This window comes from Paenibacillus glycanilyticus NBRC 16618 (genome assembly GCF_004000805.1).
GTDB lineage: Bacteria > Bacillota > Bacilli > Paenibacillales > Paenibacillaceae > Pristimantibacillus > Pristimantibacillus glycanilyticus.
The window spans coordinates 1-46,357 of record NZ_BILY01000048.1; the positions used below are offsets into that span (position 1 = coordinate 1).

Below are 46,357 nucleotides of genomic sequence, written 5' to 3' on the forward strand. Positions count from 1 at the left end.
TATTAAATCCAACATAGAACTCTGTTATCTATTGTTGAAGTAATTCCATGTTGAGGTAGTTTGCTGAAGAAACAGCAAGAGATCGATCAAACTATGAAAACAGCAGTACAGGGCTAGCCCCTGTACTGCTGTTTTAAAATAACCTTATTCATAAATGCGGATTTCAATCACTTCGGCATGTTCGCCTCCGTTGGTTTCCTTTACCACAACCCGGACCCGGTCCGTCCGTACCGGTTTACCCAGCGTGTGGATTTTTTTGCGGGTGCGGTTCATGCCGTCGCTTGCGACAGTGATCCATTCGCCGCTTGCCCATGCCTGCAGCTCATACGATTTGGCAACCTCCGGAATAACAAGGAATGGCGTTTCATGGTGATGAAGGTTAATCAGATCCTCGTTCACGTCATCGTTAAAGGTAATATGAACTTCCCTTACATCAGCCGGCTCTTCAAGCGTAATCTCCACCCATTCCTCCCGGCCGTCTGCCAACGGCTGGGACACCCACAAATGCGGGCCGCCATACGGACGCACATAACCGTCAATGACTTTATCCGGGGCAAAAGCTTTTGTCCCAACCGCGAAGCAGAACGGTTTGCGGACCAATCGTTTCATGGACCACTCAATTACCGGCTGATCCGGCTGATGATCCTCCAGATCGGAGCTTACCATCGGCTTAACGCCTCTCTCGAATGCTAGCACGCCGGTAACCGGAACGGCTGACGTATGGAGGCTTGCCGCTTCGTTTGCCCGGACAATAACAAACGCATTACAAGGCTCATCACCAAAGAGCTCACGGTCTGCGGGCACATCCAGCCATTGCTTCTCCCCCGCTCCAACCGGGATGGTCAACGCTTGCTTAAAGCCTGCCGGAACATAATTCTCCGGACGCCCCGTATCCCAGAGCTCCACGTTCAAGCTGATTGCTTCGGATGTTGAAACGAGAATTTGCAATCCGTCAAAGCCGCCGTCCGCAGGAAACACAAATCCGACATCCGAAGTAAGCCGATACTCTTCAGCCGGACGATCAAGCCGGATTTGCGTCATCGTACTGGATGCCGTCACCGTTCCCGTTCTCGCCAAATCCGCCGGATCTTCATTGCGCAGACCAATAATGGAAGCATCCATGCGCAGCATCGTTTGCTGAAGCTCGGTTAAATGCCGCTCGCGCAGCTCGCGTGGCGTAATGCCTTTGCTGGCTGACAGAGCGGCGCCAACGCCGGCTGCCTCCCCCATTACCGCGCAGGTTGCCATCACGCGGGTTGTCCCGAAGGCAACATGAGAAGCGCTGACATTGCGTCCCGCGAACAGTAGATTGCCGACATTCCGGGAGTACAAGGAGCCGAACGGAATATGGTAGATGCCGTCCGCATGGAGATGCTTGGAGCCGCTTTCGGTTGCGTACATGCCTTGCGGCGGATGCAGGTCAATCGACCAGCCGCCAAAGGCGATGCGGTCCTCGAACGGACGCTGGGAGATCACGTCGTTTTGCGTCAGGATGGTATCGCCCAGAAAGCGCCGGTATTCCCGCTTGCCCGGAATGGAGCCAACCCATTCCAGCGTCATATTCTCGGCTTCGAATTTGCCGGAGTTTTTAATATAATCCCAAATGCCGTATATAACGGACCATAATTCATCCCGGATCCGTTCGTTCTCGTGAACGGTATCCAGCTCGCCGCCCCATTCGATCCACCAGTAATGGCAGCCGGAATCGCCGCTGCGGATCACGCGCTTGAGCGGAATCGAGGTCGTCGTAATATCTTTCGCAAACGATGGAGCAACGAACCGGACCGGCTTGCCGGTATCCTTCGTGTAGAACAATAAGGTACTGCCCAGCGTAATATCGTCGGCAGCCTCCGGTGCCCAATCCTCCCCGTACTCCTGACGGGCCTCCCGGCCGATGCGGTATGCCGCCCCCGCGAGGAAGCCAACCAATCCGTCTCCCGTACAGTCAAGGAATACGTCGCTCTCGAACGTCATTTCCCGCTCCGAGCCCATCATCCAGCCCGTTACGCTGCGGATAGTCCTGTCATCGAGTTCTCCATCTGCCTCCACTTCCCGGACATCCGTATTCATATACAAGGTTAAATTAGGCTCCGCTCTTACCGCTTCCAGCAGCGTCACATCCCACAGGTATGGATTGCCTTCCGGATTGCGGTACTGGTTCTGAATAAAAAGTTCTCCCATGATGCCCGTTTCCCGGGCATACCGGTTAACGCCATGCCCGGTAGCGCCGCATACCCATACCCGCACTTCGGAGCTGGAATTGCCGCCAAGCACCGGCCGGTTATGGACAAGCGCCACCTTTTGCCCCAATCTTGCCGCTGCAATTGCCGCGCTGATGCCTGCCAGACCTCCGCCAATAACCGTCACATCGGATTTTACCGTCTCGTGTCTCATGTCATAAGCCTCCTTCAATTTAGCCTTTCACGGCCGAACTGGAAATACCTTGTATAATGTACTTCTGGCCAAGCAGGAAAATTAGAATCATAGGAACGATTGCCGCCGAAGAGGCTGCCATCATGCCGTTGTAGTCAACGTTGTTTTCCAGAACGAAATTCTGGAGGCCTAGAGGAATCGTATACAGCTTGGGGCTTTGCAGGAAGACAAGCGCATTCTCGTAATCGTTCCATTGCCAGGAAAAATCGATAATCGCAAACGTCGCCAAGGCCGGCTTAGCCAGCGGCAGAACAAGCCGGAAGAATATCCGGAAATGTCCCGCCCCGTCTAGAAAGGCGGATTCCGTAATCTCCTTCGGAATGCCCAGGAAAAACTGCCGGAGCATAAATACGCCAAAGATCGAGAACATGGCAGGCAAGATCAGCGCCCAGTGCGTGTTATAGATATGAAGCCAGTTAAACATGATAAATTTCGGAACAAAGATCACTTGAGGAGGGATCATCATCATGGATAAATATACCATGAAAAGGGTGTTCCGCCCTTTAAATTCCGTGCGGGCAAAGCCGTAAGCGGCAAGTGCCGACATAAAGACGGCGCCGGCCGTGCCTATCACCGATATTTTCAGAGAGTTCAAATAATAAGGCAAAAAGTTATAGCTTCCCGACCATATCCGCTTATGACTGCTTAAGTCGAGCTTCGAAGGAAGCCATTGGCGGAATACTTCGCTTGGAGTCTGGAAGGATGTGCTGATCATCCATAAGAAAGGGACAATCATAAACAACCCTGCGATCAGCATCAAGATCGTAACGGAAAGCTTAACCGGTAGGTTCTTATTGGTTTCAATCATCAGGCTTGCTCCTCTCTTAGTAATGGACCCAGCGTTTTTGGCCAACCCACTGGATGATCGTAATGATAAGAATAAAAGCGAACAGGAACCACGATATCGTTGACGCATAACCCATCTCATAGTAACTGAAGGCTGTTTTGTAGACGAACAGCGACAGTATGGTCGTGCTGCCGCTTGGACCGCCGCCCGTAATAGCCTGGATAAGAGAGAAGGACTTAACGGTCATAATCAGACCGGTAATAAGCAGCATAAATGTCGTTGGACTGACAAGCGGCCATACGATCCGCCAGGTAATGGTTGCCGAGCCCGCTCCGTCGATCCGCGCGGCTTCCAACTGCTCGGTCGAGATTTCCTGGAGGGCTGCCAAGTATATAATCATGTTGTAGCCAAGCATAAACCAGATTTGGATAACGTCGATCGCATACATCGCCGAGCTTGTATCCGCGAACCAGCCCGGAGGCGATACAATGCCGATAAAGCGAAGCACTTCATTGATTGGTCCTTGGGACGGCTGGAACAGCAGCATCCAGACAAACGCGACCGCTACGCCGCTTGAAATATACGGCAGGAAGAACATCCCCCTGAGCAGTCCCTTCAAGTACACGCTGCGGTTGAGCACCAGCGCAACGAGGAACGCCAGCCCCAGCGAGACGGGAACGGAGAACAGGAAGATGGCGGTATGCTTAAGCGAAGCATAGAACTGATCATCGCCGAACAAACGGTTGATATTGTCCATGCCGGTGAACTTCCAGTTGGGATTAGCGAATTGATAATCCGTAAACATCATGAAGAATGAATACAGGGCTGGCAAAATAAAGAAGGCCACAATGCCCAGCATATTCGGTAAAACAAACGCGTAACCAATCCAGCCTTGCTTCTGAATCCAGCTTTTCCTTTTCACAGAAAACGCCGCCTTTCTTGATCGTATAGAGCTGTCTGAATATAGCAAAGAGAGAAGAAGGAAGCGGGGAATCCTTCTTCTCTCTTGGGGGCTGAAAGGCAATATTCGGTTACTTGATATATTCCTGATGTCGTTTGGCCATATTTTTGAGCGTGGTATCAAGATCCTGCTCGTTCAGGAAGAATTTCTCGTACTCTTCCTTCCGCGCATCCAAAGCCTGCTGCGGCACGCTGAGCTGGAACGAAGGGAACTGGCCGAATACGACTTTGTTCATCGATTCGGTATCGTACTTGTCTTCTACGCCTTTAAGCAGCAGATCCATCGCTTGTTTGTTGTCTACGCTCTTCGAGGACGGGATTCGTCCGCCGCTTGCCATCGGCAGCATGCCTCCGTCCGCATACCATTTCGCAAACTTCCAGGCAGCGTCCTGATGCTTGGATTTCGCGTTTACGGAAAGCACGTCGCCTAGACCGCCCGGATATTTGTAATCCTTCTGGTCCGCCGTTACTTTAGGAATCGTAGCGAACGCGATTTTGAAGTCATGAGGGAAATTGGTCAGGTCATTCGCGTTACGGAAAATAAATTCACCCGCCGACAGCATCGCTGCCTCGCCTTTCAGGAACATCGTGTCTACCGGCATCTTGCTCGTTACCTGCTCGCCGTATTCCGGCGTCGATTTGTCTACGAACATCATGTCATGCACCGTTTGAAGCTGCTTTTTCCACAAATCGTTATCGAAGTTGGAAGTCCCGTCCGGCTTCGTTACGCCAAGACCGGCAATCGTTCCGTCGATTGTAGCGGTAAAGGCGGCGTCATGCTGAAGAAGTCCGTATACCTTGTCTGTTTTCAATTTGTTCGCGTACTCTCTCAGATCATCCCAGGTCCAGTCCACAGCAGGGATTGGCAGTCCGGCTGCGTCCAGCATATCTTTGTTCAGCCAGATAAACGCCATATTTTTCTTTGTCGGAATGCCGTAATATTTGTCTCCGATTTTCCATTGCGCGGCATCCGGACCCATTTGGTCATCGATGTTATAGTCGGTTTTATTGCTAAGATCCAAGGCAACTCCGGCGTCAACGCGCTTCTGCAAGCGGGTGAGCGTGTAGTTGATGTAGAGGTCCGCATCCTGTCCGGTCATAAGCGCCGTATCAAGCTTCAGGTTACCCGGATCATCGTTGACGTAGCGGATATATTCAACCTGAATATCCGGATTTTCCTTATTCCAGTTGTCAATGACGGCCTTAGGGCCCGCTTCCGCGGGAACGGCTCCCCACAGGGTAAGCTTTACTTTTTCACCGGGTTTGCCTGCCGGAGATTCGCTTGCCGTTCCGGGGCTTGCACCTGTATTTCCGTTATTGCCGCCGTTGCTTCCGCATGCCCCAAGAATCGTGGCAGCCAAGGTCGTAATCAGTACTGTTTTTAACCAGCCTTTTCTTTTCATTCGTCTTCCCCCTCCTGAAGATGTCCTGCCTGTTTGCTACGTCTTTAACTTTATCACCTGCCCGGCAATTGGGGGATGAACAGCGTTTGGGGAATCATAGAACGAATTTTTGTTCTTTGCGGTATTCGTTTGGAGTGACGCCGCACCAGCGTTTGAAAATTTTAATGAAGTAGTTGTCATTCTCGAAGCCTACGGTTCGGCCGATATCGCTGACAGTCCGTTCGGTCTCTGCAAGCAGCATTTTCGCTGCCGCAACGCGGCGGTTCTGGATATAATGCGTTAAGGTGGAGCCCGTCTTCTTCTTGAACAAATCGCTGACGTAGCTTGCATCCATGCGGATCAAATCAGCGAGACTCTTCAAGGTGATATCCTCGGCGAAATGCTCTTCAATATAGGCAATAATGCGGTTCATCTCCGGATGATCGGTTGGCTCCTGCGCCGTCTTCTCCGGAAACCACTTGTCTGCCTTGCGCAGCTTCTCCATTCTAGCAAGCTCGGCGGCTACCTTCTCCATCGCCTGCCTTAAGCCTGCCAAATCCAAAGACAGCTTCATCAAGTACCCCGAAGCTCCATATTCTACGGCCTGACGGGCATATTCGAATTCGCTGACGGCCGTAAGCATAACGAACCGGCATTCAAACCCTTCCTCCCTGGCAAGCTGCAAGAGCCGTACGCCGTCCATCACCGGCATAAAAATATCGGATATCACGACATCGGGCTGAAGCTCCCGGATCATCCGCAGCCCTTCTTCGCCATCTGCCGCTTCACCAACAATCTCAAACGGAATATCCGCCTTCGCGAATAACTTGCGCAAGCTTGCTCTTGCATGCTGCTCATCCTCAACGATTAATGTCCGCCACATGGGTAAGTCCCTCCTCCGCATAAGGTTTGGATAACAGCAGCGGGCAATTCATCGTCACCCGCGTTCCTTCTTCCGACGATTCCAGCTGTAGTCCCGAAGGCTGATTTTTGAACAAAAGCTCCAGACTTTCCCGCAGGTTCTGGATACCGATGCTTTTCCGTTTACGCGCGGATTGCCTATTCTTCGCCTTCTCGATACCCACTCCGTTATCGATCACTTCCAGAATAAGCTGCTTGCCCCGGCTAGCTGCCCTTATAATGATGCGCCCTTCCCGCTGGGATTGTCCAAATCCGTGCAGCAGCGAATTTTCAACAAGCGGCTGCAGACTGAACTTCGGAATCAGCGCGAATTCAAGCTCGCCCTCTACCTCATAGTGAACCTCAATGCCATGTCCAAACCGCTTCCGCTGAATGTCCATATAAGATTCAATAAGGATGATCTCTTCTTTGAGAAGAATAAGGTCAGCCTCCGTATTTAGCGTCGTTTCCAGTATCTTTCCAAGCGCTACGCAAATATCGTAAATATCGTCCTCGTCCTTATCCAAGGCTATGCTTTTGATCGTATTAAGCGTGTTCAGCAGAAAATGGGGATTCATCTGCCCCAGCAGCACCTGGAACCGGACAAACTGCTTCTGCCGCTCCTCCAGCTTTAATCTTTCCAAAAGACCGTTAATGTCGGCGATCATCGAGTTGAAGCTTCGGGTTAAGGCCAGAATTTCGCCCCTTCCCTGCTCCGGCAGCTTGGCCTTCAGATTGGATTTGACCGTTGTTTCCATCTTTCGCTGAAGCAGCTTCAGCGGTCCGGTAACCGTGGAGGAGATCAAGTAAATCATCAACATAAACAAGATCAGAATGGCGATATAGAGGGCAAAGGAACGCTTCTTCTGCTTGTCCACCTCGTTAAACAGCAGCGATAGAGGAACCTTTTTAACAAGATAACCGTTCAGCTCCTGAACATGGCTATACGTATACATCATCTGGTTATTCAATATTGAGGTGGAGGAAGCATCATTCTCCCCGTTCAAGCCGGCTGACGCGATGGACGCGGCAACGGCTGGCGGCACGCTTTCTTCAGTAGAGGATTGAAGGATGGTATTCCCCCCGGCATCAAGCAGGAAATAAGCCCCTTCCCCGCTGCTGCCCTGCGTTTTCTCCGCAAACCATGCTTCGTAATCAATACTGAACCGCCCGTAAGCAAAAGGCTTTAGCCCGTCGTCCCTGAGCACTTCAAAAAGGCTGAGCATCCGGTTGCCCTTTACCTCCCGTATTTCGGTGGATTGATCATTCGTGCGCCAAATATACCGCTGACCGCCTTCCCGCTTCAGCTCCCGAACCCAGGCCTCCGAGCTGATCTCCTCGTAATTTAAGGAATTCTCCGGCGTATAGGAGGTGTAAGCGTTTCCTTTTAAGTCGATCAAGGTGTAGTAAACCGTAGCACCGGTAAGGAAAAAGCTGTTTTCGATACCCGCAAACTTATTTTCAACGATTTTTTTGCGGTTGATGGCATCGTATTGCTCCGGCTTTTGCATGACCTGACGAAGAACGGAATCCTGCTCGAGCAGCATTCCCGTCTTCATGACAAGGCTCATCAGGTCAACAAGATCGGTCTTAAGCCCTTCAAGCTGTTCGATGTTTTTGTCGGATGCATTCCGCTGGAGCAGCTCTTCCGTCTCCCGGAAATTGTATAGGAATAGCAGCGCGATAGGAACAAGAAGGAAGATCAGGAGGGACAGCAAGATCCGGTTTTTAAACGTAGCCGGCGTTAACAAGCGGAATAATCGGGTGAACATTGGCGCTCAGTCCTTCACTTGGATGTATACCTCTCAATTTACTTGACGGATACGCCCGTCCGCAAGAAAAAAAACAAAAGCGGCTGTACACGGTTTCCCGCACAGCCGCTTCGGACAGTAACTTATTTCTTCCTGCTTCTTCTCTTTTTAGCCGTTGAGAATTGGATGTGGACTCCGTCGATTTCGTTCAAGAGAACATTGCGGAACACAAAGGCCGCTACGTTATTATAGTTCCCGTAGAAGTCGGAAAGGTCATCATTATAGAACTGGACGACCTTAATCCGGAATACCGGATAAACGTAGGTGCTGCCGAATATCGATCGAAGGGCGACAAACTGGAAGATCCGGTTTGTGCGAAATGCAATCCGGTACAGTCCCGCGATCTCTCTCGCCGTCAAGATACGCGCAATCGGGCTAATTGCTTTCCCGCCGCTGATGACTTTTACGCGAATGCCGATGTCGCCGATAACTTTGTCCGAAGCGATTAGGGTCGCCAGCGCTTTTGCTTTCTTAATCCCTTTTACAAACAGCTTAACCTCGAATTGACCGTCCCCATGATCCTCCAGCGAGCCAACCCTTACAAGCGGGTCTTTGCCAACCGAATATTTGATCTCATTAAAATACGTAAATTCCGGCGGAGATAAACTGATTCTTGCCTTCTTGCCGTTTGACATGATGAATCTCCTCTCTCCTATGACGATTACTAGTATCCTATTTTTAGAGAGAGGAGACGGTTACCGCATTCAACCACGCGGGACAACTTTTTTTCTATTCTGCGTCCGAATAAACGTAATACGTACAGCCTTGCTCCGCTTGAAAACCGCCGTCGCTAAGAGCAACAGCCGTCCCTTTCTCATCCTCCACGCGGATAAAGCCGGCATAGCGAAGCTTGCAAACGCCGCTTATTCTTGCTTCAATGGCAGCCCGCTTCAGCGTTCCATTCTCCCATTCCACATCAACCACATATCCGCCTCTTGCCTTCAAGCCGCTGATCTGGCCATTTGTCCACGATGCGGGCAGCGCAGGCAGCAGGTCGATCGTACCTAGATGAGTTTGGAGCAGAAGCTCGGCAATACCCGCGCTTCCGCCGAAGTTCCCGTCGATCTGGAATGGCGGATGAGCGTCCAGCAGATTCGGGTAAGTGGATCGCGCAAGCAAGGTCTGCACGGCACCGTAGGCCTGCTTCTCATCCTTCAAGCGGGCAAACAGATTCAGCAGCCAAGCGCAGCTCCAGCCGGTGTGCCCGCCTCCGTTAGCCAGCCTGCGATCAAGCGTTGCGACAACCGCTTCCAGCAGCTCCGGCGTCTTTTCGTTAATTTCTTTGCCCGGATAAACCCCGTACAGATGCGAAACATGGCGATGCCCCGGCTCGCTTTCTTCGAAATCCTCATACCATTCCTGAAGCTGGCCATGACGGCCAATCTTGTAAGCAGGAAGACGATCCAGAGACGCAAGGAGTTCATCACGGAACTCCGTTTCTTCCACGCCAAGTACGTCAATAGCTTCCAGACAGTTCTGGAATAGATCTCGTATGATGGCCATATCCATGGTCGAACCATACGAAACGCTGCATGGCTCCCCGTCGCTCGTCAGGAACTTGTTCTCCGGCGAGGTAGACGGATTCGTAACCAAATCGCCGTTTGGTCCTTCGATCAGCCAATCCAGGCAGAATAAAGCCGCTCCTTTGAGCAGCGGATATGCTTTCTCGCCCAGAAAATCCTTATCCAGGTTATATAGGTAGCTCTCCCATACCTGACGGACAAGCCATGCACCGCCAAGCGGCCAGAATGCCCAGCTGGCGCTTCCGCCGGTTGGCGTCGTCATGCGCCAGATGTCCACATTATGATGGGCGGTCCAACCTCGGCTGCCGTAATGAATTCTCGCTGTACGCGAACCGGCTTCGCTCATTTCCTTAAGCATGGTGAAGAGCGGCTCGTGGCATTCGCTGAGGTTGCATACTTCCGCTGGCCAGTAATTCATCTGCGTATTGATGTTAATCGTGTAATCGCTATGCCAAGGTGGCGACACATGATGATTCCAGATTCCCTGAAGATTCGCGGGCTGGGTACCCGGTCTCGAGCTTCCCATCAGAAGGTAACGTCCGAAATGGAAATAGAGCGCCTCCAAATGTGAGTCCTGCTTGGTCGTTTGATAGTCCGCAAGCCTGCGGTCGGTTGGCTTATCGGAACCGTCCGTTTCATCCGCCAAAGAAAAGGTAACGCGTTCGAACAACAGCCGGTGATCTTCGGCATGACGGCTGCGCAGCGCTTCGAATCCGAGAGCCGCAGCCTTTTCCAAGCGACTGGAGCAGCGTGCCGAGCAAGCTTCTTGATCCGGCGACCGGTCGTACCCGGCAAAGCCCGTTTCGGCAGTCAAATAAATATGAAGGTAAGCCGCATTCCGGACCTCAAGCCCATTCTCTCCGTTCTTCACCGTTCCATCGGTCTCCACCTTCACCCGGATCTCGAACGGCAGGCCAAGCCCCTCCTCATAGAGGACATCCATAGGATGATCTTTATGATAATTGCCGGCCACGTGGCTTGGTGCTTGTCCAATCAAATGGAGCTGTCCTTCCGCCGTTTCCTCTAACCGGTATCGCAGCAAGGAATCCACAACGATATCGCGGTTCAAGGTTCCGCCCTCAGCTTCGTAACGGACAATAAGCGCTTGGTCCGGCACGCTCGCGAAGTATTGGGACTTTACCGCAACATCGCCATCCCGGTAGCTGGCAGCGGCAATTCCTTCATTCAGATGCAGTTCCCGTTTGTATTGCGATACGGCGGATACCCGGTCGTCTCTCCGCACGATCGAAAGACCGCCAAGCGGCAAGTAAGGCTCGACATCCCGACCTTGCATGGTGGATTCAATCAGCCTTTCTGCTTCCGCGTATTTCCCGGAAAATATAAGCTGCCGAGCCTTGGCCAAATAACGCTGGGCCTCATAATTAATCGGGTCCCGCGGAAAACCGGCCCATAAAGTATCCTCATTCAGCAATATTTGATCGGTTTCCGTTCCCGCGAATACCATTCCGCCAATCCGGCCGTTGCCGATTGGCAAGGCTTCTTCCCATACCGATGCCGGTTGCTCATACCAAAGCTTCCAATCCCGTACTTTCCCCATCGCGCATCCTCCGTCTCCCTAAGCCAAAGAGAGCCCGCAAAATTCGGACTCTCTTATCGTCAATTGCTTATTATTCGTTCCACAGCTTCACGCGAGCTTTAACCAGATCTTCGCGGATTTTTTCTGCTTTTTCAACATTGGCTTTTACCAGCTCTTGTTGGTAGGCATCCCAAATTTTATCAAAGTCTTCCGGTTTAGCCAAGATCGCTTCAGGAATGCGTTTCCAAGTGATGTCCGTAAGTTTCTTCTCGATAACGACGGCTTCGCTGTCGCCAGGAACCGGAATGTTCCAAGCTGCGCCCCAAGGCTTAACTTTGAACTCTTCTTCTTTAGGGAACAGATCTTTCCAAGTCGTTGCACCGTAAGCTTTAAGCGTTTCTTTCTCCACATCGTTAAAGCCTGCTACGATTTGCTCTGGGAAGCTTGTTGTGTAGTAGTTGCCGCTTGGATCTTTCACGCCGTCGCCGTAGTGACCGCTGAGCAGGTTGTAAAGACCGATGCCTGTTTCTTTCGTGAAGTTAACGGCGTCGTTGATTTTGCGGTTATTTACATCTTCGGGAATAACGCGTTTGCCGTCAACAACATTGTATTGCTTGCCTTCAATACCCCAGTTTACAAGCACTTGACCTTCATCGGAAGCCAGATAGTCAAGGAATTTGATCGTACGAACCGGATCCGGATTGTCTTTGGAAATCGCTACGCCGCTGCCAGCCATAAAGCCGGTTGGCCAGAACGATGCTTCTTTCACATCCGCGGACATCGTAACTGGATAGTGGCCGTAGCCTTGATCGAATTTGCCTGCTGCTTTCAGAGCTTTCTCGCCATCGCCATAATCCCAGTCTTGGTCAATCAAGCCAAGAACGCGGCCGGAAGCGATTTTCGCCTTGTATTGATCGTATTTTTGAACGAAGCTTTCCGGATCCAGCAAGCCTTCAGCGTTCATATGGTTAAGCCATTTGAAGTATTCTTTCTCTTCCGGACGACGGAAGTGATACGTTACCTTTTGCGTATCCACATCGATGTTGAACTCGCCGTCATCGGAACCGCCCGTTGCGAGGAACGCAGGGTTCGTTACCGAAATGTACATATGCCAGTCGTCGGCATTCAGAGTCAGACCGATATTCGGGTTGCCGTTCTCGTCTTTCGGATGAAGAGCCAGATAGTCCTTGATGGCTTTCTCGTAGTCCGCTACCGTACGGATTTGCGGGTAGCCCAGCTCTTTAACAACGCGGTGCTGCAGCTCGAAGCCGCCGCCGGCGTTGAAGTACTGCTGCCCTATACCATTGTAGGAAGGAATAACGTAGATCGCATGGTCATCATCGCTGTAACGAAGACGACTCATGTTGCCTTCAAATAGTTTTTTCAAGTGCGGAGCGTATTTATCAATCAGATCGGTCAAATCAAGTACGGCGCCAGCGTCTACGAATTTGCTGATGCTTGTCTTCGCGCTAATGAGGTCAGGGTACTCGCCGCTTGCCGCAATCAGGGACGACTTCTGAACCGCATCGCCTACCGCGAATTCCGCATCAAGGGTAATGCCTGTTTTCTCTGTAAGGGTTTTGCCGATTTCGTCTTGCATGTTCGCCCAGTTAGGCGATGGATCTTCGCTGTAAAAAGTCAATGTGAGCGGTGAAGTATCTTCCGGAGCAGCCGACTCCGTATTTGTTGCATTGCCGCCAGTATTCGCGCTGCTGCCGCTATTTTTTTCATCATTGTTATTGCTGCCACAGCCCGCCAGCAAACCGGCAACTAACGTTGTAGACAATGCAAGGCTTGACCATTTGCTGATTTGATTCATGTAATAACCCTCCTATATATTTATGAGAACCATATCGTATTAACGGGTTTCCCCAAGAATACCGCTTCTAACCATCTGATCAGCCTTTGACGGCGCCTAATGTCATGCCTTTGACGAAGTATCTCTGCAAGAAAGGATAAACAACCAGGATGGGTACCGTTACGACGATCGTAATCGCCATTTTTACGGATTCCGGGGAAACCGACGACATCATTTGCGTCATGTTCGAATTATGGATATCCACGTTATTGCCGGAAGTCGTACTTTGCAGTACCTTCATCAGCTCGAACTGCAGCGTAGTGAGCGATTCCTTGGAGCCGTTGTAGAGATAAGTATCAAACCAGGAATTCCATTGACCAACGGCAAGGAACAGAGCGATTGTCGCAAGCGCCGGCTTTGCCATCGGAAGAATAATGCGCCAGTAGATCGTAAAGTCATTCGCGCCGTCGAGCTTGGCCGACTCTTGCAGCGCATAGGGAATGCCGTCCATAAAGGAGCGGATGACGAATACGTTAAACGCGCTTACGAGACCGGGAAGAATGTAAACCCAGAACGTTCCCATCATGTGCAAGTCGCGGATCAGGAAGTAAACCGGAATCAACCCGCCCGATACATACATAGTCAGCGCCAGGAAGACGGATACGAACTTGCGTCCTTGGAAATCCGGCCGGCTCAGCGTGAACGCGAGCATCGAAGCGCTGATCAAACCTACGACTGTGCCGGCTACCGTACGCAATACGGAGATTTTGAAGCCGGTAATCAAGCCGCCGAAGGAGAAGATTACTTTATAGTTTTCAGTCGTAAAGTCACGCGGGAAAATCGTAATCCCGCCCCTTACGCTGTCTACGGAATCGTTAAACGAAAGAGCAAGCACGTTCAGGAACGGATACAAAGTGATGATCATTACGAAGATAACGAATACGTATACGAACACGCTCAGAAGCCGGTCTGACAGAGGCGCGCCGCCCAGCAGTTTTTTTGATGTCATGGCTCAACCTCCTCCTTACATGATGCTTTCTTTCGTAATTTTCTTAAACAGCCCGTTTGCCATAAACAGGAGAATAATACTAACAACCGAGTTGAAAATATTAACCGCCGTACCAAACGAGTACCGGCTCATCTGCAAGCCGTATTCAAGCGCATACAAATCAAGGACTTGCGAATAGTCGCGAACAAGATTGTTCCCGAGCAGGAACTGTTTCTCGAAGCCGATCTGGATCAAGTGACCGATCGACATAATGAGCAGGATAACAATCGTCGAACGAATGCCCGGCAGCGTAATGTGCCAAATCTGGCGAATACGGTTCGCTCCGTCTACTCTCGCCGCTTCATACATCTCTTGGCTGATGCCCGCAATAGCCGCCAGATAAATGATGGTGTTCCAGCCCATCTCTTTCCATACATCGGAGATGGTTACAATGCCCCAGAAATAATGCGGCTTCGCCAGGAACTGAATCGGCGTATCGATAATGCCAAGCCACATCAAAATTTCGTTTACCGTACCGTGGTCGGCCGAGAGCATCTTGGATACGATACCCGCAACGACAACCCAGGATACAAAGTGAGGCAGATACGATACGGTTTGGGCAAACCGTTTGAAGGCCATGCTGCGGACTTCATTAAGCAGAACCGCGAAGATGATTGGTACCGCAAAGCCTGCGATAATTCCCATAAAGCTCATCGCCAGCGTATTTCTCATAACAAGATAGAACGTATCGTCCTGGAACAGCATTTTGAATTGATCGAAGCCTACCCAGTCCTGCTCCCAGAACGATTTGGCCGGCTTGAATTTCTGGAAGGCCATTGTCCAGCCCCAGAGCGGATAATAACTAAATACAAACACCCAGATTATGAAAGGCAGCGACATCATGTATAAGTATCTGTTACAGATAGCTGTTTTCCAAAAGTTTCTCTCTTTTTTTCGCGTCTGCTGCTGAACGCTAGTTGTGACCGCTTTCATCGTTATCCCTCCTGCCTTATGCATTCATGATAACGGATACATGGCAGCTCTCGGTACCCAAAGGATTTGGCATAAAATCATATAAAAATTAGTGTAAGCGGATTCAACACCACAAAAAAACGCATGATTTTCTCCGGAGAGAGAAAACCACGCGTTCCTGTCAGGATTCTTTCTTTCGGAAAACAGACGGCGAAGAGCCTACATACTTGCGGAATTTGCTGTGGAAATAATCGACGTTCGCATAGCCGACCATCTCCGCAACCTGGTACACCTTAAGTCCTTGCTCCAGTAATATTTTCGCTTGTTCCATCCGTACTTTATCCAGATACGTGTTGAAGTTTTCTCCTGTTACCTGCTTGAACAACTTGCCGAGATAAGCGCTGTTATAGTTAAATAATTCGGCGAGCGTCTCCATTTTCAGGTTCTCCTTGTAATTCCGGTGAATCAAGTCGATCATGCGATTGATCTGCTTGTCCGCGGACGAGTTGTCGAGAGCGTCGGCAATCTGATCGATGATCGCCGCAACAAGTCTGGTCAGCGAGCTCATCCGGTATTCGCGGAACAGCTCCGGTATGCGCTGCCGGTAATCGCGGACCGGAAGCTCCGGCCGCTTGGACGCGAGCTTATCGAGGACGGCCGACACAAGCTCAACAAATGCCGCCTTCATCTCGGCTTCGCCAAAGCCCATCGCTTTCATCGCTTCCGCGGATTCCTCGATCTGCTGCCGGATTGCCTCCCTGTTTACAATCTCTAGCGCCAGGTAAAGCTTCTCCGCCGTTCCGGTCAAATCCGGCTTGCAATCCCCACTGCCTGCCGGCAAATGCAGATCCTCCGCCATGATCTGTCCGCTCTCCAGGAAGAACCTGTTTTTCATCCGTTCAAGCGCCTTCTTATAGACAGCCGGAATATCCGCGCAACACGCTGCCTTGCCTCCCGACACGACGGTAAAATCCGAAGCCAATCCTTCGCAGGCATCGGCGATTATCGCATGCGTTTCCCGGCGGAAGCGTTCATTGTCCAGGCCTTTGTTCAGCAGGATCAGCAAATACGGCTCCATGGCGATAGCAAGACCCGCACCTGACTGCTCCAGCCGCTCGGATAACCTGTGTTTAATCTGGGCATATCCGGCCGTTTCCTCCTCATTCCGTTCATGCGTCTTGACGAGCAGCAATTCGAACTCCTTCCAATCCGGCGAAGCGGAAAGCTTAGACAGGCTTGGGCCCGGCGTTCCTTCAACAAGCAGACGCTTCAAGTCATCCTCCGCATTGCCTTGGCGTTCATCCAAGCTTTTCCGGCGCGTCTCATACTCGAGATCGAGCTCTTTCCTCAGGGATTGCAAGTAGTCCATCAGCTCGTCCTCGTCAACGGGCTTCAGCAAATACCCGTCAATCCGCTGGACAATAGCCTGCTTGGCATACTCGAAATCCGCGTAGCCGCTTAGGATCAATACATGCATCGTGCCGCCGTTTTCGCGGATCGTTCGGATCAGCTCAAGCCCGTTCATCTCCGGCATGCGAATGTCCACGATAATGAGATCCAGCTCATGCTGTTCGCATTTGTGCAGGGCATCCTTGCCGTTGGCTGCGGTGTCAACCACTTCATAACCGAGACTCTCCCATTCCAGCAAAGTCCGGAGTCCTTCCCGGATCATCGGTTCATCGTCTACAAGCAATACTTTATACATATAAATCCTCCCCAAAAGGCAAGGTGAAGGAAACCTTCGTCCCTATACCCGGTTCACTCTCGTATTGAAGCCCGTGCTCCGGTCCGTACGTCAGCTGCAGGCGTAAATGGACATTGCGCAGACCAATCCGGTTGTTTTCTGCATCCTCTGTTTCGTTCAAATGCTGGGTAAGCTTATCTATTTTCTCACGGGACATCCCCGCTCCGTTATCGATGACTTCAACCCGGACGTAATCGCCTTCCCTTACTGCCCGAACCGTTACCATGCCGCCCTCCATCTTGTTCTCGAAGCCGTGAATCACGGCATTCTCGACAAGCGGCTGAATAATAAGAGGAGGAATCGACACTCTTTCCACAATCGGATCCACATGAAGCTCGTAGGATAAACGGTCCTCATACCTGAATTTCTGAATATCCAAATAACAGCGGACAATATCGATCTCATCGGCAAGAGGAGTAAGCCGCTGGCTGACCTCGATGCTGCGCCTCATTAACTTGCCAAGCAGGCGGACAACCTGCGAAATCTCCTTTTCCCCTTTCAAATGGGCTTTCATCCGGATCGATTCCAGCGCGTTAAACAGGAAATGCGGATTAATCTGGCTGGCCATCATCTTCAGTTTGATTTCGTTCTGCTTGGCTTCAAGCAGGCTTTTCATCTTGTTGGATTCCTGGACTTCCTCAACGAGGCTATTAATGCTCGACACCATGGAATTAAACTGCCTGGACAGCTGTCCAATCTCATCCCTGCCGTCAATCTCCATCACGATGTCAAGCTTGCCGGTCGCAACCTTCGTAATATGCTTGCTCAAGCGGAGCATCCGCTTCGTTATAATCGTGGATACGCCTATAATCAGGAAAATGGCAATAATCAAGCTGATTGAAATAACCGTTAAGGCAAGCGAGTTAATCCGGTTGGCATCCGCTACAATCGTGTCTACCGAAAATACCGAAATAATGCGAAGCGTATTTCCGCTGGCTTCGGGTATCAAAGGCTCTATCAGGACACGCGAGGCTTGACCGTCTATATTCGCGGAGTACATTCCGCTCTTCTCTTCCACGATGCTTTGCTCGTAGTCGATTTCCTGCAGCGTTTTCCCCGCCCGGCCCATCCGGTTTGCGGCAACAATCCGGTTATTGTCGTCAACAATCATCGTCTCGAACGATTCCTGATTCAGGATGCTGTTCAGCGCCTGCATATTAAGCGTAATGACCAGGACGCCGCTTGAATGGTTGCTCGAAAAGCTTATTCCGCGCACGAGACTCAAATAACTACGTTTGTCCCGCTCGTCCTCGAGATAATACCAATTCACGCCGCTGCCGGGTTTTAATGCTTTCGTATACCAGAAGGTTTCCTTAATCGAATTGTCCGGCTGGATGAAATCCCAGTTGTTCAGCATCGTTGGATTCTCCATGTAAAACCGGATATTCGCTACTTCGTCATGCTGCTGCCTAATCTCATTGAAATCGGTATATTCCCGGTATGCTTTAACGACCTCGTAGGTCGATTCGTATTTCCGGTTCGTCACCGCCTCCAGCCGGCTGTTCTCCAGACGGTAAGCGCTGTCGTAAGCGACATTCATCAGCTCGGTCGTCCTTGCTTTGACCCGCTGCACGTTTGTATGCGTCTGCTCCATCGCGTTATCCAGCGCCATATTGCGCAGCTCGTTTGTCAGAAACACGCCAACGATCAGAATTGGGATGAATGCGACTACGATACAGGATAAGATGAGCTTTGTTCTCAGCTTTACGTTGTTGAGCAGGTGCGAGAACATCTGAAACATCTTGCAAGCCCCCCGTCACCATTACGAAAATATTTGATTGCGTTTACATTCTAGGGGTTCAACCGCTAATTGTACAGGGATTTTATCTCCAATTTGTCGGGTATGAACGGTTGCGCAGGCATGTTAGAATTTTTTGAAACCCCTTACAATTAAAGGAGCTGACTTTTGTCGTGACCCAACATTCGGAAGCAAAATATCCATTTCAAAACCCCGACCTGCCGCTCGAGCAGCGCGTTAATGATTTGGTTAACCGATTCACCCTGGAAGAAAAAATCAATCTGATGTGCCAGTACCAGGACGAGATTGGCCATCTTGGCGTTAAAGCCTACAAGCACGGCACCGAAGCGGCGCATGGCATGGCCTGGCTGGGCGAAGCAACCACTTTCCCTCAGCCGATTGGACTCGCTTGTACCTGGGACAAAGACCTGCTCCGCAAGATCGGAAGCGTCATCGGCGACGAAGCACGTGGCTTCTATGCCCAGAATCCGACGCATAACGGCTTGACGTTATGGGCACCAACCGTCGATATGGAGCGCGATCCGCGCTGGGGCCGCACCGAAGAAGCTTACGGCGAAGACCCGCATCTGACTGGCAAGCTGTCCGCCGCGCTGACGCAAGGCATTCAGGGCGACCATCCGTTTTACGTGAAAGCGGTCGCATCGCTCAAGCATTTTATCGGCAACAACAATGAAGTGGACCGCGGAGAATGCTCCGTCAGCCTGGACCCGCGCAATAAGCACGAATACTACCTGAAAGCGTTCGAAATTCCGTTCAAGGAAGGCGGAGCGCTGTCGATGATGACCGCCTACAACTCGGTGAACGGCGTTCCCGCCAACATCAATCCGGATGTGAACAACATCGTTAAGCGGGATTGGGGCATGAACGGTTTTGTCGTAAGCGACGCCGGCGACGTGCTTGGCACCGTCAACGACCATCATTACGTCGACACGTACAAGGAAGCTGTAGCTCTCACGATCAAAGCCGGCGTAGACAGCATCACCGACGATCATCCGATTTCGAAGCAGGCGATCCGCGATGCGCTGGCCGAAGGAATGCTGACGGAAAATGATCTCGACATCGCGCTGCGCAATACGTTCCGCGTCCGCTTCCGCCTTGGCGAATTTGATCCGGCGGAGCGCAACCCGTATGCGGCAATTGACGAATCCGTCATCATGAAGCCGATGCATGCCGAGCTTGCCCTTGATGCCGTACGCAAGAGCATCGTGCTGCTCAAAAACGACGGTATCCTGCCGCTATCCGCGGATAAGCTGAGCAAAGCCGCCGTTATCGGCCCGCTGGCCGGCATGGTGTACCGCGACTGGTATAGCGGTCTTATGCCTTACTCCATTTCGCCGTTCGAAGGCATTCGGAAGAAATTGAACGGTACCCATCAAGCGGTAACCCTTGCAACGGGCAGCAGCCGCGTGAAGCTCAAATCGCTGAAGAACGGCAAGTACGTGACGCTTGGAAGCGACGAGAAAAACTCGCTGTCCGCAAGCTCCCAAGGTGCCGATTCTGCCGATCTGTTCGAAACAACCGACTGGGGCTGGGACAGCCATACTCTCATCGCGGAGAACAACAAGCTCTACCTGACGACCGACGACGAGAAAATCACCGCATCGTCCGAGCATATTTGGGAATGGTTCACCAAGGAAGTATTCCACGTTCGCCCGCAGCATGACGAGAACGTCGTGACCTTCACGACCTGGAACAATCGTCCCGTAACCGTAAATGCCGAGACCGGAGCCTTGGAAGTCCAAGATGGCGATGCGATTATGGCGGAGCCATTTGCCATGGAAAAAGAAACCGACGGACTGCAGGAAGCAATTGCTGCCGCGCGCAACAACGAAGTTGCGGTTGTTGTTGTCGGCAACCATCCGCTCATTAACGGAAAAGAGACGATTGACCGCCCTGACCTGACGCTTGCCGCTTATCAAGAAAAGCTCATCCGCGAAGTCTACGCCGTTAATCCGAATACCGTAGTTGTTGTTGTCGGCAGCTATCCGTTCGCCATGCCTTGGGTACAGGAGAATATTCCTGCGATCGTCTATCTGTCGCATGCCGGCCAAGAGCTTGGCCATGCACTGGCAGACGTCCTATTCGGCGATTATAACCCGGCTGGACGCGTCAACATGACCTGGTATGAGTCGGCTGACCAGCTTGGCGAATTTATGGATTACGATATTATCAAAAGCGAACGCACTTACCAGTATTTTGCCGGAAAGCCATTATATCCATTCGGACACGGTCTATCCTACAGCCGTTTCCAGTACGATGCTCTCGCGCTTGAGCAGTCCGAAAATTCGATAACCGTTAGCTTCCGCATTACGAATACTAGCGAAGCAGACGGCGAAGAAGTAGTTCAGCTGTACACAAGAGCCTTGGAATCCCGCGTGAAGCGTCCGCTCAGACAGCTCCAATCGTTCGAACGCATTGCGCTTGCTGCCGGCGAATCCAGGGAAGTAAGCTTCGCGCTGGATCGTTCCGCCCTCGCTTTCTGGGATGTGACCAGAAGCAAAATGTGCGTCGAGCAAGGCAGCTATGCGTTCCTCGTTGGAGCATCCTCCGGCGATATCCGCCTGGAAGGAAACTTGACCGTTGCCGGCGAGACGATTCCGCCACGCGATTTGTCCCAAGTTACCGGTGCCGTGAATTATGACGATTATTCCAATATCATCATCAGCGACAGTACCGAAGGCGGCGACAGCGCAGCAACAACATCGTCCGCTGCTTGGCTCCGTTACGATGACGTCCTGATCGGCGAAGAAATCTGCTTCTTCGAAGCAAGAGCCTTGTCTGCGAAAGGCGCAGCCCTGGAAATCCGCCTGAATGCTCCGGACGGTCCGCTCGTTGGCAGCCTGACGCTGCAAGCAAGCTCCGCTTGGCAGACTGTCAGCGGATCGATTGAGCGAGCAGCCGGCAAGCATCAAGTGTATCTGGTTGTTCAAGGCGAAGGCGAAACGAAGCTGAGCTGGTTCCGCTTCGGCAAATAGCTGTTTGTTAGCCCGGAGATGGGAGTAAAACTCCCTTTCCGGGCTTTTTCTATTGCCGTGCGTATCTTTGTTACGTACGAATGGGCAAACAGCCGCTTGCTCTTTGGGAGCAAGCGGCCGGTCGCCTATCGTTTTACAAACTTACAGTTTTACAATGATCTTCTGACCGGAGGCTGGAACAAGCTTCAAGCCTTCGGATGTTTGCTGCGATTCAGCGCCTTCAACGGCCGCTGCCTGCGCAATACCGCGCAATACGGCCTGCCATGGCTTGCCTGTGCCTTCGTAGCTGATTTCGATTGTGCTGCCTGTACGTGTAGCCGTAGCTGTTGCTTGCGGCTGGCCGTTCAGATCATGGATAACCGCTTTCGCTGTTGCGCCGTCTTCCAGCTCGAACAGGTGCAGCGTTACGTTATCCGCATAATCGTAGTCCGGCTTTTGGTTATTGCTGCCGATGGCAAGAAGCGTGTTAGGACGAACAAGCAATGGAATCGAGCTGTAGCCGTGCTGTTCTTCCACCCATTTGCCGCCTTCAACCGTCGTGCCGTCGATCAAGCTGGTCCATTTGCCCGCCGGTACGTAATATTTCGCTGTACCCTCGGTGTTAAAGATTGGAGCGACAAGCAGGCTTTCGCCCAACATGTACTGGCGATCCAGATAATGAGTCGTTGGATCCTCAGGGAACTCGAGAACCATCGCGCGCATCATCGGTACGCCTTTGTCCGTTGCTTCAACCGCATGGTTGAACAGATAAGGCATCAAGCTGCTCTTAAGCTCCGTGAAGTAACGAAGCACGTCAACGGATTCTTCGTCAAAGAGCCAAGGCACGCGGTACGACTCGTTGCCGTGAAGACGGCTATGCGAGCTGAGCATGCCGAAAGCTACCCAACGCTTGTAGATATCCGGTGGAGCCGTCCGTTCGAAGCCGCTGATATCGTGGCTCCAGAAGCCAAAGCCGGACAGGCCAAGCGACAGGCCGCCGCGGAGCGATTCCGCCATGGAATCATAGTTCGCTGAGCAGTCGCCGCCCCAATGCACCGGGTACTGCTGGCCGCCAGCCGTAGCCGAACGCGCGAACAGCATCGCTTCGTTTTTGCCGCGGTTTTCTTCCAGCACTTCGAATACCGCTTTGTTGTACAGCTGCGTATAGTAATTGTGCATTTTTTGCGGATCGGAACCGTCGAAGTAAATGACATCCGTAGGGATACGCTCGCCGAAGTCCGTTTTGAAGCAGTCGACGCCCATATCCATCAGACGTTTCAAATGACCTTTGTACCATTTCACCGCATCCGGGTTCGTGAAGTCGACAAGGCCCATGCCCGCTTGCCATTTATCCCATTGCCATACGCTGCCGTCCGGCTTGCGAACGAGATAGCCATTCACCATGCCTTCCTGGAAGAGAGGCGACTTCTGGCCGATGTAGGAGTTGATCCATACGCAAATGCGAAGACCGCGTTCTTTCAGGCGGCGAAGCATGCCTTCCGGATCCGGGAACATGTCCGCATCCCACTCGAAGTTGCACCATTCGTATTCTTTCATCCAGAAGCAGTCGAAATGGAAGACATGAAGCGGAATATTGCGCTCAGCCATTCCTTCAATAAAGCTGTTAACCGTTGCTTCATCATAGTCCGTCGTAAACGACGTTGTCAGCCATAGGCCAAACGACCATGCCGGAGGTAATGCCGGTTTGCCGGTCAGCTTCGTGTAGTTGTCGAGTACATCCTTGAGCGTTTTGCCGCCTACGATGAAGTATTCCAGATGCTCGCCCGGTACGCTGAAGCCAACCTTCGATACAACCTCGGAGCCAATCTCGAACGATACGCGTTCCGGATGGTTGACGAATACGCCATAACCTGCGCTGGACAAATAGAAAGGTACGTTTTTGTAAGCTTGCTCGGAGCTTGTGCCGCCGTCTTCGTTCCAGGAATCAACTACCTGGCCGTTCTTAATGAACGGAGTGAAGCGCTCGCCAAGACCGTATACTTGCTCGCCAACGCCAAGATCCAGCATTTCGCGGAAGAACGCTTTGCCTTGCTCTTGTACGTAAGCCGCAGCCTTTTGCGCTGTGCCCGTCACCTTGCGGCCGTTCTGGATGAATTCCAGGCCCCAAGTCGGCGATTTGCGGATGCGTGCCTGCAGGCCGCCGCTTGTCAGTGTTGTGTATTGCTCGTCATGTTCAACGGATACGCTATGATTTGCATCCACAAGAGTTTCGAATTCAGGGCCAACTTGCTTCACGCCGGCATGGTGAACCCAGCGAACTTTAATAACATCGGGGATTGGAGAGCTGATCTCCGCTGTAAGCATCGTGCCGTTCAGCGTATCGCCTTTGATGACAACGGGCTTTGTTGCCATGTAAGCCGTCAGCTTGCCGTTCTTTTCTTTCAATTCGCGAACATCAACCGGATGCTGCATATGAACGCCTTCGCGAATTTGCCAATAACCATCGGTAAATTTCATGTTTGGGTTCCTCCTAAAATAATTGCGAAGCAATTATAGCTTCGTAAGCATTCGCTTATGAATTGTGAAGCAATTCATACTTCGTAAGCATTTGCTTAATAATTGCGAAGCAATTATAGCTTCGTAAGCGTTTGCTTAATGAAACGTCATAAAAGTCTTGCCGTGCAAGGATTTCTGGGTTGTTGCTAGGTACTCAGTAGCTTCTCGTACCTTGTAAACGGTTATGATATAATAATATTGTCTTATTCTCTTTAACTCTGCCTAAATATTGCTCATTATTATCACGATTTTGACATTGTCTATTTTTCTATAGGAGTTTTGTTTATGGATAAATCATTGCTGAAAGAAGCACGCAAGCATGGTACCCCCATCTATCCGGTAAGCTTGTACGAAATCACCTGTCCGGCTGATGCTCCGCTACTCGATTTGCATTGGCATGACGAGCTTGAACTGCTGCTTGTGACGGAAGGAACAGCCGTATTCCGTGTCGATCTGCAGGATTACGAGCTGCAGGCGAGGGAAGCGATCTTCGTTAATTCCGGCGAGCTTCATTCCGGGTATGTTGTAGGAGATAAACCATGCTCTTTCGAGGCTGTTGTGTTCCATTCCAGCTTGTTCAGCAGCGGATCCATCGATTATTTGTTCGACCGTTATATATCTCCCGTTCTTGAGGGAAGATACGAAGTACCAGCCCATTTGCGCCGGGAACCCGGCTCCGGCATGGAGCTTCTTGCCTTGCTCGAACAGTTGTTTGAGGTTCATCGTCACGAACATACCTCTTCGGAGCTTACGATAAAAGGATTGCTGTTCAGCATATTCGCTAAGCTGGTCAGCCTGGGAAAACCGTCCGTACGGGTAAAGCCGGAACAGGAAGGCTTCCGGATTGAGCGGCTCAAGACGGTAATCGAATATATCGAACAGAATTATGCCGAGCCTATTCCTTTGCAGAAGCTCGCCGAGCTGGCAAGAATGAGCGAGTCGTATTTTTGCCGGTTCTTCAAACGGATGACCACAAAAAGCCCAATCGAATATATGAACAGCTACCGCGTCCAACAGGCGGCCAGCCGTCTGCGGCAATCCGATGCCAAGATCATGGAGGTTGCGCTCGACGTTGGCTTCAACAGCTTAAGCTACTTCAACACCGTGTTCCGCCAGCGCTTTGGCTGCACGCCGAGGGAATACCGGAGTCGGCTGCAGGAAAACGCGTAACTAGGACGGTGCGAATTACAAGTAGAATGCCGCACTAGTTGTACTAGTTCAGGATCCTTCCTTAACGATGCGCGGCATCGTTAAGAGAGTACCAACCTAACTTTTACCTAAGCTTAACGATGCGCCGCATCGTTAAGCAGCCGCATTTCACTTCAAATAGAGCTTTTTCCGCTCATTTCAGCGTTCTTAACAATGTCCCGTATCGTTAAGAGCATTAAAAAGGTACTTATAACACGGCTTAACGATGTCCCACATCGTTAAGCCGCAGAAGAAAGGGACTGACCGTAAGCCGCAAAGCTTTTGGTCAGTCCCTTCTATATATCTATTCAAATTCCGCCCTGAAAAGTCAGCACGGCACCTCGTAACCCCTTCCAATCTATGGTAAAATAATGGAATATCCTTGAGAGGGTGATTTCGTTTTGATAGAAATAGATCAAAGCCAGTTGATTACTTCCGAAGCCGAGCTTCGATCGTTAATCGGCTATCCGAGCGAGCTTGTCGAGCATAAGGTTATTTCCCTATTAGATGCTAACTGCCGCGATTTTATCGCCAAGTCCCCTTTTCTCGTTGTATCGACTGCGGATTCCAACGGGAATTGCGATGTCTCCCCAAGAGGCGATGCGCCTGGATTTGTTCATGTTTTGGACGATAAGCATCTTATAATTCCGGAACGTCCGGGCAATAAAAGAATAGATACCTTGCGCAACATTTTATCGAATCCGCATATCGGCATGCAGTTTTTTATTCCGGGACTTGGAGAAACTTTAAGAATAAACGGCCATGCTTACATAACGAAAGAGGAGAAGCTTTTAAAGCCGCTTTCCGTAAAAGACCGCGTGCCTCAAATCGGGATCGTCGTAAAGGTCGAGGAATGCTATATGCATTGCGCGAAAGCATTTCTCCGTTCCCAGCTGTGGAAGCCCGAAACCTGGCTCGGCAAAAAGCAGCTGCCCTCCCCCGCCCGAATCATTTCGGAGCATGCCAACCTGGCTGGCTCAACCCCGGAAGTCATTGCCGCCCGGCTTGAGGATGGCTATAAGAATCGGTTGTATTAATCTTAATGTGAGGTTTTTCGATGACAAACAGTACTTTAAACCGCAAAGTTGACGGCTTTATAAACAAGTCCAAGAAGTGGAAGGAAGAATATATCAAGCTAAGAGAAATCGTGCTTGATTGCGAGCTGACCGAGGATTTCAAGTGGATGCATCCCTGCTACACGTTTGAGGGCAAAAACATTCTAATCATCCACGGCTTTAAGGATTATTGCGCCATCCTGTTTCAAAAGGGCGCTCTACTCAAGGACCCTAACGGCATTCTCATTCAACAGACGGAAAACGTGCAGGCTGCTCGCCAAATCCGGTTCACGAATGTGGAGCAAATCATAGAATTGGAAGATATCCTGAAGGCTTATATATATGAAGCCATTGAGGTAGAGAAATCCGGTCAGGAAATTCCTTATAAAAAGCATGACGAGTATGCGGTCCCTGAAGAGCTCCAAACCAGATTCGATGACCAGCCTGCGTTTAAGGAAGCATTTGAAGCCTTAACTCCAGGCCGGCAAAGAGCCTACCTGCTTCATTTCTCCGCTGCCAAGCAACCCAAAACGCGCGAAGCCAGAATTGAAAAATACTACCAGCAAATTCTTGACGGCAAAGGATTAAATGATTAAACCAGAAAACTCTACCACCTCATTTAAAGAGGCCGTAGAGTTTTGCTCTTATTGTCTACCTGTATCGCCCCAACCTGTATTTCACCTGCTCCAGCAGGGGTTGAGCTACCGCTCTTGCTTTCCTTGCGCCATCTCTCAAAATATCATCGATTTGATCTCTGTCCGCCATGTATCGATTATACTTCTCCCGCGGTCCCTCCAAGAATGCGTTCATAACCTGATAAAGCTCCTGCTTGGCTTCTCCCCAGCTGATACCGCTCCGATACCTTTCCCGCATAACCTCAATCTGCGCATCCGCGGCAAACTCTTTATAGAGCAGAAAAACATTCGAAGCCTCGGGATCTTTCGGCTCGTTCGGCGGGGTAGAATCGGTCTTGATTTTGCTTACCAGCTTCTTCAAGCTGTCGGCCGTTTCGAACAACGGAATCGTATTATTGTAGCTTTTGCTCATTTTCCGTCCATCCAGTCCCGGTATTACGGCCGTTTGCTCATCCACGATGTAATTAGGCAGCTTAAAGGTATCGCCATAAATGCGATTAAAAGCTTCCGCCAGATCCCTTGCAATCTCGACATGCTGAATTTGATCTTTGCCGACGGGAACTTGATCCGTCTGAAAAAGCAAAATATCCGCCGCCATCAGGATCGGGTACGTAAACAAGCCCATGTTCACACCAGTATCGGTATCCACGTCAAGCTGCTCGTTCTTATCCACGATCGCCTTATACGCATGAGCACGATTCATAAGACCCTTTGGCGCCATGCAAGCCAGAATCCAGCTTAGCTCGAAAATTTCCGGCACGTCGGATTGGCGGTAAAATACAACCTGCTCCGGATCAAGCCCCAAAGCCAGCCAGGTTGCGGCAATCCCGTAAGATAAGTCGTTAAACTCATCCCGATTTTGAATAAACGTTAAACCGTGATAATCCGCGATAAAATACAACGCCGTGTTATCCCGATTTTTTGCAATTTCCAGCGCCGGCTTAATAGCCGCGATGTAATTGCCGATATGCACTCTTCCTGTTGGCTTGATACCCGTCAATACCGTGCTCATGTGCTTGCTCCCTTCTTCAACATAGAAATAAAAAAGGGGCCCTCATCCTTGGAAAGGACGAGAAACCCCGTGGTACCACCTTCATTAGCCCGATTCGCGCAAATCGGACTCGCTTTGACGTATCGACGCATGCTGGATGCTGGAATACGCGTCTCTTGTAACGACGAGACTTTCGCCAAAGCCTACTCAAATTCTTTTCGGTTTGGATGCTCAGAAGCCCACTTCGGCATAATCCCTACACTGATTCTCACCATCCATCAGCTCTCTGGAGTATTCGTTATGCGTACTCTCTTCATCATCGCAAGTTGGCATATGATTTTCTTATTCCATTTTTACAACAGAACGCATAGATTTGTCAAATACTTACTTCATAAGTTGTTCCGTTTCCTCAATGAGCTCCCGCATCAGGTTCTATGCTCGTCGTCCATTCCGGCAGCAGCTTTACGAAGCCCGGTTATATCGAGACCTGCCTCGGAGTCATAGTAAATCCCAATATCGATATCCGATTCGGGGCTCTCCGTCCCTCTAGCCCTTGAACCGCCAAGAACAATTGCAGCTACGCCTCCTACTTGTTTCAGGCGGTCAACAATATTCGGAATCGTGTTATTTATGTCAATGATCCTCACCAATCCTATTAGCGATAATGTTCTATTATAATCCAAAAAAAAGCGATACAGGCCCTAAGCCTGTACCGCTTTTTTGTTCAGCACCTGTTCAAAAGCTTCATTGAAATACTGCATCACGTATTTCGCGACATGACATTCGAAGGAGGCGTAATCCGTTGCCACCTGCGATGGATCCTTAATAAACTCGCGAATCCGTTCAAACGTAAATTGCGGCTGATCAATGAATAACGTATTGGTTGCGCTAGGAACCACAACGACGGATGAATGCATAAGCAGCTGTGAAGACAGCGCATTGGATGTCAGGGAGATCGAATCCTCGGAGCCGATCAGCGTCAGCGTAGGATGGGCCAACCGAGCGAAATCCTCGTTAACCGGCGATTCCCCATACAATTCGAATGTATCGAAGTAAGTCTCCGGCGATACGGCCATATAGCCTGCAATGATTTTACGGTATAATGCATGCTCCTCCGTCAGCTTGAAGATTCCGTTAACCAAGCTTTCCGCAAGATTCAGCATGCTTCCTTTACTAATGAGCTGCTTGCGGCCTTGGATAATGGACGCTACCGTTTTTCTCGGCAAAAAGGCAGGCGTCGACAACAGAACAAGGCTTTTCACCAGCTCAGCATGCTCTATACTGAACTTTACGGCTAGGCTTGCGCCAAAGCCATGTCCGAGCAGGTGAACGGGACCAAGCTCGAGCTTGGTCAGCAGCATAAGCAAATCTTCGGTAAACAACTCCCAGCTTAAGGGAACGTCGCCTCTCTCCGTCAGGCCATGTCCCCGCAGATCCAGCAGAACAACCCGGTAATGCTCCTTCATAAATGGAAGAATAGGCTCCCATATTTCCAGGTTAAGTCCCAATCCATGTATCAAAACAATCGTTTCCGAAGCGGATTCCGCGTTATATATCTGATAGTTGACCGGAATATCCCGTAATTGGATAAATGGCATAGAATCCTCCTACGACAATGAACTGCATCTATCATATCGCCATTACGTCCATCCGTCTGTTGACTTTAAGTCACATTGCGGATAATCTCAAAGGAGAATACTAGATTCTGGGGGCGGACTAACGTGGATATTCGCATCGAATTTGGACAGAGAATCAAAGAACTGCGTGCCCGGAGCGGAATGTCACAGGAGCATTTAGCCTATCGGGCCGGTCTTGACCGGAGTTACATAAGCGGTGTTGAGCGCGGGGAACGGAATGTCAGCATTATCAATATCGAGAAGATTGCCTCTGCCCTGCAAATCGGCGTTGCCTATCTATTCTCTGGCGAGCGCTTCTCTCCGAAGCAAGCCTACCAGCCGAAAGACTTCATCGTTCCTTTCAAGGACCGGGTGCATTACACGCTGGATCCGGATAAAAAACTGTTGTCGTTCCAGGTAAACGGATTGGCATCGGGTAAGCAGGACGTAGAATACATGTCCAATATTGTGCTTGGCATTTGCTCCGCATACGGGAAAGACGAGCTGGACGTTCTGGTGGATCATCGCGGCATGGTCACTTCCGACGGTGAGCCCGTCGTTTATTCCCCCGAAGTTGCGGAAAGAGCCGTACAATTCCAACAAGAGCTGACTTCCTACAGCAAAAAAGTGCTCGTGCTTTGCAATTCGGAGTTTATGGTCGAACAACTCAACCATGTAGCGAAAGCAAGCGGCATTTTCGATAAAGCGTCCCATCTGTTCGACAAAGACAGGGATATGGTCGGCAAGGCTTACGAAACTTTCGATATCCACGATCATCCTTTTATCCGGACAAACTAATGAAAAAACCGCCTTCTTCTCAGGCGGTTTTTTCATTAGGAATGGACAACGCTTACGCGCCTAGGCCGGTTCACCAGATAGATGCTGCCAAGCACCAGAACAAGTCCTGCTAATAACGAATAGGTAAACGGCTCATGCAGGAACATGGTGCCGATCAGGATCGCAACCAGCGGAATCAGGAAGGTGAAGGACGCGACCTTGCTCGCCTCGCCCGAATCCATCAGCTTATAGAAGACAAGCCAGCCAAGCGCGATAACAAAGATGGAGATGAATAACAGGCTGAGAATAAATCGGCCGCTCCATACCACGTCCAACCAGCTTTCGGTGACGGAACCAAGCCCGGTCATAAACACGCCGCCGATTATGAGCTGCATCGTAACAAGCCAGATATTATCGACCCTGCCGCTCGACTTCTTCACATAGATCGTACCCAGTGCCCAGCTTAACGCTGAGCCAAGCGCAAGCAATATACCCGCCGCGGAAATATGTCCGGAAGCGCCACTCGCCCCGCTCGATATAACCCCTACGCCTGCAAAACCCAGAACCAAGCCGATGACTTTTAGCCCGTTCATCAGCTCGCCAAGCCATAACCATGAGAAAAGCCCGACCAGTACAGGCTGAAGAAAAACAATCGCCGAGAACAAACCGGCAGGAAGATACTGTATGCCAATCGTCTGAAGCCCGTAATACAGCACTACGTTAACGACTGCGGACAGGAGATAAATCGGCCAGGTCTGCCGAATTTGAAGCTGGCGGTACCTTGGGACCGCGGCCGCAAGGAGAAGCACGCCTCCTAGCAACGTTCTGACCCCAGAGAACAGGATGGGCGGCATATAATGAAGCGCGTATTTGGAAAGCGGCCAATTGATCCCCCACACCAGCACCAGGAAAGTGATGAGTAATACGGTTTGCCGCTTCGATAAGGTTTGCATGATGATTGATCCTCTCTGATATTGCTTTAATGTCCCAGCAGGAGCGGTGTCAGAAATAACGTAATAATAGCCGTCAATATCATCGACACGCTGGATACGGTGCCCGAGATGCTGCCAAGCTCAAACGCTTTGGACGTCCCTGCCCCATGCGCGCTTGTTCCCAGCAGAATACCGCGTGCAACCTCGTTGCGGATCCGGAACAGACGGATAATGGGCGGCCCTACCAAAGACCCGAAAATTCCGGTCACCATGACGGCAACGGCCGTAATGGTCGGAATGCCGCCAATGGATTGGGACACATTCATGGCGATTGGGGTTGTCGCGGAGTGCGGAATAAGACTGTAAATGATTTTGTCATTAAGGCCAAGGCCTTTCGCCAGCCATAATGACGAAGCAACGGCAGCAGCCGAGCCGGTTAATACGCTGATTATGATTTGCGCAGCATGCTTTTTGATAAGCTCAAAATGTCTGGACAACGGAATAGCGAAAGCAATCGTTGCCGGTCCCAGCATATCGGACAGCCAATGCGCGCCTGTGTTGTAGTCGGCGTAACTGGTTCGCGTCAAGGCCAGCAGCACAATCAGCACCACAGGCGTAACAATTAGCGGGGATAAAAACATAATCGGTTTATAACGGTAAATTTTTTGGGCCATTATATATACGAGAACGGTAATTAGCAGACTTACGGCTGCCATCATCATATGCTCGATTCCTCCTTGCGTTTAGCTACCCGCTGCGCCACCAGTCCGCTGCACAACATAACGATAACGGTGCCGAGCGTAATGACAAGCGCGATTTGAACGCCGGCGCTCATAATAAGCTGCTTGTAGCCAATAATGCCAACCGCGGGCGGAATAAAAAAGAGCAGCATAGTCGCAATAAGCCAATCGGAGCCGGACTCCACGAATTTGCGAGGAATTATTTTCGCCTGCAGCAGGATAAACAAGATTAGCATACCCAAAATGCTGCCGGGAACAGGCAAATGAAGCCATTCAACCATGTGGTTCATCAGCCACGAGAATACGATAAAGAATAAAACCTGAATGATTAATTTAACTGCGTAACGCATAACGGCCAACTCCCTTTAATGGAAGTGTACAGCAGCCTTTTTCATAGGTAAAATACATTTACAGAATGGTTTTCATTCCAATTATCTATGGATAAGGAGAAGCTTGCGCTTGGATATAAGACACTTGCAATATTTTGTGGAAGCCGCCCGCTTCCAAAGCTTCACGAAAGCCGCGCAATCCCTTTATATTACCCAGCCGACCATCAGCAAAATGATCAAAAATCTTGAAGAAGAGCTGGGAGTTGTCCTATTCGAACGGTTCGGCAAAAAAATTGTAATAACCGATGCCGGTTCGATTCTGCTCGAGCAAGCTCAGCAAATGGTCCAATCGTTCGGCAACATGAATTCGCGGCTGTCCGAGCTTATGGAGCTTAAGGTCGGACATATCCGCATCGGCCTGCCGCCTATGGTAGGAGTCACCTTTTTCCCCCGTATCATCGGAAAGTTTCGCGAGAAGTATCCCAAAATTACGATGCAGCTGTTTGAGCACGGCGCTAAGAAGGTCGAGGCCGATGTAGGCTCGGGCGCGCTGGATATCGGGGTTATTCTGCTGCCGACGAATGAGGAGAGGTTCGAATCCTTCTGCTTCCTGCGGCAAGACCTGATGCTGGTTGTCCCTCCTTCGCATAAGCTCGCCAGCCGGAGCGAAGTGCCGCTTATTGAGCTTAAGGAAGAACCGTTTCTATTCTTCCATGAGGAATTTACGCTGCATGACCGGATCATTGCCGAATGCGAGAAGCTGGGATTCCAGCCGGATGTCGTCTTCAAGAGCACCCAATGGGATTTCATCAGCGAGATGGTTGCCGCAAAGCTGGGAATCGCGCTGCTGCCCGAGGCGATATGCCGGGAGCTCGATCTGGAACGGCTTCGCATTATCCCGCTGACTTCGCCAAGTATTCCCTGGCATCTGGCCATGATCTGGCGCCGCGACAGCTACCAGTCATTCGCTACGCGCGAATGGATTTCTTTTGCGCGGGAGGCGCTGCAGCAAGCGCCGTGATGTTCATGAAAAAAGCCGTCCATGAATTGGACGGCTTTTATTATTCATTATTTATTTCTGCTAACCCGCGGTCCTCCCGGAGGCGGACCACCTGGACCACCTAGGCCGCCTGGGCCTCCTATGCCCGGTCCACCCGGACCCGGTCCCGGACCTCCTAAGCCCGATCCAAATCCCGATCCAAATCCCGGTCCAAATCCCGGTCCAAATCCCGGTCCGCCCCATGGCGGACGCGGCGGCGGTCCCCAGCCCCACCACGGCGGACGTGGAGGTGGTCCCCAACCCCACCATGGAGGACGTGGAGGCTGCCAGCCCCATGGCGGCGGGAATCCGCCCGGCGAGCCCGGCGGAAAGCCTCCAGGAACAAATGTCCGATTAGATTTCGTCATTAGCAATTACTCCTTTATCAGAAAAGTAATTAAATGCCTGCGTTAGCGTATGCCAATACCCAGGGGTTGGTATAGGCAACCGTACACCTTCCCGGGAATAGGTGAATACCCTATAGCAAACTTTTCTGTTCTGGAGGCCCAGCATGATACCCTATTATCCTTATTACAGCCAGGAAACCAAATGCAAGCAGGTACCGGTGACCTTTCCGCCGCAGCATCAGGACCGACAGCCCGGCCTGGAATATCTTATGAATCCGACTCCGATCTCGGATAACCCGGAATACAAGGGCAGCGGCAAGCTGAAAGGCAAAGTCGCGATTATTACGGGCGGTGACAGCGGGATAGGCCGCGCCGTTGCGATCGGATTTTCCAAGGAAGGCGCGGATGTGGCAATCGTTTATTTGTACGAACGCGAAGACGCGCTGGCTACCAAGCAGATGGTGGAGCAATACGGGGGACGCTGCCTGCTGATCGAAGGCGATCTCAGAAGGCCGGAATTTTCCGCGGAGGTTGTCCAAAAAACAATCGGGCACTATGGCTGTCTGGACATCCTAGTCTTGAATCAAGCCGTGCAATTCCCGCAAAAATGCATTCTGGACATTTCCAACGAGCAGCTCGAGGATACGTACAGGACAAACATCTTCCCGCATTTCTATTTGACCAAAGCTGCCCTCCCCCACTTGAAGGCCGGAAGCTCCATTATTAGTACGGCATCCGTTACGGCCTATGCGGGAGCACCGCTGCTGGTTGATTATTCCTCGACCAAAGGCGCCATCGTCTCCTTCACCCGTTCCTTGTCTCTTCAGCTCGTAGGCTGCGGCATACGCGTAAACGCCGTTGCCCCAGGTCCGATCTGGACGCCGCTTATCGTATCGAGCTACTCGGCCGAATATGTCAAAAGCTTTGGCCTGGAAACGCCGATGAAACGCGCCGGCCAGCCGTTCGAGCTTGCGCCTACTTATATTTATCTGGCATCCGACGATTCCTCGTTTGTTACCGGTCAAGTTCTGCATGTGAACGGCGGGGTCATGACGGAGACATAGAAGATTCCATCCCGTCCGCAAGCGACACCAGCTTGTTAATCGTGTTCCAGTTGCGGACGGTGGAATGCACGCCAAGCTTTTCCGCTTTTACCGCAAGCTTGGAATTACGCACTGTTTGATAGAACAGCAAATACAAATCCCGTCCCTTGCTGCCGAATAGCTCCTCAGTCGTTTCGAACGACCGGAGCATATCGAGCTGCTCGGCTGCAGGCTCTTCAAGCATCATCGACACATACAGGGATTCCCCTTGCGCCGTGGCTGCCGCCGCCGCAAGCTGCTCTTCCGTAAACGGACAGCTTGCGGCGATAGCCCGCATCTCCTCCGCTGTCCGCATAATGACCTTGATTGAAAGCCCAAACACCGTGTCAATCTGCTGTTCGATCTGCTTCCGCAGCACGGCTTCTTCTTCATCCGACTTGAATAAAATATTGCCGCTCTGAATATACGTCTGGACATCCTGTAATCCGATAGCGGTTAATGCCTCGCGCAAGTCGGCCATCTTGATTTTGTTTTTTCCGCCGACGTTAATGCCCCGCAGCAACGCAATATTTACGGTCATGGGTCATTGCTCCTCCTTCATCCTCTCAAACTGCTTCGCATGCAAGTCTTTGTAAACCCCGTCTTGCTGAAGAAGCTCTTCGTGCCTGCCTTTTTCCACAATCGTTCCGTCCTGCACGACCAGTATTTGATCGGCCGCCATAATGGTGGACAACCGATGCGCAATCACGATACTTGTCTTATTCTGCAGCAGGACGCTCATTGCCTTCTGAATATAGTACTCCGATACCGTATCGAGAGAGGATGTCGCTTCATCCAGAATAATAATGGCCGGATCTTTGAGCAGAACCCTCGCAATGGAAATCCGCTGCTTTTCCCCGCCCGACAGCTTCATCCCCCGGTTGCCTACTACCGTGTCGTAGCCGTCCGGCAGCTCCATAATGAAATCATGGATATAAGCCGCTTTACATGCCTCCCTCATTTCCTCTTCCGAGGCTTCGTCATTGGCATACATCAGATTTTCCCGGATCGTCCCATTAAATAAATAACTATCCTGGGTGACCAGGCCAATCTGCGACCGCAGCGACTCCAGCGTCATATCCTTGATATCCGTTCCGCCAATGCGGATACGGCCCGAGCTTCGCTCATAAAGCCGCGGCAGCAAGTTCGTAATGGTCGTCTTCCCCGCCCCGCTTGGGCCAACAAGAGCAGTCATTGTCCCCGATTCGGCCGTAAATGAGATTTTCCTCAAAGCTGGTTTGTCTTTCTGATAAGCAAAGCTTACATCCTCAAACTCAATATTTTTCCCGGAAATATCCGCAGGCAGTGCCTCCGGCTTATTGACGATAACCGGCTCCATATCGAAATAGTCAAAAATCCGTTCAAACAAAGCAATCGAGCGGTTGATATCGACGTACAGATTCGTCATTTGGCCAAAAGGTCCGTATATCCGCCCAAGCAAAGCAACAAAGCTGATAATTTCCCCTACCGATATCTCGCCTTGAATATACAAGTATCCGCCATACAAATAAATGAGCATCGGTCCAATCGTTGTAAACGTGGACAGCAGCATCATAAACCAGCGGCCGGCCATTGACTCCCTGATCTGCAGACGGGTGGATTCTGCATTCACGGCCTTGAAGCCTTCATATTCCTTCCGTTCCTTCGTGAACAGCTTCATGAGCAGATAACCGCTGATGCTAAGCGTTTCCTGAATGATATGGTTCTGCTCGGACATCTTCTCCTGCGTCTCTTTGGCGATTTTCCAGCGGACACGGCCCATTTTGCGAGTTGGAAAAAGAAACAGGGGAACAACAACCATCCCCAGTATAGCCAGCTTCCAGTTCATGACGAACAGCGTTCCAAGCGTTGTCGCAAGAATAAACAGGTTGCTCGCAAAATTGACAACGGTGCTGTTGAATACCCCCTGAATGCCGGAAATATCGCTTGTCATTCTCGTAATGACTTCGCCCTGCTTCACGTTGGAATAGAACTGCATGGGCATCTTTTGCAGATGCCGGTACATTTGGTTTTTCATATCGTATACGATATTTTGCGAAATATAGGAATTGAGATAGCTCTGCAGCACGCCAAGCAGGCCGGACGCAACGGTTGCGGCAAGCGATATAAGCACCAGCTCCAAGAGCAGCTTCATATCTTTATTCGGGAGCGCATCGTCCACGATGTGCTGAATAAAAATCGGAGGCAGCAGCCCCAATCCCGAGGATAGAAGCAAAATAAACAATACAACTACGGTTTGTTTCCAGTAAGGGACAAAATAAGCGGAGATGCGGACGAGCATCGCTTTCGTAATATTCGGCTTCGCTCCGTCATCAAACTTCATCCTGTTAAAGCCCATTCCCCCTGGTCCTCCGTACATTCTGGACATCGGAACCCCTTCTTTCTTAAACGTCCGCTTAGAGATGGCTTAAGATCTGCTGATGAAGCTCATGCAGCTTGTCGACATCATCCGTAGACAGTTTTTCAAGCGCGCTGCTCAAGGCTTTATAAGAAGCCGCTTCCTGATTGTACAGCTCGCACAGCTCCTCGCCGGCGGGCGTAATAAACAGCTGGATCTCTCTCCGGTCCTGCTCGGAAGGCTCCCGTACGACAAGCCCTTTCTCTACAAGCTGGTCAATATGAACGCTGACCCGGCTTTTGGCGAATACCAGCTTCTCCGTCAGCTCCTTCTGCTTCTGCCCCGGATTCAGCCGGACGGACTCCAAAATATTGATCTGATGCACGGTTAAGCCGAGATTAGCCGCACTGTGAAAAGCCAGCTTTTTCAGTTGGCGCGTAATCCGGAAAAAAGACTGGTAAATATCCATTGCATCTGCTGCCATCTTTTAAACACCTTCTTAGTTATCTTTGTAAACCGTTACGGTTGTAAACTAATTATACGCAAAAAAAAGAGAGCCTTCCAGCCCTCTGCTTGTGAACCTAATATAATGGATATTTCTGACGCAAATCCTCCCGGTGAAGCACATGGGAGTCCTCGCGGATATAGTGGCAGACATAGGAGCGGCGCCAGCGATCGTTGCTCCGGTTTTTGCCTGACGAATGGATGAGAAGCTCGCTGAAAAACAAGATGTCTCCCTTCTCCATCACAACGGGAATCTGCTTGCTTGTATCCACGCCTTCCGTCTCCTCGGTCCAGGGCTCATGCTCTTCGATGTTTTTGACCGAGCCATGCGGCAGCAGCCCCAGTCTATGGGTGCCCGGCATTACCCACAAGCAGCCGTTCTCAACATCGATCAGCTCCTCCATCGCCGTCCATGCCGCAATCATCGTCATCGGATCATTCTTGATATAGTAGTAATCCTGATGGGCAGCCTGTCCCGGCGAACCAGGTTCTTTGTAGAAATACATGCTTTGCACGCATACCGCTTCTTTGCCCATCAGCTGCGCCAGCGCTCCGCGGACCAGCGCATGCTTCATCAGCTGTCTGGACATGCTGTCATGCTTATGGGGGTTAAAGAGACGCAGCGAATATTTTTTCGACTCCTCGCAAGCCGCCCACTCCGGCACCTGCGGCTGGTTCCTGATATCGTAAATGTGTCCGTTAAAGGCATCTATCAAATCGCCGGACATGCCTTTCTTCCATAACAAATATCCGTTTTCTCTGAAAAAGGCAATCTGTTCATCCGTAAGGGGAGTAAGCGGAGCCGTATAAGTCGTATTCACTAATCATTCTCCTTTATGAATCATTTTGCTCAAGCGATACACTCATCGTACTCCCCTAACCTAATCCGGACAATGGCTGCGAATTACACATTCGTATCTGTGATTGATATTTCGTGTTCATAGGATATACAATCGTTCTGAGGTGATTGTATGCACGTGGCATCAGCCGTAGCCGGCTCGGTCGTTTATCCCCCTGGAGGAAAATTCGGCCCTCGTATCCAACAGGATTTTCAGCTTGTGATGCTATATACCGGAGAGATGTCTGTCACGATCGACGGCCGGGAGCTCCATGTCCAGCCCGGACATGTCGTTCTGCTTTTGCCCGGGCGTGAAGAGCAGTTCGTCTTCTCGCGAACTGAGGATACCTGGCACCGCTGGATTGCGGTACATGTGCCGGAGCTGGCGGAACAGACCCGGGAATCGTTCCGGCTGCTGCCGGAATGCCTGCCGCTCACCGAAGAAATGAATCGGCTTACGGATCTCCTGCTCCGTCTTCAGCGGGATGCATCGCCAACCGACCCCGTTATGCAGCAGCTTGGACTAGCCGCTTTGCACTTGTATCCCATTGAATCCAAGCGGTCCTTGGAGCAGAAGGAGAAGCATCCTGCGATTTATGCGGCATTAGCCTGGATTCGCGAGCATTATGCCGAAGAGGTGGCTTTAAAAGAAATGGCGGCTGCCGCAAACGTCTCTCCCGAGCATCTGGTAAGACTGTTTAAGCAATTTGAGCAAACTACGCCCTTCCAATACCTATGGAGCTACCGTCTCCAGAAAGCGGTGGAACTGCTCAACAATACAGGTCTTACCGTCACGGAGATTGCCCAGCGCTGCGGCTTTAAGACCTCCCATCATTTCGCCAGGCAGCTTAAGCAAGCTACTGGCCGTACCGCCTCCGAGCTTCGGCAATTATCATGGAGCGGTCTGCGTAAGGCTTAAATCGGATGCTTCCAGCGCCTGCGCCGGTAGTAGCAGCCCTTCAAGGTAGGTTTTATTATGTTGGACAGACGGGTGATCCGGGCGGTAGGCGCGTGCGATTTCATTATGCTCGTAGGCTTTCAGCCATTCTCCAAGCTTGTCATAACAGACGCAGAGCTGCAGATGAGGCAGCCAGGTTGAACAGGAAGTATTTTGCATCGACCATGCCTCATCCTGCCTTGGCGCCCGCAAAGCGGATTCATACCAGAAAGCGGCCGTTTCATACGAACCTTTTTGCAGATGGTAATAACCGATCCGGCAGCAATTGTCTGCTTTTGGACTTCCATAGCTGAAGGAACGGAGTGCGGATTCGAGCGCCAGCTCCTGATTGCCGAGTGCCGCATAACAATCCGCAAGCTTGCCGCAAGCCGCTATATTGTCCTCCACCCATCCCTTATTGGATTGAAGAAACAGGCCGTAAAAATGGACCGCTCTCTCATTAAGGCTATGATCCTTTAATTCATTGGCGTAATAGTACAAATCTCTTGGACTTAATTCTTCGCCCTTGGCAAGCCGCTGCTCGTAGATCCGCAGATTCCGGTCACTGTCATGTCTCGTGCTGGCATGAGTAACCGCAATATCCGAAGCGCTAGCGACCCCGTATACCTCCAAATATTCATGAACGGCGCCAATCCAGCGGAAATTTCGCGAACGCTTCACCAACCGGTTGCGGCGCAGCCTGTTAATTACCTGCCCGGTCTCGTCCTGCGTCAAATTGTAGAACATCGACACGGTATCCACTTCCGTTGACAGGGATGACTTGAGCTCGAGCAGCTTCACCTGATCCTCTTCTTTAAAAATATCATCCGCATCCAGCCACAATATGTATTCGCAGGTTGCCTTTCCGAAAGCGAAGTTCCTTGCCGCGGCAAAATGATCAATCCACTCGAAATCGTAGATCTTTAGCGTGTAATCGGAAGCAATTTCTTTGGTCCTGTCCAAGGATCCCGTATCAACGACAATAATCTCGTCCGCAATTCCTTTCACCGAATCAAGGCATCGTGCCAGAACATCCTCCTCATTCCTCACAATGAGACAAAGGCTGATACTAATCATCGCCCAGAACCCTCCCTTATTCGAACTTTTCCGCCGAGTTCCGACAGTTCTCGATAGACAAGTCTTCGTTTTCGTTTAGCCATAAAGAATATTACTAATTTATGGAACATATTTTTCAATATTCCAATTTCCCGGCGTGTGCGATGAGGTGAAGAAAGAAGGGAGATAGCTTGCCGCAAGCCTAAGCAATGTCAATAGCCAAACATGCATCCAGAGGAGTGATAAAGGATGGCCACAGGTCCAATCCCAATTACGGCATCACAATTAGCTTCCATGCAAAATGTATTAACCGATTTGTCCAATCTGCTTCCAAATGTTCTGGAGAACCCGACATCCAGCCGCGTGTCTCAACTGAATACCATATTAAATGAGCTCCGATCTCTCGTATTAAGCATTGATTTTGATGCGAATGAACAGTCCGCGCTGCTTTCCCTTCTTGAAAATCAAATTACCCTTGTCGAAACGGTACCGTTCTCTCCGATTGGAACGGTTATTTTGACGGAATCTCTTATCAATATTCTTGGAGCGGATGCCTTATTATTCGATATCCCTCCGGCCTCCAAGGACTCCCTCATCGGCCAGATCAGAACCATATCCCGTCAGCTTGCCATGATCCTCCCCGTCATCAGTCCGTCAACCGGACCTCAAGGACCAGTTGGTCCTCAAGGTCCTGCCGGGGTTGCGGGTGCAGCCGGGCCCGCTGGACCTGCCGGGCCTGCCGGGCCTGCCGGAGCCGCGGGACCCGCCGGGCCTGTTGGGCCTGTTGGGCCTACCGGAGCTGTAGGCGCAGCGGGTCCGGCAGGAGCTGATGGCGCCATTGGCGCGACCGGACCTACTGGGGCCACGGGGGCTGGTCTGACTGGCATTACCGTGTACAACCCACTGAATTCGTCTTTCTATCCTTTTGGCCAACTTGTAGTATACGATGGCAATACTTATCTCGTTCTGTTAGCAAGTCCGTCTGGCGAACCGGGCTCTTCTCCTGATTATTTATACCTTTCAGGAGATGCGACCGGCGTTACCGGCGCGACCGGGGACACCGGCGCAACAGGCACTACCGGGGCGACAGGTACTACCGGGGCGACGGGGGCCACGGGCGCAACAGGCACGACGGGCGCAACGGGCGTCACTGGCGCTACCGGCGCAACAGGCGCAACAGGCGCGACGGGTGCGACGGGCGTCACTGGCGCTACCGGGGATACCGGCGCCACTGGCGCGACGGGTGACACCGGGGGGACAGGCGCAACGGGCGTCACTGGTGACACTGGCTCTACCGGGGCGACAGGTGCTACCGGGGCGACGGGCGACACTGGCGCGACGGGCGCTACCGGCACAACAGGAGCGACGGGTGCGACGGGCGTCACTGGCGCTACCGGGGATACCGGCGCCACTGGGGCGACGGGCGTCACCGGGGTGACGGGCGCTACCGGGGCGACAGGCGCGACGGGCGCGACGGGCGTCACTGGTGCTACCGGCGCCACTGGTACTACCGGTGCAACAGGCGACACTGGCGCGACCGGTGCGACGGGCGCAACGGGTGCGACGGGCGACACTGGCGCGACCGGGGACACTGGCGTTACGGGCGCTACCGGGGACACCGGCGCTACTGGGGCGACGGGCGACACTGGCGCGACGGGCGCAACGGGTGCGACGGGCGTTACGGGAGCTAATGGCGCGACTGGTGATTCTGGCGCGACGGGCGACACTGGTGTTACGGGCACTACCGGGGACACTGGTAACACTGGCGCGACGGGTGCGACTGGTGATACTGGCGCGACTGGCGCGACTGGCGCTATTGGCGCTATTGGCGCTACTGGCGACACTGGCGCTACTGGCGCTACTGGCGCTACTGGCGACACTGGCGCTACTGGCGACACTGGCGCTACTGGCGACACTGGCGCTACCGGCGCGACGGGCGCTACGGGCACTACCGGGGACACTGGTAACACTGGCGCTACCGGTGCGACGGGTGCGACGGGCGACACTGGCGCTACCGGGGACACCGGCGCTACTGGTGCGACGGGCGACACTGGCGCTACTGGCGCAACGGGTGCGACGGGCACTACCGGGGACACTGGTAACACTGGCGCTACCGGCGCGACTGGTGATACTGGCGCTACTGGCGCTACCGGTGATACTGGTGCGACGGGCGCAACTGGCACGACAGGCGCGACGGGCGCTACGGGCGACACTGGCGCTACTGGCGCTACCGGGGACACCGGCGCGACGGGGGCGACGGGCGCTACCGGAGCTACCGGCGCAACAGGCGACACTGGCACGACGGGCGACACTGGCGCTACGGGCGCTACCGGCGCTACCGGCGCTACTGGCGCTACTGGTGCGACGGGCGCAACTGGCACGACAGGCGCTACCGGCACTACGGGCGCTACCGGCACAACAGGCGCGACGGGCGCGACGGGCGTAACGGGTGCGACGGGCGCTACCGGCGCTACTGGCGTAGGCGCCACGGGAGCAACTGGTGCGACGGGCTCAGCAGGCTCCGGCGCTATTATTCCTTTTGCTTCTGGAACACCTGCAGTCCTAACTACAGTACTTGGAGGATTACTGAACACCTCTACGCTAACTTCCTTTGGAACCAACGCTGCTGGCGTTACCGTTACAGGCGGCACGATTGACTTGACCGGTGCCGCCGGGCTACTCCTGAACATGGCATTCTCCGCGCCGCGTACCGGAACAATCACCTCTTTAGCCGCTTACTTCAGTACAACGGCAGCCTTAACACTGGTAGGCTCGACGATCACTATTACAGCCCAGCTCTTCGAATCCGCAACGCCAAACAACACCTTTACGGCAGTCCCTGGCGCTTTGGTAACCTTAAGTCCGGCTCTAACCGGAACTCTAGCTCTTGGTACAATTTCTTCCGGTCTGACTACCGGACTCTCCATTCCCGTGACGGCCGGTACTCGCCTGCTCCTTGTCTTCTCGGCTTCCGTAACGGCGGGGCTGGATGTCGCAACTACCGTTGCCGGCTATGCAAGCGCGGGATTAACCATCGTATAGCAATGAAAAAAGCACGGAGCCATGGCTCCGTGCTTTCTTATTAGTTATTGTAAGGATCAATCGTTTGAATCGTGCCGTCTTCGTTATACTTAAGCTCGGTAAACTTCACGCTGCGCTTATGATCGACGCCTCCGGAAAGGGATGCGTCATGGTAGAACAAGTACCACTTATCCTGGAATTCCACGATGGAGTGGTGGGTTGTCCAGCCGATTACCGGCGTCAGAATAGTACCCTTGAAGACAAAAGGTCCTTGCGGATTGTCGCCAATAGCATACACAAGCTTATGAGTCGAGCCCGTCGAATACGACAGATAGTACTTGCCATTGTATTTGTGAACCCACGGTCCTTCGAAATAACGGCGGTCTTCGTCGCCGGCAAGCAGCGGATTGCCTTCCTCGTCCACGATGGAAATCTCTTTCGCCTCGGATTTGAAGGTCAGCATGTCGTCGCTCAGTTCCGCGACGCGTGGACCAAGAGCAGGCCCGTTGACATCCGGATCAGCGGCATCGGCAACAAATTCGCCGGTTGTCCATTTCTCCAGCTGTCCGCCCCACAAACCGCCGAAGTACATGTAGGCTCTGTTATCTTCATCCACGAGAACGGCAGGATCGATGCTGAAGCTGCCGGGAATATAGTTTTCTTCTGCCTTGAAAGGCCCTGCCGGAGCTGCGCTGGTTGCTACGCCGATACGGAATACGCCTTCTTTATCTCTGGCCGGGAAATACAAGTAATAAGTATTGTTCTTGAATGCGGCATCCGGTGCCCACATTTGCTTGGAAGCCCAAGGCACATCCTTCACATGAAGAGCTTCGCCGTGATCGACACACGGTGAATTGGCGTCATCCATGGATAAAATGTGATAATCCTCCATCTGATATTGGTCACCGTTATCGTTAGTCGGTCCGTCATGATCGAGGTCATGGGAAGGATAAATATAAATTTTGCCTTCGAAAACATGCGCAGAAGGATCTGCTGTAAAAATATGCGTTACGATTGGTTCATTTGGTTTGGACATGTGCTTAATCTCCTTTTCGCGCATAACTGATACCATGCTAATACACCTTTTTTATTCTAACTTTATTCGGCCAACGTTAAACTACATAAATTAAAGAACATTGTTTGTAAAATTAAGATTTCAGCGCAAAAAAACCGTGCAATCGGCGGATTACACAGGTTTTTTGCCATTTTCTGCACAACTATCATTCTCCAACGGCAAGAACGATACGCCCGCGGCCATGTCCCGCTTCCGACCGGGTATGAGCTTCGCGTGCCTCTCCAAGTGGATATACAGCCTGTACTTGCGTTTGGACAACGCCTGTTCGGATCAACTCCGCGATATCCTCCAAGTCCTGCTTGGAGGCCAGCGCTGAGCGAAGCACTCGCACGCCCTCCCGCTGTCCCCGCTCTATCGGAGGCTGGCCCGCAATGGTAAGCAAAGCCCCTCCCGGCTTGATAAGCGGCCAGGAACGTTCCAGCACAGCTCCGCCAATCGTATCCAGCACAAAATCCGCCTCCTGCCCCAGTCCCGCTTCAAACGGGCCGGCGGTATAATCAATGGCATGATCCACGCCAATGGATCGGATAAATTCCATATTCGAAGGACCCGCCGTTCCGATAACATAGGCTCCTTTCCATTTGGCGAACTGGACGGCAAACATGCCTACTCCGCCGCCCGCGCCATGGATAAATACGCGGTCTCCGGCCTTAATGCCCGCGTTGTTGATCGCACGCCAGGCGGTTGTTGCTCCTCCGGAGATTGTTGCCGCTTCGGCAAAACCGATGGAGGAAGGCTTAAGCGCAACTGAATCCGCCGCGACGGTTGTATATTCCGCGTAGGTCCCGTTTGTGCTCCTTCCGAATACCTCCTGCCCGCCTATAAGTCCGGTCACTCCCGGACCCGCGCTTTCGATTACGCCGGCAAAAGCCGTCCCCGGTATGACGGGGAATTTAACAGGCATCGGGAACAACCCTTTGCGGATTTTCCAATCCACGGGAAGCACTCCGGCAGCCGCAATGCGGATCAGCACCTCCCCTTCCTGCGGAACCGGCTTTGGAGCTTCCTCCAGCAGCAGCACCTCGGGTCCCCCGAATCGATAATAACGGATGGCTTGCATCGTTTGAGCCATGGGAATTAGCCCTCCTTATTGGAATGTCATGCGGAATCGTGTAAAATCAAAATACGGAATGAACACATATTGAGTATACTCACTAATTATTCGATAAATAGACTATAGGAATTCATGCGTCAAAAGTCAAGGAGGAACTATGGCAGCATCCGAAACAACAATACCATCAGCCGGCCACCTGCTGGAGACGCTGCTCCGGACAACCCACCGTCTGCATCTCCGGTTCGAAGCCCAGTTATCTGCCTTCGAAGTTCCGGAATATTTGTCCGGACCAAGGCTGCGCTTCCTCGTCTCCGTCGCCGAAGCCGGACAAATCCGGATGAGCGATATCGCCGCAAAGCTTGGCATCAAGCCGCGTACCGTTACGCAATTCGTGGATGCGCTTGAGCAGGAGAGACTGATCGTCCGACTGCCTGACCCGGAAGACCGCCGGGCTACTTTTATCCAATTGTCCGAAATAGCGCCTCCCCTTATTCAACAAGCGCGGCTTGCGATGAGCGAGTCGGCAGACATGGTTCTCGCTTCGATGTCGCCGGAGGACCGCGGCGAGCTGCTGCGTTTGCTGCATCAACTGAGCGAATAACCGGAAAGGATTACAGCTTATGAGCTTTCAATATACCGATGATGATGTCCGGGTATTATGCGGCCGGTTCGCCTTCGAGGAAGGGGAATCCATCTGGCAGGCGGGCGGAGTGACGATATTGCGGTATGACCCGGACA

38 protein-coding genes and 1 other annotated feature are annotated in these 46,357 nt (G+C 51.8%); of the genes, 10 read left to right on the top strand and 28 right to left on the bottom strand.

What is annotated here, in order from left to right:
- Positions 1-144 precede the first annotated feature (144 nt).
- The 13 genes from PGL01S_RS27045 to PGL01S_RS27105 all read right to left on the bottom strand — a co-directional run bounded on the left by PGL01S_RS27045 (position 145) and on the right by PGL01S_RS27105 (position 18,576).
- Positions 145-2,412, bottom strand: coding sequence for an FAD-dependent oxidoreductase (locus PGL01S_RS27045; RefSeq protein ID WP_373864172.1), 2,268 nt, complete (start codon positions 2,410-2,412; stop codon positions 145-147).
- A 1-nt stretch (position 2,413) separates the two neighbouring features.
- Positions 2,414-3,241 carry a carbohydrate ABC transporter permease gene (locus PGL01S_RS27050; protein WP_015843545.1) on the bottom strand — a complete coding sequence of 276 codons (828 nt, stop codon included), beginning with the start codon at positions 3,239-3,241 and terminating at the stop codon, positions 2,414-2,416.
- Between the two features lie 16 nt (positions 3,242-3,257).
- Positions 3,258-4,142, bottom strand: a complete 885-nt coding sequence (locus PGL01S_RS27055) for a carbohydrate ABC transporter permease (RefSeq protein ID WP_127498227.1) — start codon at positions 4,140-4,142, stop codon at positions 3,258-3,260.
- Positions 4,143-4,251: 109 nt separating this feature from the next.
- Positions 4,252-5,583 carry an ABC transporter substrate-binding protein gene (locus PGL01S_RS27060; protein WP_127498229.1) on the bottom strand — a complete coding sequence of 444 codons (1,332 nt, stop codon included), beginning with the start codon at positions 5,581-5,583 and terminating at the stop codon, positions 4,252-4,254.
- Positions 5,584-5,677: 94 nt separating this feature from the next.
- Complete coding sequence (locus PGL01S_RS27065) at positions 5,678-6,445, bottom strand: response regulator transcription factor (RefSeq protein ID WP_127498231.1); 768 nt, start codon at positions 6,443-6,445, stop codon at positions 5,678-5,680.
- Positions 6,423-8,234, bottom strand: coding sequence for a cache domain-containing sensor histidine kinase (locus PGL01S_RS27070; RefSeq protein ID WP_127498233.1), 1,812 nt, complete (start codon positions 8,232-8,234; stop codon positions 6,423-6,425). The genes PGL01S_RS27065 and PGL01S_RS27070 overlap by 23 nt, the downstream gene beginning before the upstream one ends.
- Positions 8,235-8,356: 122 nt before the next feature.
- Complete coding sequence (locus PGL01S_RS27075) at positions 8,357-8,908, bottom strand: hypothetical protein (protein WP_127498235.1); 552 nt, start codon at positions 8,906-8,908, stop codon at positions 8,357-8,359.
- Positions 8,909-9,002: 94 nt separating this feature from the next.
- Entirely contained in the window at positions 9,003-11,354 is a 2,352-nt protein-coding gene (locus tag PGL01S_RS27080; RefSeq protein WP_127498237.1) for a glycoside hydrolase family 95 protein, read from the bottom strand.
- 70 nt (positions 11,355-11,424) lie between these two features.
- The gene (locus tag PGL01S_RS27085) at positions 11,425-13,152 is read right to left on the bottom strand and encodes an ABC transporter substrate-binding protein (protein WP_127498239.1); all 1,728 of its coding nucleotides are present in this window, start codon (positions 13,150-13,152) and stop codon (positions 11,425-11,427) included.
- Between the two features lie 79 nt (positions 13,153-13,231).
- Entirely contained in the window at positions 13,232-14,140 is a 909-nt protein-coding gene (locus PGL01S_RS27090) for a carbohydrate ABC transporter permease (protein ID WP_127498241.1), read from the bottom strand.
- 15 nt (positions 14,141-14,155) lie between these two features.
- Positions 14,156-15,112: an ABC transporter permease gene (locus PGL01S_RS27095; protein WP_127498244.1), complete on the bottom strand. Its 957-nt coding sequence runs from the start codon at positions 15,110-15,112 to the stop codon at positions 14,156-14,158.
- A gap of 160 nt (positions 15,113-15,272) precedes the next feature.
- The gene (locus PGL01S_RS27100) at positions 15,273-16,796 is read right to left on the bottom strand and encodes a response regulator transcription factor (protein ID WP_127498247.1); all 1,524 of its coding nucleotides are present in this window, start codon (positions 16,794-16,796) and stop codon (positions 15,273-15,275) included.
- Complete coding sequence (locus tag PGL01S_RS27105) at positions 16,789-18,576, bottom strand: sensor histidine kinase (RefSeq protein WP_127498250.1); 1,788 nt, start codon at positions 18,574-18,576, stop codon at positions 16,789-16,791. Before PGL01S_RS27105 ends, PGL01S_RS27100 begins: the two co-directional genes overlap by 8 nt.
- 170 nt (positions 18,577-18,746) lie before the next feature.
- Between PGL01S_RS27105 and PGL01S_RS27110 the strand changes: the two genes are divergently transcribed.
- Positions 18,747-21,569 carry a glycoside hydrolase family 3 protein gene (locus tag PGL01S_RS27110; protein WP_127498253.1) on the top strand — a complete coding sequence of 941 codons (2,823 nt, stop codon included), beginning with the start codon at positions 18,747-18,749 and terminating at the stop codon, positions 21,567-21,569.
- Between the two features lie 141 nt (positions 21,570-21,710).
- Here the strand turns inward: PGL01S_RS27110 and yicI are convergent, their stop codons facing one another.
- Positions 21,711-24,026, bottom strand: coding sequence for an alpha-xylosidase (gene yicI / locus PGL01S_RS27115; RefSeq protein ID WP_127498255.1), 2,316 nt, complete (start codon positions 24,024-24,026; stop codon positions 21,711-21,713).
- Positions 24,027-24,350: 324 nt separating this feature from the next.
- Between yicI and PGL01S_RS27120 the strand changes: the two genes are divergently transcribed.
- The 3 genes from PGL01S_RS27120 (at position 24,351) to PGL01S_RS27130 (ending at position 26,904) form a co-directional block, all read left to right on the top strand.
- The gene (locus PGL01S_RS27120; protein WP_127498257.1) at positions 24,351-25,235 is read left to right on the top strand and encodes a helix-turn-helix transcriptional regulator; all 885 of its coding nucleotides are present in this window, start codon (positions 24,351-24,353) and stop codon (positions 25,233-25,235) included.
- A gap of 422 nt (positions 25,236-25,657) precedes the next feature.
- The gene (locus tag PGL01S_RS27125) at positions 25,658-26,290 is read left to right on the top strand and encodes a pyridoxamine 5'-phosphate oxidase family protein (protein WP_127498298.1); all 633 of its coding nucleotides are present in this window, start codon (positions 25,658-25,660) and stop codon (positions 26,288-26,290) included.
- Between the two features lie 20 nt (positions 26,291-26,310).
- On the top strand, positions 26,311-26,904 hold the full coding sequence (locus PGL01S_RS27130) for a YdeI/OmpD-associated family protein (RefSeq protein WP_127498259.1): 594 nt from the start codon (positions 26,311-26,313) through the stop codon (positions 26,902-26,904).
- 55 nt (positions 26,905-26,959) lie between these two features.
- On the opposite strand, the gene PGL01S_RS27135 is transcribed toward PGL01S_RS27130, so the two are convergent.
- The 3 genes from PGL01S_RS27135 to PGL01S_RS27145 all read right to left on the bottom strand — a co-directional run bounded on the left by PGL01S_RS27135 (position 26,960) and on the right by PGL01S_RS27145 (position 29,532).
- On the bottom strand, positions 26,960-27,955 hold the full coding sequence (locus PGL01S_RS27135) for a tryptophan--tRNA ligase (protein WP_127498261.1): 996 nt from the start codon (positions 27,953-27,955) through the stop codon (positions 26,960-26,962).
- A 50-nt stretch (positions 27,956-28,005) separates the two neighbouring features.
- Positions 28,006-28,263 (bottom strand) — a binding site (T-box leader).
- A gap of 96 nt (positions 28,264-28,359) precedes the next feature.
- Positions 28,360-28,581, bottom strand: a complete 222-nt coding sequence (locus PGL01S_RS27140) for a nucleotidyltransferase family protein (protein ID WP_244935772.1) — start codon at positions 28,579-28,581, stop codon at positions 28,360-28,362.
- Positions 28,582-28,635: 54 nt separating this feature from the next.
- The gene (locus PGL01S_RS27145) at positions 28,636-29,532 is read right to left on the bottom strand and encodes an alpha/beta fold hydrolase (RefSeq protein WP_127498264.1); all 897 of its coding nucleotides are present in this window, start codon (positions 29,530-29,532) and stop codon (positions 28,636-28,638) included.
- 123 nt (positions 29,533-29,655) lie between these two features.
- Here PGL01S_RS27145 and PGL01S_RS27150 point away from each other — a divergent pair, with 123 nt between their 5' ends.
- Positions 29,656-30,348 (top strand): helix-turn-helix domain-containing protein, encoded by a 693-nt coding sequence (locus tag PGL01S_RS27150; protein ID WP_127498266.1) that lies wholly within the window; start codon positions 29,656-29,658, stop codon positions 30,346-30,348.
- A gap of 35 nt (positions 30,349-30,383) precedes the next feature.
- On the opposite strand, the gene PGL01S_RS27155 is transcribed toward PGL01S_RS27150, so the two are convergent.
- From PGL01S_RS27155 to PGL01S_RS27165, 3 genes are read right to left on the bottom strand one after another with little or no spacing between them, the layout of a single operon-like run.
- On the bottom strand, positions 30,384-31,280 hold the full coding sequence (locus tag PGL01S_RS27155; RefSeq protein WP_127498269.1) for a DMT family transporter: 897 nt from the start codon (positions 31,278-31,280) through the stop codon (positions 30,384-30,386).
- Positions 31,281-31,306: 26 nt separating this feature from the next.
- Positions 31,307-31,981 carry an LrgB family protein gene (locus tag PGL01S_RS27160; RefSeq protein WP_127498272.1) on the bottom strand — a complete coding sequence of 225 codons (675 nt, stop codon included), beginning with the start codon at positions 31,979-31,981 and terminating at the stop codon, positions 31,307-31,309.
- On the bottom strand, positions 31,978-32,349 hold the full coding sequence (locus tag PGL01S_RS27165; protein ID WP_127498275.1) for a CidA/LrgA family protein: 372 nt from the start codon (positions 32,347-32,349) through the stop codon (positions 31,978-31,980). Before PGL01S_RS27165 ends, PGL01S_RS27160 begins: the two co-directional genes overlap by 4 nt.
- Positions 32,350-32,458: 109 nt before the next feature.
- On the opposite strand from PGL01S_RS27165, the gene cidR reads away from it, so the two are divergent.
- Positions 32,459-33,349: a cidABC operon transcriptional activator CidR gene (gene cidR, locus PGL01S_RS27170; RefSeq protein ID WP_127498277.1), complete on the top strand. Its 891-nt coding sequence runs from the start codon at positions 32,459-32,461 to the stop codon at positions 33,347-33,349.
- A gap of 47 nt (positions 33,350-33,396) precedes the next feature.
- Here the strand turns inward: cidR and PGL01S_RS31065 are convergent, their stop codons facing one another.
- Positions 33,397-33,735 (bottom strand): hypothetical protein, encoded by a 339-nt coding sequence (locus PGL01S_RS31065; RefSeq protein ID WP_176587500.1) that lies wholly within the window; start codon positions 33,733-33,735, stop codon positions 33,397-33,399.
- Positions 33,736-33,878: 143 nt separating this feature from the next.
- Here PGL01S_RS31065 and PGL01S_RS27180 point away from each other — a divergent pair, with 143 nt between their 5' ends.
- Positions 33,879-34,778, top strand: coding sequence for an SDR family oxidoreductase (locus tag PGL01S_RS27180; protein WP_127498279.1), 900 nt, complete (start codon positions 33,879-33,881; stop codon positions 34,776-34,778).
- Here PGL01S_RS27180 and PGL01S_RS27185 read toward each other — a convergent pair.
- From PGL01S_RS27185 to PGL01S_RS27200, 4 genes are all read right to left on the bottom strand, one after another.
- The gene (locus tag PGL01S_RS27185; protein WP_127498282.1) at positions 34,762-35,337 is read right to left on the bottom strand and encodes a DUF1697 domain-containing protein; all 576 of its coding nucleotides are present in this window, start codon (positions 35,335-35,337) and stop codon (positions 34,762-34,764) included. The two genes, PGL01S_RS27180 and PGL01S_RS27185, sit on opposite strands and share 17 nt — an antisense overlap.
- A 3-nt stretch (positions 35,338-35,340) precedes the next feature.
- Entirely contained in the window at positions 35,341-37,164 is a 1,824-nt protein-coding gene (locus PGL01S_RS27190; RefSeq protein ID WP_244935774.1) for an ABC transporter ATP-binding protein, read from the bottom strand.
- 28 nt (positions 37,165-37,192) lie between these two features.
- Entirely contained in the window at positions 37,193-37,618 is a 426-nt protein-coding gene (locus tag PGL01S_RS27195; protein ID WP_127498284.1) for a MarR family winged helix-turn-helix transcriptional regulator, read from the bottom strand.
- Between the two features lie 97 nt (positions 37,619-37,715).
- A complete protein-coding gene (locus PGL01S_RS27200) occupies positions 37,716-38,459 on the bottom strand; it encodes a phytanoyl-CoA dioxygenase family protein (RefSeq protein WP_127498286.1) in 744 nt (247 codons plus the stop codon).
- Positions 38,460-38,609: 150 nt separating this feature from the next.
- On the opposite strand from PGL01S_RS27200, the gene PGL01S_RS27205 reads away from it, so the two are divergent.
- The gene (locus tag PGL01S_RS27205; protein ID WP_127498288.1) at positions 38,610-39,395 is read left to right on the top strand and encodes an AraC family transcriptional regulator; all 786 of its coding nucleotides are present in this window, start codon (positions 38,610-38,612) and stop codon (positions 39,393-39,395) included.
- Here the strand turns inward: PGL01S_RS27205 and PGL01S_RS27210 are convergent.
- Positions 39,369-40,490 (bottom strand): tetratricopeptide repeat-containing glycosyltransferase family 2 protein, encoded by a 1,122-nt coding sequence (locus tag PGL01S_RS27210; RefSeq protein ID WP_127498290.1) that lies wholly within the window; start codon positions 40,488-40,490, stop codon positions 39,369-39,371. The two genes, PGL01S_RS27205 and PGL01S_RS27210, sit on opposite strands and share 27 nt — an antisense overlap.
- A gap of 228 nt (positions 40,491-40,718) precedes the next feature.
- Here PGL01S_RS27210 and PGL01S_RS27215 point away from each other — a divergent pair, with 228 nt between their 5' ends.
- Positions 40,719-43,511, top strand: coding sequence for an exosporium glycoprotein BclB-related protein (locus tag PGL01S_RS27215; RefSeq protein WP_127498292.1), 2,793 nt, complete (start codon positions 40,719-40,721; stop codon positions 43,509-43,511).
- A 40-nt stretch (positions 43,512-43,551) separates the two neighbouring features.
- Here the strand turns inward: PGL01S_RS27215 and PGL01S_RS27220 are convergent, their stop codons facing one another.
- Both PGL01S_RS27220 and PGL01S_RS27225 read right to left on the bottom strand, forming a co-directional pair.
- A complete protein-coding gene (locus PGL01S_RS27220; RefSeq protein ID WP_174806608.1) occupies positions 43,552-44,526 on the bottom strand; it encodes a glycoside hydrolase family 43 protein in 975 nt (324 codons plus the stop codon).
- Between the two features lie 184 nt (positions 44,527-44,710).
- The gene (locus PGL01S_RS27225; protein ID WP_127498294.1) at positions 44,711-45,637 is read right to left on the bottom strand and encodes an NADP-dependent oxidoreductase; all 927 of its coding nucleotides are present in this window, start codon (positions 45,635-45,637) and stop codon (positions 44,711-44,713) included.
- Between the two features lie 139 nt (positions 45,638-45,776).
- Here PGL01S_RS27225 and PGL01S_RS27230 point away from each other — a divergent pair, with 139 nt between their 5' ends.
- On the top strand, positions 45,777-46,220 hold the full coding sequence (locus PGL01S_RS27230) for a MarR family winged helix-turn-helix transcriptional regulator (RefSeq protein ID WP_127498296.1): 444 nt from the start codon (positions 45,777-45,779) through the stop codon (positions 46,218-46,220).
- Positions 46,221-46,357 lie beyond the last annotated feature (137 nt).

Coding starts and splice junctions, on each gene's coding strand:
- PGL01S_RS27050 (WP_015843545.1), bottom strand. CDS start 3,241: ATGATTGAAACCAATAAGAACCTACCGGTTAAGCTTTCCGTTACGATC.
- PGL01S_RS27060 (WP_127498229.1), bottom strand. CDS start 5,583: ATGAAAAGAAAAGGCTGGTTAAAAACAGTACTGATTACGACCTTGGCT.
- PGL01S_RS27065 (WP_127498231.1), bottom strand. CDS start 6,445: ATGTGGCGGACATTAATCGTTGAGGATGAGCAGCATGCAAGAGCAAGC.
- PGL01S_RS27070 (WP_127498233.1), bottom strand. CDS start 8,234: ATGTTCACCCGATTATTCCGCTTGTTAACGCCGGCTACGTTTAAAAAC.
- PGL01S_RS27075 (WP_127498235.1), bottom strand. CDS start 8,908: ATGTCAAACGGCAAGAAGGCAAGAATCAGTTTATCTCCGCCGGAATTT.
- PGL01S_RS27080 (WP_127498237.1), bottom strand. CDS start 11,354: ATGGGGAAAGTACGGGATTGGAAGCTTTGGTATGAGCAACCGGCATCG.
- PGL01S_RS27085 (WP_127498239.1), bottom strand. CDS start 13,152: ATGAATCAAATCAGCAAATGGTCAAGCCTTGCATTGTCTACAACGTTA.
- PGL01S_RS27090 (WP_127498241.1), bottom strand. CDS start 14,140: ATGACATCAAAAAAACTGCTGGGCGGCGCGCCTCTGTCAGACCGGCTT.
- PGL01S_RS27095 (WP_127498244.1), bottom strand. CDS start 15,112: ATGAAAGCGGTCACAACTAGCGTTCAGCAGCAGACGCGAAAAAAAGAG.
- PGL01S_RS27100 (WP_127498247.1), bottom strand. CDS start 16,796: ATGTATAAAGTATTGCTTGTAGACGATGAACCGATGATCCGGGAAGGA.
- PGL01S_RS27105 (WP_127498250.1), bottom strand. CDS start 18,576: ATGTTTCAGATGTTCTCGCACCTGCTCAACAACGTAAAGCTGAGAACA.
- yicI (WP_127498255.1), bottom strand. CDS start 24,026: ATGAAATTTACCGATGGTTATTGGCAAATTCGCGAAGGCGTTCATATG.
- PGL01S_RS27120 (WP_127498257.1), top strand. CDS start 24,351: ATGGATAAATCATTGCTGAAAGAAGCACGCAAGCATGGTACCCCCATC.
- PGL01S_RS27130 (WP_127498259.1), top strand. CDS start 26,311: ATGACAAACAGTACTTTAAACCGCAAAGTTGACGGCTTTATAAACAAG.
- PGL01S_RS27135 (WP_127498261.1), bottom strand. CDS start 27,955: ATGAGCACGGTATTGACGGGTATCAAGCCAACAGGAAGAGTGCATATC.
- PGL01S_RS27145 (WP_127498264.1), bottom strand. CDS start 29,532: ATGCCATTTATCCAATTACGGGATATTCCGGTCAACTATCAGATATAT.
- PGL01S_RS27155 (WP_127498269.1), bottom strand. CDS start 31,280: ATGCAAACCTTATCGAAGCGGCAAACCGTATTACTCATCACTTTCCTG.
- PGL01S_RS27160 (WP_127498272.1), bottom strand. CDS start 31,981: ATGATGATGGCAGCCGTAAGTCTGCTAATTACCGTTCTCGTATATATA.
- PGL01S_RS27165 (WP_127498275.1), bottom strand. CDS start 32,349: ATGCGTTACGCAGTTAAATTAATCATTCAGGTTTTATTCTTTATCGTA.
- PGL01S_RS31065 (WP_176587500.1), bottom strand. CDS start 33,735: ATGACGAAATCTAATCGGACATTTGTTCCTGGAGGCTTTCCGCCGGGC.
- PGL01S_RS27180 (WP_127498279.1), top strand. CDS start 33,879: ATGATACCCTATTATCCTTATTACAGCCAGGAAACCAAATGCAAGCAG.
- PGL01S_RS27185 (WP_127498282.1), bottom strand. CDS start 35,337: ATGACCGTAAATATTGCGTTGCTGCGGGGCATTAACGTCGGCGGAAAA.
- PGL01S_RS27190 (WP_244935774.1), bottom strand. CDS start 37,164: ATGTCCAGAATGTACGGAGGACCAGGGGGAATGGGCTTTAACAGGATG.
- PGL01S_RS27195 (WP_127498284.1), bottom strand. CDS start 37,618: ATGGCAGCAGATGCAATGGATATTTACCAGTCTTTTTTCCGGATTACG.
- PGL01S_RS27205 (WP_127498288.1), top strand. CDS start 38,610: ATGCACGTGGCATCAGCCGTAGCCGGCTCGGTCGTTTATCCCCCTGGA.
- PGL01S_RS27210 (WP_127498290.1), bottom strand. CDS start 40,490: ATGATTAGTATCAGCCTTTGTCTCATTGTGAGGAATGAGGAGGATGTT.
- PGL01S_RS27215 (WP_127498292.1), top strand. CDS start 40,719: ATGGCCACAGGTCCAATCCCAATTACGGCATCACAATTAGCTTCCATG.
- PGL01S_RS27220 (WP_174806608.1), bottom strand. CDS start 44,526: ATGTCCAAACCAAATGAACCAATCGTAACGCATATTTTTACAGCAGAT.
- PGL01S_RS27225 (WP_127498294.1), bottom strand. CDS start 45,637: ATGGCTCAAACGATGCAAGCCATCCGTTATTATCGATTCGGGGGACCC.
- PGL01S_RS27230 (WP_127498296.1), top strand. CDS start 45,777: ATGGCAGCATCCGAAACAACAATACCATCAGCCGGCCACCTGCTGGAG.